Origin of the sequence: Myxococcus sp. AB036A (assembly GCF_006547355.1) — a bacterium.
Lineage (GTDB): Bacteria > Myxococcota > Myxococcia > Myxococcales > Myxococcaceae > Myxococcus > Myxococcus virescens.
This window is the reverse complement of sequence record NZ_VHLC01000070.1, coordinates 1-45,174: the sequence shown is the minus strand read 5'-3', so window position 1 is coordinate 45,174 and position 45,174 is coordinate 1. Positions and strand designations below refer to the sequence as shown.

28 protein-coding genes and 1 pseudogene are annotated in these 45,174 nt (G+C 69.4%); 12 read left to right on the top strand and 17 right to left on the bottom strand.

Translation table 11 applies throughout. The annotated features are described in order from the left end of the window. The first annotated feature begins 256 nt into the window (after positions 1 to 256). The gene (locus tag FL344_RS25605; RefSeq protein WP_020478295.1) at positions 257 to 541 is read left to right on the top strand and encodes a hypothetical protein; all 285 of its coding nucleotides are present in this window, start codon (positions 257 to 259) and stop codon (positions 539 to 541) included. A 251-nt stretch (positions 542 to 792) separates the two neighbouring features. On the opposite strand, the gene FL344_RS25600 is transcribed toward FL344_RS25605, so the two are convergent. The 4 genes from FL344_RS25600 to FL344_RS25585 all read right to left on the bottom strand — a co-directional run bounded on the left by FL344_RS25600 (position 793) and on the right by FL344_RS25585 (position 6,350). Further along, positions 793 to 2,292 (bottom strand): hypothetical protein, encoded by a 1,500-nt coding sequence (locus FL344_RS25600; RefSeq protein ID WP_194863251.1) that lies wholly within the window; start codon positions 2,290 to 2,292, stop codon positions 793 to 795. A 137-nt stretch (positions 2,293 to 2,429) separates the two neighbouring features. Continuing rightward, positions 2,430 to 3,605, bottom strand: a complete 1,176-nt coding sequence (locus FL344_RS25595; protein ID WP_141620367.1) for an NAD-dependent epimerase/dehydratase family protein — start codon at positions 3,603 to 3,605, stop codon at positions 2,430 to 2,432. A 46-nt stretch (positions 3,606 to 3,651) separates the two neighbouring features. Beyond that, the gene (locus FL344_RS25590; RefSeq protein ID WP_228558238.1) at positions 3,652 to 4,950 is read right to left on the bottom strand and encodes an NTP/NDP exchange transporter; all 1,299 of its coding nucleotides are present in this window, start codon (positions 4,948 to 4,950) and stop codon (positions 3,652 to 3,654) included. A gap of 95 nt (positions 4,951 to 5,045) precedes the next feature. Further along, positions 5,046 to 6,350, bottom strand: coding sequence for a pyridoxal phosphate-dependent aminotransferase (locus tag FL344_RS25585; protein ID WP_141620365.1), 1,305 nt, complete (start codon positions 6,348 to 6,350; stop codon positions 5,046 to 5,048). A gap of 273 nt (positions 6,351 to 6,623) precedes the next feature. Here FL344_RS25585 and FL344_RS25580 point away from each other — a divergent pair, with 273 nt between their 5' ends. Then, positions 6,624 to 7,364 (top strand): hypothetical protein, encoded by a 741-nt coding sequence (locus FL344_RS25580; RefSeq protein WP_141620364.1) that lies wholly within the window; start codon positions 6,624 to 6,626, stop codon positions 7,362 to 7,364. Positions 7,365 to 7,375: 11 nt separating this feature from the next. Here FL344_RS25580 and FL344_RS25575 read toward each other — a convergent pair whose 3' ends face one another. From FL344_RS25575 to FL344_RS25540, 8 genes are all read right to left on the bottom strand, one after another. After that, positions 7,376 to 9,340, bottom strand: a complete 1,965-nt coding sequence (locus FL344_RS25575) for a 4-alpha-glucanotransferase (RefSeq protein WP_141620363.1) — start codon at positions 9,338 to 9,340, stop codon at positions 7,376 to 7,378. A gap of 84 nt (positions 9,341 to 9,424) precedes the next feature. Then, on the bottom strand, positions 9,425 to 12,619 hold the full coding sequence (locus tag FL344_RS25570) for an efflux RND transporter permease subunit (protein WP_141620362.1): 3,195 nt from the start codon (positions 12,617 to 12,619) through the stop codon (positions 9,425 to 9,427). A 24-nt stretch (positions 12,620 to 12,643) separates the two neighbouring features. Next, the gene (locus FL344_RS25565; RefSeq protein WP_141620361.1) at positions 12,644 to 13,909 is read right to left on the bottom strand and encodes an efflux RND transporter periplasmic adaptor subunit; all 1,266 of its coding nucleotides are present in this window, start codon (positions 13,907 to 13,909) and stop codon (positions 12,644 to 12,646) included. A 154-nt stretch (positions 13,910 to 14,063) separates the two neighbouring features. After that, positions 14,064 to 15,134, bottom strand: a complete 1,071-nt coding sequence (locus FL344_RS25560) for an ADYC domain-containing protein (protein ID WP_141620360.1) — start codon at positions 15,132 to 15,134, stop codon at positions 14,064 to 14,066. A 78-nt stretch (positions 15,135 to 15,212) separates the two neighbouring features. Then, positions 15,213 to 19,037 (bottom strand): SUMF1/EgtB/PvdO family nonheme iron enzyme, encoded by a 3,825-nt coding sequence (locus tag FL344_RS25555; protein WP_141620359.1) that lies wholly within the window; start codon positions 19,035 to 19,037, stop codon positions 15,213 to 15,215. A 119-nt stretch (positions 19,038 to 19,156) separates the two neighbouring features. Continuing rightward, a complete protein-coding gene (locus FL344_RS25550; protein ID WP_090486438.1) occupies positions 19,157 to 19,618 on the bottom strand; it encodes a response regulator in 462 nt (153 codons plus the stop codon). Positions 19,619 to 19,777: 159 nt separating this feature from the next. Further along, positions 19,778 to 21,484, bottom strand: a complete 1,707-nt coding sequence (locus FL344_RS25545; RefSeq protein ID WP_228565368.1) for an Ig-like domain-containing protein — start codon at positions 21,482 to 21,484, stop codon at positions 19,778 to 19,780. A 373-nt stretch (positions 21,485 to 21,857) separates the two neighbouring features. Then, positions 21,858 to 23,525: a carboxypeptidase-like regulatory domain-containing protein gene (locus FL344_RS25540; RefSeq protein WP_141592336.1), complete on the bottom strand. Its 1,668-nt coding sequence runs from the start codon at positions 23,523 to 23,525 to the stop codon at positions 21,858 to 21,860. A gap of 255 nt (positions 23,526 to 23,780) precedes the next feature. Between FL344_RS25540 and FL344_RS25535 the strand changes: the two genes are divergently transcribed. Then, positions 23,781 to 24,233, top strand: coding sequence for an HIT family protein (locus FL344_RS25535; protein WP_011550653.1), 453 nt, complete (start codon positions 23,781 to 23,783; stop codon positions 24,231 to 24,233). Positions 24,234 to 24,301: 68 nt separating this feature from the next. Further along, positions 24,302 to 28,894, top strand: a complete 4,593-nt coding sequence (locus tag FL344_RS25530) for an AAA domain-containing protein (protein WP_141592335.1) — start codon at positions 24,302 to 24,304, stop codon at positions 28,892 to 28,894. 13 nt (positions 28,895 to 28,907) lie between these two features. Here the strand turns inward: FL344_RS25530 and FL344_RS25525 are convergent, their stop codons facing one another. Next, positions 28,908 to 29,534: a Uma2 family endonuclease gene (locus FL344_RS25525; protein WP_141592334.1), complete on the bottom strand. Its 627-nt coding sequence runs from the start codon at positions 29,532 to 29,534 to the stop codon at positions 28,908 to 28,910. 142 nt (positions 29,535 to 29,676) lie between these two features. Here FL344_RS25525 and FL344_RS25520 point away from each other — a divergent pair, with 142 nt between their 5' ends. The 3 genes from FL344_RS25520 to FL344_RS25510 are packed head-to-tail and all read left to right on the top strand — an operon-like array spanning position 29,677 to position 33,536. Beyond that, positions 29,677 to 32,511 carry a TonB-dependent receptor gene (locus FL344_RS25520; protein WP_228558234.1) on the top strand — a complete coding sequence of 945 codons (2,835 nt, stop codon included), beginning with the start codon at positions 29,677 to 29,679 and terminating at the stop codon, positions 32,509 to 32,511. A gap of 1 nt (position 32,512) precedes the next feature. Then, positions 32,513 to 32,959 carry a GNAT family N-acetyltransferase gene (locus tag FL344_RS25515; RefSeq protein ID WP_141592332.1) on the top strand — a complete coding sequence of 149 codons (447 nt, stop codon included), beginning with the start codon at positions 32,513 to 32,515 and terminating at the stop codon, positions 32,957 to 32,959. A 28-nt stretch (positions 32,960 to 32,987) separates the two neighbouring features. Further along, positions 32,988 to 33,536 carry a winged helix-turn-helix domain-containing protein gene (locus FL344_RS25510; RefSeq protein WP_368667074.1) on the top strand — a complete coding sequence of 183 codons (549 nt, stop codon included), beginning with the start codon at positions 32,988 to 32,990 and terminating at the stop codon, positions 33,534 to 33,536. Between the two features lie 309 nt (positions 33,537 to 33,845). Here FL344_RS25510 and FL344_RS25505 read toward each other — a convergent pair whose 3' ends face one another. Then, positions 33,846 to 36,047: a DPP IV N-terminal domain-containing protein gene (locus tag FL344_RS25505; protein WP_228565367.1), complete on the bottom strand. Its 2,202-nt coding sequence runs from the start codon at positions 36,045 to 36,047 to the stop codon at positions 33,846 to 33,848. Between the two features lie 303 nt (positions 36,048 to 36,350). Between FL344_RS25505 and FL344_RS25500 the strand changes: the two are divergent. The 3 genes and pseudogenes from FL344_RS25500 to FL344_RS25490 all read left to right on the top strand — a co-directional run. Beyond that, a pseudogene (locus FL344_RS25500) lies at positions 36,351 to 36,566 on the top strand (transposase); the annotation flags it as partial. Positions 36,567 to 36,734: 168 nt separating this feature from the next. Then, the gene (locus FL344_RS25495; RefSeq protein WP_194863250.1) at positions 36,735 to 38,057 is read left to right on the top strand and encodes a neutral/alkaline non-lysosomal ceramidase N-terminal domain-containing protein; all 1,323 of its coding nucleotides are present in this window, start codon (positions 36,735 to 36,737) and stop codon (positions 38,055 to 38,057) included. A gap of 117 nt (positions 38,058 to 38,174) precedes the next feature. Continuing rightward, positions 38,175 to 38,672, top strand: coding sequence for a hypothetical protein (locus FL344_RS25490; protein WP_141620355.1), 498 nt, complete (start codon positions 38,175 to 38,177; stop codon positions 38,670 to 38,672). An 87-nt stretch (positions 38,673 to 38,759) separates the two neighbouring features. Here the strand turns inward: FL344_RS25490 and FL344_RS25485 are convergent, their stop codons facing one another. Then, a complete protein-coding gene (locus tag FL344_RS25485; RefSeq protein WP_228565366.1) occupies positions 38,760 to 39,452 on the bottom strand; it encodes a class I SAM-dependent methyltransferase in 693 nt (230 codons plus the stop codon). A gap of 66 nt (positions 39,453 to 39,518) precedes the next feature. After that, on the bottom strand, positions 39,519 to 39,869 hold the full coding sequence (locus FL344_RS25480) for an ABC transporter substrate-binding protein (RefSeq protein WP_368667452.1): 351 nt from the start codon (positions 39,867 to 39,869) through the stop codon (positions 39,519 to 39,521). A gap of 540 nt (positions 39,870 to 40,409) precedes the next feature. On the opposite strand from FL344_RS25480, the gene FL344_RS25475 reads away from it, so the two are divergent. Next, the gene (locus tag FL344_RS25475) at positions 40,410 to 43,325 is read left to right on the top strand and encodes a cell wall anchor protein (RefSeq protein ID WP_141620353.1); all 2,916 of its coding nucleotides are present in this window, start codon (positions 40,410 to 40,412) and stop codon (positions 43,323 to 43,325) included. Here the strand turns inward: FL344_RS25475 and FL344_RS39350 are convergent. Then, complete coding sequence (locus FL344_RS39350) at positions 43,303 to 43,854, bottom strand: hypothetical protein (RefSeq protein ID WP_228565365.1); 552 nt, start codon at positions 43,852 to 43,854, stop codon at positions 43,303 to 43,305. The genes FL344_RS25475 and FL344_RS39350 overlap by 23 nt on opposite strands. A gap of 337 nt (positions 43,855 to 44,191) precedes the next feature. On the opposite strand from FL344_RS39350, the gene FL344_RS25465 reads away from it, so the two are divergent. Then, on the top strand, positions 44,192 to 44,785 hold the full coding sequence (locus tag FL344_RS25465) for a hypothetical protein (protein ID WP_194863249.1): 594 nt from the start codon (positions 44,192 to 44,194) through the stop codon (positions 44,783 to 44,785). Positions 44,786 to 45,174 lie beyond the last annotated feature (389 nt).

The following is a 45,174-nucleotide window of genomic DNA, read 5'->3' as shown; positions in this document are numbered from 1 at the left end:
CTCACGCAAGCAATTGGCGCGGAGGCGGAAAACTCCATCCTGGGTCTGAGCCAGTATGCCCTTGTCGCCAGTCACTTCGGCGGACCGAACGGGGGGAAGACGCATGTCGCACGTCGCGTATGGACCGGGCCGGGGGGCATCTGGGGGAAACACGAGGCTCGGTGCAGTGTCGCACGGCGACAAGGGAAGCAGGGCCACGGCTCAACGGCCGAGGCGCTTTTCCCGGGGGGAGTGGCTCGAGGCCACTGGGGGGGCATTGGAGGGCATCGTCATTCCGGAGCTGGCCACCTTCGCGGGGGCGAAGCGGGCACAGCTGGCGGTCCTGGCGAATTCAGCCGTGACGGCAGCCATCCAAATCCAGTCGAGGGACGTAACGCGGGTGGCGTCCATGCGCCCGCAGACGTTCGGACGCGCTCAGACACAGGCACGGCTGCGGGCGCTCTCACGGCCCGCGGTGCCCTGGGACGCAGCAGGACAGGTGAAGGGGGGGCCTCGGCTCCCCCGAGTGACGGTGCTGGGGGCACCGGGCACGCGCACCTGAAGGGGCCGTAAGCGGTGTAGGGGGAAGGTGTCACACGCAGTTTCGCTGGAGGGGTCCAAGGCCCTCCGGACACACACCAAGGGCGGGTAGGAAGACGGCGCCGCGGGGGCGGCAACGTCTGTGGATGGGGGACCCGGGGTCACGCTCGCCAGAGGGGGAGGGCGAACCCGATAGATGGGTCGAAATCCGAGGGATGCTCCGAGTCCATCGGGGCATCCCTCGTTGCTTTGCGGGGCACCCGGCCCGGGTGTTCACTCCACGAACAGCGTCGCCGAGCCCGTCACGGTCCGGTGAAGGGTGAGCCACAGCGCGTTGCCGGCGTCGTCCACGGAGGCGAAGTAGTCCACGTCCGCGGAGAGCACCTGGCCATCCAGGGTGACGCGGGTGGGCGGCGTGGACGCGGTGTAACCGCGCAGCACCAGCATGGGATTCGCCAGGACGCGGCCGTTCGTCTCGAAGCGCAGCGAGGCGCGGTTGTTGGCGCCGACCTCCGCCTCCCAGGTGGCGTACACCGGGTTGTAGCCGGGCACATCCCGCGCCACGGAGTCATCCCGCCCCACCCCACCGGGGCCCTGGTCCAGGACGCGGCCCTCGGTGGCCGTCAGCCGCACGCCCTGCCAGGCCTCCACTTCCGCCGCCAGCCGCAGCACCGGGTCCGAGGTGTGTGTGCCCAGCACCATGAAGACGGAGTAGCTCTGGTACGGGTAGCCGGACAGCATGGCGTCGTCGCTGTAGCGCGGGTACTCGCGGAAGCCCACCGCGCCGAAGTTGCTCCCCCACGCCATCCGGTGCGAGCGCGTGGGGCCCTGCTCGGGCAGCTCGTACTGGTTGAGCTGGTAGGTCCAGTTCCAGTCCTCGGGCATGGGGCCGTCCTCATCTACCTGCCCCCAGGACGGGTATTGCCAGTAGCCGCCTGCGGGCTTCTGCGCCCACGTCTGCGTCTGCACCACGCCCATCTCCGCGTCGGGCGACGCAATCCACATGCGGGTGTAGGGCACCACGTTGGGCTCGCGGTAGTCCCAGCCGCTCGCCCGCGTCAGCGGCCCGGCCCCGAGCGTCACGAAGCGGTAGCGGTCTCCCCAGCCCACGCCGGAGATGTCCGCGTTGCCGTCTCCATCGAAGAGGATGTCGCCGTAGGGCGAGCGCACGTCCGCGTCGATGACGTCGGGCGGCGCGCGGGACGCATCATGGGTGATGGCATAGAGCGGATGGCTCCGCCCGGTGGCGAAGAGGTAATGCACCGTCACGTCAACGACGTGACCGCCCAGGTCCATGGGCCAGCGGAACTCATGCAGCGCGTGGTGGCGGCCCTCGAAGAGCGTGCGCCACGTGCCCCGGATGCCCTCCGTCCAGTTGCCCCACGGCGGGCTGACGCGCAGGTGGCTCGTGACGATGCCCCAGCCCGGCACCATGCCGTCCGAGCCATCACAGACGCGCGTCGCGCCCGCGACCTCGTAGGTGTAGCGGCGCAGGTAGCCGCCCGTCCAACCCTTGGGGTCCGTGGCGTCATTGCGCACCAGCGACGCCGAGCGGGGCTTGCAGTCCGCGTCGCGCCACTCGAAGCGGTCGGTGCGGAAGCCTTCCAGATTCACATCCCGCTCCAGTCGGAGCGGCGCACAGTCACCCGCGGGCGGCGTCCCCGGCCGCACGTCCTTGCCACCGCACGCGACCAGCAACGCGGCCAGCAGCACGGACGCACCGCGCGCACGGAGGATGGGTGATACGGCGTCCTTCAGCAGGTCGGGCATCATGATGGTCGTTCCCCCAGGCAGCAGGCCGCGCTGCCCCACCCTTCCTGCCAAACCCGCATCCCTGGACGCAAGGACGGGCAGTGCGAGGTGGCGCATCACCTGCCCCCATCCGCCCGTCCCCGCGCTCGGAGGCCCGCTCAGCCCGCGTTGGCGGTGCCGCGCTCCTGGTGCCACGCGGCCAGCACTTCCTTCTCGCGCTCGGCGGACAGGCCGGAGCGCGGCTTCGCCTGACGCTCGGGAGGCAGCGTCTTGAACCAGGCCACCGTGTCGCGAATCGTCTCCGCGGCCGGACGGAACGTGATGCCCGCCGCCAGCGCCTTGGCGATGCTCACCTTGCCGATGCCGCCCTCTTTCCCGTTGCGCGGCATCCAGGCGGGCATGTCCGACCACGCCTCCACCTTGTGCTTCGTGAGGAAGTCGGTGTCCACCCACGTGAAGCGCGCGTCGCTGCCCAGGGCCGTCTTGTTCGCCGCCAGGAAGTCCCGCATCAGCAGGTCCTGGCTGGGGCCGGTGGCGTTGAAGATGCCGGTGGTGCGGGCCTCCACGGAGCGGATGATGAACGCCGCCAGGTCCCGCGCGTCGATGAACTGCAGCGGGTCCACGCCGTCGCCGGGCGCCAGCACCTCACCGCCACGCGCCACGCGCAGGGGCCAGTAGGTGAAGCGGTCGGACGGGTCATCCGGCCCGACGATGAGGCCCGGCCTCACGTTGAAGACGCGGCCCGGCATGGCGGTCTCGGCGGCCTGCTCGCACAGTGCCTTCAGCGCGCCGTAGTGCTTCTCCACGTCTTCGGTCGCCGTGTCCTCCACCGTGGCCACGGTGGCCGTCTCGTCGAGCCCCTGCCGTGACAAATCCTTGTAGACAGAGATGGAGGACACGAAGGTGTAGTGCTGGACGTGCGGCGCCAGCAGCTCCGCGGAGGCGCGCACGATGCGCGGCACATAGCCAGAGGTGTCCACCACCGCGTCCCACTTGCGGCCCTCCAGCGCCTTCAGGCCCTCGCCCTTGTTCGGGTCACGGTCGCCCGTCAGCTTCTCCACGTCCGGGAAGAGGCCCGGCTTCGTCTTCCCCCGGTTGAAGAGCGTGATGGTGTGGCCGCGCGAGCGCGCGAACTCCACCAGCGCCGGCCCCAGGAACGCGGTGCCGCCCAGGATGAGGATGCGCAACGGCGCGGCGGGCGCGGAGGACTGCTCCCCCTGCCCCTGGGTGGAAGACGCGGCGGTGCCGGACGTGCCCGTGGTGGCGCACCCCATGGCCCAGAGCGAGCCGGCCGCGGCCGCTCCCTGAATCACACTCCTGCGAGACAGCGTCATGCGGGATTCCTCCTGCGTGTGTGGACTGACTGCGTGTGGATGAGCGCTAGCGGGCCGCGACCTCTTCGGACACCGGCGCCTCGGGCGCGGCGGCCGGCACCGGCTCCGCCTGCCTCCTCTGGTGGCGCGCGAGATACAGCGACACGCCCAGCCACAGCCCGGCCAGGGGCACCGCCGCCAGCGACAGGCCCGTCATGCCCAGGCCCAGCTTCGTGAGGCCCCCCTGGAGCCAGGCACTCACCGTGTCGCTGCCGCGGTACACCACCGTGTCGATGAAGCTCTTCGACTTGTAGCGCGCCTCGCGGTCCACGGTGGTGAAGAGGACCTCGCGCGAGGGCCGCTCCAGCGCGTAGTGGCTGGCGCCGCGCACCGCCTTGAACAGGATGAGCACGGTCAGCACCGGCATGGCGGCCAGCCCCAGGAAGCCCAGGCCCGTCACCACCGGCGCCACGGCGAGCCCCGCCCCCAGCCCCAGCCAGGAGATGACGCGCCCCGTGACGAGCGTCTGCAACCCCAGCGTCGCCAGTTGCACGTAGAAGTCGATGTCCCCGAAGAGGGCGGTGCGGCTGGCGGCGTCGCTGCCAAGCGCGGCCACGAGCCGCACCTCCTGGAAGTAGAGGAACGTGGAGGTCGCCGCGTAGAGGAGCACCTGGAGCCCCAGCGCCAGCAGGAACGGCGACGTCACGATGAGCCGCAACCCCGCGAGCACGCCGCCGCCCACCGGGCCCTGCGCCGCCGGGGGCTGCTGCTGGACGTCCTGGGCCCAGCCGCTCAGCCGGCGCACACACTGTGCACTCACCTCCAGCAGCACCACCGAGATGAGGATGAGATTCACCGGGCCCACCGGCTCGGCGAGCCGCCCCACCAGGAAAGGCCCCACCAGCATGCCCGTGGTGCCGCCCGCGGCGATGAAGCCGAAGAGCCGCTTGCTCTGTCCGCTGGCGAAGACGTCCGCCATGAAGCTCCAGAAGATGGAGACGACGAACAGGTTGTAGACGCTCAACCAGACATAGAAGACGCGCGCCACCGTCTCCCGCGCCACCCCGAGCTTCAAGAGCACGAAGAAGCCCAGCAGGTTGAGCAGGAAGAAGCGGTAGATGCGAGGAATCACCACCCGCCGGGGCCAACGTGACACCAGGGCGGAAAAGGCAGGCACCGCCGCGAGCATCACCAGGAAGGTGGCGGTGAAGAGCCAATCCAAGCCCTTCACGCTGCCCGCCGTGCCCATCTCGTTGCGGATGGGCCGGAGGATGGCATAGCCACACATCAGCGTGAAGAAATACAGGAACGACCAGCGGACGGCGCCGACTTCCTCGTCCCGAACGTCCACGAATCGCCTGAGCATGGAGGAATTCACGTGAGCGGCCCAACGAGGCCCCGGGCAACGTATTCCCAGGACCTCCATGATGGAACGAGCGCGGCGGGAAGATGTCGCAAGGATTACGCGCCGGAAGCGAGGACCTCGCGGAGCGCCGCCTCCACCCGGGGCAGCGCCTCCTCGATTTCCTTCACCGACGTGGCCCCCACCGACAGGCGGAACCAGCCCGTGTCCGCGTCCAGTCCGAAGGCCTGGAAGGGCACCACGCCCAGGTTCGCCTTCTCCAGCAGGAGCTTGCGGATGTCATTGTTGGAGCGCAGGCCCCCCTTGCCCACCAGGTCGAAGCGCACCGACAGGTAGATGGCGCCCTGGGGCGCGATGTGCTGCACCGGCAGCCCCGCCTCGCGCATGCGCGTGAGCCCCTTGTGCAAGGCCTCCAGTCGCGCTTCCACGGACTTGCGCATCCCCGCCAGGAAGGTCTCCGTCGCCGCCGTGTCGTCGAGGTAGCGCGCCACCGCGACCTGCTCCGCCTTGGGGGCCCAGGCGCCCACGTGGCCGAGCACGTCCCGCATGCGAGCGATGAGGGTCGGCGGCCCCACGCCCCAGCCCACGCGCACGCCCGTGGCGGCGAAGGCCTTGGAGATGCCGTCCACGAACACCGTGTACGGCGCCACCTCCGGCACCAGCGACACCGGCGTGACGTGCTTGGCCGCGCCGAAGCTCAGCACCCAGTAAATCTGGTCGTACATGAGGATGAGCGGCTTGCGGCCCTGCCTCTCGCGCTCGCGGTTCTCCGCGACGACGCGCTCGCAGATGGCGCCCAGCGCATCCGGCTCAATCATGGTGCCGGTGGGGTTGAGCGGGCTGCACAGGCACAAGAGGCGCGCGCCGCCCAGGTGCGGCGCCAGTTGCTCCACGGTGGGCATGAAGCCCCGCGCGGCGTCCGTCACCACCACCGCGCTCTTCGCGTCCATCATGTGCGCGTAGTGGTTGTTGTTCCACGAGGGCACCGGGTAGACGACCGTCTCCCCCGCATCCAGCACGCTGCGGTACGTGCCGTAGATGATGGGCCGCGCGCCTCCCGCGATGACGATGCCCTCCAGCGGGTACTTCAGGCCCAGCGAGCGCTCATAGAAGCGCTGAACGGCCTGGCGGAGCTCCAGCACGCCATCCGACGGCGGGTAGTTCGTCTCGCCCGCCTGGAGCGCGGCGGTGATGTGCTCCCGCAGCGGGTCGGGGATGGGGAACTCACGCGGGTTGAAGTCGCCCACGGTGAGGTTGCACACCTTCTGTCCCTTGGCGACCCGCTCGCGAATCTCCGCCGCGATGCGGAGGATTTCGCTGCCGACGATGCCACGCGCCATCGTTCCCACGGTGGCGTCGTCCTTGGAGGGGCGGGGAAGAGAGGTCAGGTCGAGGGGGGCCATGGGAGGATGCTCTCCGGTTCGTGCGCGTTCGGGGGCCGCGCGGACGACTTGCGGCGCGGACGATAGTCGCGGCCCCACCGTCCTGTGTCATCCATTCGTGGTGACGGTGGCCCTCCGGGGCAACCGGTCCTCCGTGGAAATTTCCAGCGCTCCCGGGGCCATCCACGGGTGTTATTTTTGCCCGCTTTCCCCTCGTGACACTGGCCCCCGGGCCGCCGCCCGTGCGAGACGAGGGGCCGCAGTCCCGAACTCGCAGGCCCTGGCAGGAGGGGAATGATGACGCGGTCCGGACGCAGGATGACGTCGCTGTGGTTGGCCGGGTGTCTGGCGTTCGCCGGGTGCTCCAAGAAGGAGGAACCCGCCGCGGCGCCCACCGGCGCGCAGCCCCAGCCCGAGGTCCAAGCGCCGCCCACCTCGCCGCCCCTGGGCACCATTCCCCGCGAGGGCGAGGCCGCCGCCAAGCCACCCGTGCACACGGCCTCCATGGGTGATGAGGAAGTGGCCGGCGCGCCTCCAAGTGAGACAGAGTCGCCTTCGGACGCCCCCGCGGGAGACGCTCCCGCCGAGGACCCGAAGAACCGCGAGTGGACCACCACCCCGGTGTCGATGAAGCGGCGCCCGGCCCAGTCGGTGACGCTGCGCTCGGTGCGCGCTGGCACGCATGCCGACTTCGACCGCGTGGTGTTCGAGTTCGACGGGCCGCAGGTCCCCGGCTACCAGCTCCAGTACGTGGACAAGCCCATCATCCAGTGTGGCTCCGGGGACGAGACGCCGCTGGCCGGCAAGGGCTTCCTCCAAGTCACGCTGACCCCCGCGCGTGGCCATGACGACCAGGGCCGGGCCACCGTGGCCGCGCTGGAGATGAAGCCCAAGCTGCCCACCTTGCTGGAGCTGGTGCGCACGTGTGACTTCGAGGCCGAGGTGACGTGGGTGCTGGGAAACAAGGCCCCCACCGACTTCCGCGTCATGGAGCTGCGCGACCCCACTCGCCTCGTGGTGGACGTGAAGCACTGAGGGCCCAAGCGTCACCCGGCCCGCAGCTCGCGGGCCAGCGCGTCCAGTCCTTCCAGCAAGCGCTGGTGCCGCGCGCGCGCCGGAGCCCCCTGCGCCCGCAGCGCCATGGCGAGCGCCGCGGGCAGGTTCACCGCGGCGTCTCCCTTCAACCGCTCGCGGTACTCCCGCGCCCAGTCCTGGGGCACGCGCAGGGACCAGTTGCGCTCATCCACCGTGCCGGGCGCGTTGTACGTCTCCGGCATCCCGAGCAGGTCGGTGAAGAACATCATCACGTTGCGCGCGCGGCTGGCGAACAGGTCCGCCACCTTCGCCTGCGCCAACCGTCCCGGGCTCGTGGACAGCTCGCGCGCGAAGGCCTCGCGCTCCGCGGGCTCGGGGCACAAGCGCGCGGCCAGGTACTCCGCCTGCGCGCGCAGCGTGCCCTTCCATTGCCAGTCCGCCACCAGGCGCCACAGGGACTTCGTGTCGTGGTTGCCCACCATCACCCAGTCCTCCGGCCCCACGTTCTCACTGCGGTACACGTCCGACGGGTTGTGCAGGTCCGCCTTCTGCGTCACGCGGAAGCGGCCCAGGCCGTACTGCGCCAGCACGCGCTCCAGCGGGTACGGCAGCGTGCTGAGCACCTCCGCGAGCAAGTCGCCCACTTGCCGCCCGTTGCGCCGGGACGCCTCCACCACCGTGTCGAAGAGGACGCTGTAGCGGCGCACCTGTTCAGGCGTGAGCTCCTTCACCCAGCGGTCCGCGTAGCGCGGCACGGCGCGGTCCACCTGCTCCGGGCGCACGAGCGCGAAGTGCGCCAGCTCCGGGTGGTCCGGCAGGTCCGGTGACGAGAAGAGCCGCGCGCCATGTTGCACGGACCACAGCGCGTCCGGCAGGTCCGCGCGGTACACCCACGGGCACACCAGCCCGTGCGGATGGTCCAGCCGCAGCCCGTCGTATTCGCCGAGCATCTTGTCCATGCGCGCGTTCATGAAGCGCAGCACGGGCCCGTTGCGGCTCCCGGCGTTCGTTCCGGCGTCGTCCGGCTCGAAGTACTGCTCCGGGTCCATCACCGGATAGTTCCACGGCTGGCCGTCCGGGTTCGTCCTGCTGGGCGGCGCGCCCATGAGGTAGGTGCGCAGGAAGAGGCCCTGCCAGGCCCACGCGTCGCGCGGCGACAGGCCAATCTGGAGGTCGCCGTACAGCTTCAACCGCCATGCGCCCACGCGCTCGCGCAGGCCTTGGTGCTGCGCATGGACCAGGAACTGACAGAAGGCGTAGCGCTCCAGCGTGTCCGCGTAGCGCAGCTCCAACTGCGTCAGGCGCGCGACGGCCGCCGCCTCCTCCTCCGGACGGGGGTTCCACAACCGCCCGTCCAGCGAGTCCGCCCAGCGCCGCCAGTCCGGCTCGCGCTTCTCCTCGCACAGCACGTCGAAGAGGGCGTCCCGCACCAGCCAGGCCCGGTGCTGCTGACGGAAGGTGTCGAAGCGCGAGGCCAGTGCCCGGATGGACGGAGCGGCGTCCGGCGCCGCACGCTTCTGTTGGAAGGTGCGCCACGCTTCGTTCAGCAGGGTGGTCTGCGCGCGGAAGGCGTGACGGAAGCGCTCCCCGGGGGGCAGCGCCGAAGGGCGGCTGGCGGCGAGCTGCGCCACGCGGCCCGGTGGCAGCAGCGCGCCCCAGGGCTCGGGGGCCTCCAGCGGCGCGAGCGCCACGTTGAGGAGGTTTCGCGAGAAGAGCGTGCCGTCATACGGCGAGGCGTTGAACTCCGTCACCTGCCCCTGCGGCCCCAACTGGATGCCGTTGAAGCCCAGCTCCCGGGAGAACGCGAGGAAGCGCGCCGCCCCTTCTGAGTACGGCGAGCCCCAGCCCGTGTCCTCTTCTGGAAGGCTGGGGAAACTCGGGTCGTGGATGCTGAGCACCCAGTTGCGGACGTCGAGCGCGGCCAGGGCTTCGGTGACGAGTCGGTGGTGGTTTTCAGGCAGCAAGGCGCGAGACATGGCGGAAGGGGCTGACCCTACGGCCCCTGGTGCGATGCGCCAACCGTCCTGTCGTCCCGAACCCGCCCGTTCGTTGTCGAGCCCTCAATCGTGCCGCGCCTGAGGAGCGGGCCGGGGCTCTCCACGGCCGCCGCCTCCGCCCGGAACGTGAGGCCGCTGTTCGGGAGGCTTCATCCGGAAGAGCTTGCGCAGCATGCGGGTGGACCATGTCCGGCCGTCCACCAGGATTTCGTACACCGTGGGAATCACCAGCAGTGTCAGCAGCGTGGACGTCAGCGTGCCGCCAATCACCGCGCGTCCCAGCGGCGCGCGGAAGTCGCCGCCCTCGCCCGCGCCGATGGCCACCGGCACCATGCCCGCCACCAGCGCGAAGGTCGTCATGATGATGGGGCGCAGACGGATGCGGCCCGCTTCGATGAGCGCCTCGCGCAGGGGCATGCCCTTCTCGTGCGACCACTTGGCGAAGTCGATGAGGAGGATGGCGTTCTTCGCGACGATTCCCATCAGCAGCATGATGCCGATGAGGCTCATGAGGTTGAGCGTGTCACCGGTGATGAGCAGCGCCAGCACCACGCCGATGAGCGACAGCGGCAGCGAGATGAGGATGGCCAGCGGGTCCAGGAAGGAGCCGAACTGGATGACCAGGATGAGGTACATCAGCATCAGCGCCATGCCGAGCGCGATGAACACGCGCATGAACACCTCGGCCTGGTCCGCGGACTCGCCGCCCGTCGTCAGCGTGTAGCCCGGCGGCAGCTTCACGCCGTCCAGCCGCTTCTGGATGTCCGCGCCCACCTCCGACAACGAGCGCCCCTGCACGTTCGCCTGGACGTTGATGACGCGCTCACGGTTCAAGTGCGTGACCTGCGCCGGGCCCAACGTTTGACGGATGTCCGCCACCTGCCCCAGCGGCACCAGCCGGGGCGGCCCGCCCGCCGCCGCGCCCACGGAGATGGGCAACTGCGACAAGTCATTGGGATTGTCACGCGCCCCCGGAGCCAGCCGCACCATGACGTCTCGCGTCTCCCCGATGGGGTCCACCCAGTCGCCCACGTCCAGGCCCGCGAAGGCCGGCCGCAGCACCTGGGCCACCTGCCCCACCGTCACGCCCAACTGTCCGGCGAGCCCGCGATTCAGCTCCACCTCCAGCTCCGGCTTCTGCCCTCGCGTGGACAGGCCTACGTCCACCGCGCCGGGCACCTGCGCCACTTCCTTCTGGACCTGCTGCGCCAGCTGCGTGAGCACCCGCTGGTCCGGTCCGCGCAGCTCATACTGGAGCTGCTTGAAGGCCCCACCGAAGCCCGAGGTGAAGACGGAGACGGTGGCGCCGCCGATGCGCTTCATCTCCTCGCGGAACTGGACGCCCAATGCGTCCTGGCTCATGTCGCGCTCCGCCTTCGGCTTGAGCCGCACGTACACCAGGGCCTGGTCCACGCCGGGCGCGCTGAGCGCCAGGGGCACGCCGATGGTGGCGTAGGTGTAGTCCACCTCCGGGTGGGCGCGCAGGGTGCGCGTCACCTCGTCCACCTTGCGCCGCGTGTACTCCAAGCTGGAGCCCGGCGGCGTCTCCACCAGCAGCTCCACCTCCGCGCGGTCGCTCACCGGCACGAAGCCGGCGCCGCCCACGGTACCCTGGAGCACCAACGCGCCCACCAGCGAGCCCACCGCCACCAGCACCATCACCAGCCGGTGGTCCAGCGCCCAGGCGATGACGTGCTTGTAGCGCTCCGCCTGCCGGTCGAACCAGGCGTTGAAGCGGTTCAGCGTCCGGGTGATGAAGCCCGGGTTCTCCTTCCTGGGCGGCTCCGGCCAGTACGCGCTCAGCATCGGGTCCAACGAGAAGGACACGAACAGTGACACCAGCACCGCGCAGGCGATGGTGAGGGCGAAGGGCTTGAACCACTGGCCGGCCACGCCGTACATGAAGGCCACGGGCACGAAGACGGCGACGATGGAGAAGGTGGTCGCCGAAACCGCGAGACCGATTTCCGAGGTGCCCTCGCGCGACGCCGTGTAGTGGTCCTTCCCCATCTCCACGTGGCGGACGATGTTCTCTCGCACGACGATGGCGTCGTCGATGAGGATGCCGATGGCCAGCGTCAGGCCCAAGAGCGACATGGTGTTGAGCGTGAAGCCGAAGGCCCACACGCTGATGAAGGACGCCAGCACGCTCACCGGCAGCGCCAGGCCGGTGATGACGGTGGAGCGCCACGAGTTGAGGAAGACGAAGACGACCAGCACCGTGAGCAGCGCGCCTTCCACCAGCGCGGACTGCACGTTGTGCACGGCGTTCTCCACGCGGACGCCGGCGTCGCGCACGATTTCGAGCTTCACGCCCGCGGGGAGCCGCTGCTGGAGCGCTTGCACCCGCTCACGCACCGCGTCCGCGACCTCGGTGGTGCTGTAGCCCCGGGCCTTGAGCACGTCGATGCCCACCGCCTGGGCGCCGTTGAAGAGCGCCAGCGTGCGCGGCTCCTCGGCGCCGACGAAGACGTCCGCCACCTGCTCCAGGCGGATGGCCTGACCGTTGCGCGAGGCCACCACCATGGTCCGGAAGTCCTCCACCTTCTCCAGCCGGCCCTTGAGGCGGATGGACTCCTCCGTCAGCGGCGCGTTGATGCGGCCCACCGGCGCCGCCAGGTTCTGCGCCTGGAGCGCCGCCACCACCTCCGCCACCGACAAGCCCGCCGCCTGGAGCGCTTCCGGCTTGAGCTGCACCGTCATCTCCCGCGCCACGTCACCGACGACTTCCGCCTGGGCGACGCCGGGCACCGAGCGAAGCTCGCCCACCACCGTCGGGTCCGCCACCAGGGACAGCGCCGCGACGTCCAGCCCTTCCGAGGTGAGCGTCAGCGACACGATGGGCTGGTCCGCCGGGTCGAAGCGCGTGAGGATGGGCTCCTCCATCTCCTGTGGCAGGTCCGCGCGCTTGCTGGAGATGGCGTCCCGGATGTCTTGCGTCGCTTCCTGGATGTCCTTCTCGAAGTCGAAGAACACCGTGAAGGACGCCAGGCCGTCGGTGGCGATGGACGTCGTCTCCTTCGGGTCCACGCCGCTGATGGCGAAGATGGCGTCCTCGATGGGCTCGAGGATTTCCCGCTCCACCGTCTCGGGTGAAGCGCCTGGATAGACGATGGTGACGCTCACCACCGGGGGCTGGACGTCGGGGAACTCGTCGGTCTCCAGGAGTCCCAGCGACACGAGACCGAAGACCACCAGCGCCAGCATCGAAGTGATGGTGATGATGGGGCGCTTGATGGCGAAGTCTGAGATGAACACGGACGTGACTCCAGGCTTGGAGCATTAGTGGGACGGCGCAGCGTCCTCCGCCGGTGGTTGCGTGGACGCGGGCCGCGGCGAGGGCTGCATTGCTCCCGACGACGGAGGCGGCGGTGCCTCCGAGCCGCCAACGCCGGGCCCCGCCTCCTCCACGGGCTTCGAGTCCGGCCGCGGGGGCGACACCTTCACGCGCCCGCCCTCCGCCACCTCGCTCCGCGCGGCGCCCAGCAACACCACGTCGCCCTCCTCCAGGCCGGAGCGGACCTCGACCTGCCGCGCCACCTCGTCGCGCAGGCCCAATGTGACGTTCACCCGCCGCACGCGCCCTTCCTGGATGCGCAGCACTGCGGGCTCGGTCCCCGTGTCGTCGATGGCGTCGATGGGAATCGCGACCGCCTGCGTACCCTTCGAGGCCACGCGCCCCTCCGCGAAGAGGCCGGCCAGCAACTGGAGGTCCGTGTTGGGAATGGCCACGTAGATGCGGACCTGGCCGGTGGCCGGGTCCACCACCGGGTTGATGCGCTCCACCGTGCCGCGGAAGGCGCGGTCCCCGTAGCCCGTCACGTGGAACTCCACCGGCGTGTCCACCTGCACCTGTTCGAGCTGCGCGGCGGGCACGGAGGCCTCCAGGCGCAACGTGCGCGGGTCCACCACCGTGAAGAGCGGCGCGCTGGGCTGGACGACGTCACCCGCGCTGGCCTGCCGCTCGCTCACCACGCCCGCGAAGGGCGCCACGACGCGCGCGCGGTTGAGCTGCTCCTGCGCCAGGGCATGCCGGGAGCGCGCCTCCGCGAGCTGCCCCTTCGCCTGCTCAACGGAGAGTTCCGCCCGTTCGAAGTCGCGCTGGGTGATGACGCCCGCCTTGGAAAGCCTCGTGGCGCGCTCCTGCTCGGCCTCGGCCACCTGGAGCGCGCTGCGGGCCGTGCGGACCGCCGCCGACGCCGCGATGAGCTGGTCCTTCAGCGTGACGTCCTCGATGCGCGCCAGCTCCTCGCCCTTCTTCACCACCTGGCCCTGCTGGGCCTTGATGTCGAGGATGGTGCCGCCCACTTCCGCGCGCACCGCCGCCGCCGTGCGCGCCTGCAGGTTGCCGGAGATGCCAGGGCCGAAGCGCAACTGCCGCACCTCGGCGCGGGCCACGTTCTCCTGGCCCAGCGTCACCTCCAGCTCCTCTTGTCGAGGCGCGGGCGCTGCGTCCTCACCCTTGCGGCAGCCGGACAGGGCGCAGAGCCCCATCAGAATCCCCGCCGAGGTTCCGCCGAAGACCTGTCGTATTCGAGCCCGTCTCACAGCGCGTCTCCCATCCCCGCCCCCCACGGCGAGCCGGCTAACCATGGTGTCGCCCCCCTGCCCCCGGTAGCCGAGGACAACAAGGTCCACCGCCAGCAAGCAGGCCGGGCTGACGGGCTGGCGAGCCTTCTCAGGCACGCCAGGCGGACGGCGCCTACTGCGCGGGAGGGACCTCGCTCATGATGAGCGTGCCGGCCTGGAAGTGGGCCGACTGGCCGCATTGGGTGAGCTGCGTCTGCCCCGGGCAGCTCACGGCCTGTGCCGCGCGCGTCGTCTGCGTAAAGCAGCGCGCACCGTCGGCATCCCACTCGGCCTCGTGCAGCCACGCCTCCGTATCCGTCTGCACGTTCACGCCGTCATGAAGGTTCACCCACTGGCCATCCGTGGTGTGCGACGTGCCGTCGCCGCAGAAGTCCGCGCGCACCATGCGCGTGCACGCCTGGTGGTGGTCCGCCAGACTCAAGCCGTCCGCCGAGGTGCCCCAGGGCCGGTAGCCGAAGCGCACGCACTTGGCGATGGCCGCACCCTCACAGGCGAAGGTGAAGCGCGCGGCGTCATCCACCTTCGCGCCGCCGCCCGCCACGCCCTGGCGGTAGTCCCACCGGCCCGCGACGGGAATGGCGCTCAGCCCGGAGCCGTCCGCCGCCGCGCACGCGGGCTTCCAGAGGGCATCCGCCGCGTCGTAGTAGGAGACGAGGTACGCCCAGACGTCCGCGTCCGCGCCCGCTCCAGGCTCGATGCCGTCAACGCGCAGCTCCACGGTGTCACCGCTGCTCAGGTTGCCGATGAAGCGCGCGCCCAGGAAGGACTGGCCGGACACCGGGCCGCTGGAGGCGACGCCGTGGAAGACGCTGCCCTCCAGCCGCACCTCGCCGAGAACCTCCTCCGCGATGCGGGCGCCCGCCAGGTCCACGGACACGAGCAACTGTCCCAGCTCGGGGGTATTCAGGTTGCGGCCATTCAGGTTGCGGCCATTCAGGTTCCGTCCGTTCGGCGCCACCAGCTCCGCCACGCCCGAGCGCAGCGCCACCGGCTCCGCCTCCATCACGTTCCCCGCACAGCCCACCATGCTCACCGCGCTGACCAGCGCCGCCACCGTCTGCTTCCAAGCACCCATCACCCACCACCTTCCCGGCCCGACCACGGAATCAATGTCCGCAGCGGCCGTCCGCCCAGCAACTCGCCTGAGCACCCGCAGGCACTTGCTTCGTCCACTGTGCATCACCCGCCCCAGACGCCAGGGCGGACACAGGGTTCCTCCGTCCGGTAGCGCGCGGAGCGGATGTAGGGCAAACAGGCGGGCTTAGGGGCGCGCGGTGGATGCCACGTCCGCGCACACCCGCATGCCCACCGTCACGTCGCGCAGGAACGGCTCCGGCAACTCGCGGTTGGAGGCGCGCGCCGAGGTCGCCGCGAAGGCGAAACTGCCCCCACGCGCCACGGCCTTGCCCGGCTCCAGCCAGGAGCGGGTCCACTCCCACACGTTGCCGGACATGTCGTCCACGCCGAAGGGACTGCGCGATGCGGGGTGGCTGCCCACCTCGTCGGGGCCGAAGCCTCCGGGCTGCTTGCCGTAGGTGGTGTCGATGTTGGCGTCGTCCGGGGCCAGGGTGTCGCCATGCGGGTACTCACGCCCGTCCACGCCGCGCGCAGCGCGCTCCCACTCCAGCTCCGAGCAGAGCCGAGCGCCGGGGACGCGGCCGCTCTCCGACAGCCACGCGGCATAGGCCTCCGCGTCCGCGAAGGTGATGCCGCTGACGGGGAAGCGCAGCCAGTCCTGCTCCGCGCGCGACGTGCGGTGGGCGTAGCGCAGCGGCTCTCCGGCTCGCGCCATGTAGGGCTCGTTCCCGGGCTGGAAGCGCAACCGCCAGACGCCTTCCACCTGCCCCAGCGTGAGCAGGCCCGCGTAGCCGCCCGTTCCCACGCGAGGCAGCCGCTGTGCACGTTGCGCGGGCGGCAGCGCCTCCACGTAGGCCAGCCACTCGGCATACGTCACCTCGTGCCGGGCCATCAGGAAGGCGGGGACGTCCACGGGGTGCAGGGGCACGGCGTTGAAGAACTCGCGCACGCTGGCCTCGGCCGCGCTGCCGAACTTCACCTCGCCCGGCGGCACGAAGACGAAGCCCTCCGGCACGCTGCCCATGCGCGGCAGCGGCACGCCGAGCCGCCGCGACTCGCCTCGCCGCAGCAGCACCCACTGCACCACCGGCTCGTAGCCGAGCGAGCGCGCGGAAATCTGGTACGTGCCCGGCGCCACCGCTGCGTCCAGCCAGCGCCCCGGGTCCGCTTGCAGGGGCTCTCCCAGCTGAAACCTGCCCTGCGCATCGCGCGTCAGTGGACGCAGCTCCACCTCCGCCCCTGGGACAGGTGTCTCCAGTGTGAGGCTGGCCGCGGCGTTCCAGCGCCGCCAGCGCGTGCCCGCCGTGTCATAGAGCCGCAGACGCTGGAGCAACGCGGGCAGCGCCGCGGCGTCTTCGTCCTGCTCGGCCCACAGGGCGCGCTCGTAGAGGAAGTCCGCCAGGGCCTCGCGCACGTCTGCGCGGCCGGGCGCCAACGCCAGCGCGCGCTCCAGCCGTCCGGCCACTTCGTCGAAGCGGCCGCGCAGTTGTCCCGCTTGCGCACCCGCCCGGTTCCAGTGCCGGTCCGCGTCGGCGCGGCGGCCGGTGCCGTAGAGGCGGAAGGCCTCGTCACGCTCGGCGCGCAGCGCGCCCCAGTCCTGACGCACGGCGCTCAAGGCCTGGGCCGCCTGGCCCAGCTCCTCGCGCACCTGCCGGTCCAGGCTCCAACGCTCCCTCAGCTTGAGCCCGCCGTAGACGAGCCCCAGGGACACGACGAAGCCCACCACCAGCGCATGCCGCGTCCGCCGGCTGCGCACCATGGTGCGGCGCGAGTCCTTCAGGAAGTCGCGCTCGCGACGGGTGAGCTCTCCCGTGTCGAGCACCCGCGTCTCCTCGAGCTGACGCGGGCCCCAGAGGGATTCGCTCGGGAAGCCCAGCTTCTCCCAGTGCGCGGCGGCGGCCTCCAGCCGGGATTGGACCTCGCGGCGCTCGGAGGCCTCGGCCAGCCAGCGCGCCAGCGTGCCCCAGCCGGAGAGCAGCGCCTCGTGGGCGAGCTCGTAGGACGTGCCCTCCTGGGCCTCGCGCGCCACGAGCAGCCGCGCGTGAACCAGCGCCTCCAGGGCGGCGCGGTAGCGGGCGTCGTCCCCCACCAGCTCGCGGTCCGTCTTCCGCGCGCGGGTTCCGTCCGCGGTGACGAGCCGCAGGAGCACGCCCCGGGCCGCCACCCGCTGGTCCGGTAGCAGCCGGGCCACCGCCGCATCCGCGTGCCGCGCGAGCGCGCCCTCCACGCCGCCCAGCGAGTCGAGCACCGCCTGCGTCATGACACCCGCCGCCGCGTCGCGCGCCTCCCACATCTCGGCCAGCGCGAACTGGAGCACCGGGAGGCCGCCCTCCGCCGCGGACAGGGTGGAGGTGACGAGCGCATCCACCAGCGCGTCGGATTCGAAGCGCACGCCCTTCACGCGAGCGGGGCCCGTCACGGCTTCCCGCGTCTCCTCGGGCGACAAGGCGCGCAGCAGGTACAGCGCGCGCGGCACCTCCGCGCCCAGCCCGGGCACGGCGGACAGCCGGGTGAGGAAGTCACTTCGCCCTGTGGCGAGCAGGCGCACGCCACTGGCGCCCTCCGCGAGCGCCCCCAGGGCCTGTCCCGCCAGCTCCGCCTCGGCTGGCGGCGCTAGCGTCACCAGCTCCTCGAGCTGATCCACGTAGACGAGCAGCCCCTCCTGGGCCCCCAACTTCACGCGGAGCCGGCGCACCAGGGACGTGGGCTCGGCGCGCAGGGCTTCGGCCAGAGTCTCCTCTGCCGTCTCCAGCACGGGCGCGAGCGCCGCGACCAGGGCCGCCAGGGGCCTGCGGCCCGGCACCAGCCGCACGCTGCGCCAGCGACGGCCGTCCTCCAGGCCCCCTTCGGTGACAGCGGGGAGCAGCCCGGCGAGGCACAGGGAGGACTTCCCCACGCCCGAGTCACCGGTGATGAGCAGGAAGGGCTCCGAGCGCATCCGCTCCAGCACCGCGCGCTGCTCGCGGCGGCGGCCGAAGAAGACGGCGCGGTGCTCCTCCTCGAAGGCCTGGAGGCCGCGGTAGGGATTGCCCTCCGGCACCACCTGGATGGTGTCGTCACGCGTCAGTGCGTCCAAGGCATCGAGCAGCTGTGAGGCGGTGGCGTAACGCTCGGACGGCTCGCGACGCAGACACTTGTCGATGACGGCGGCGAGCCCGGCATCCACGCCGGACGCCACCTGGGCCAGGGGGCTGGCATCCCGGTGGCGCACCTGAGCCGGAAGTTCGCGCCAGGGCACATCCCGGAAGGGGCCTTTGCCCGCACACAACTCGTACAGGACGACGCCCAGTGAGTACACGTCACTGCGCGCCGTCAGCGCCTCGCCCGCCCAGGCCTCCGGGGACATGTAATACGGCGTCCCCACCAGCGAGCCGCGCGGCAGCGATGGAAGGAAGATTCCGTCCAGCGAGCGCGCGCCCAGGTTCGGGCTGGCCTCCGGGTCCAGGTCCGGAGGCAGCTCCGGCGGCGGAGTCCCGGAAGCGGCCGGCGCGCCATCCCCCGCCCCCGCGGCCCGGTCCAGGAGCTTCGCGAGGCCGAAGTCGAGCAGCTTCACCTCGCCAGCCTCCGTGAGCACGGCGTTGCCGGGCTTGATGTCCCGGTGCAACACCCCGCGCCGGTGAGCGGCGCTCAGGCCCCGTGCCAAATCCCGCCCCATGGACAGCACGCGCTCCCAGGGCTGGGGTTTGGGCAGCCGGTCCAGACTCATCCCCCGGATGAACTCGGAGACGAGGTAGGGCTGCTCCTCCAATTGTCCCACCCGGTAGAGGGTGACGACATTGGGGTGCTGGATGCGCGCGGCCGCCCGGGCCTCCACGAGGAACCGCGCCAGGGCGTTGGGCCCCAGGGCGGGGATGAACTTCACGGCGACGGGGCGCTCGAGCAACGTGTCATGGGCCAGGAACACCCGCCCCGTGCGCCCACGCCCGATGGCCCGCACAAGGCGGTACTCGTCGAACTCCTGGGGAGGAGTCCACGCATCAGGAGGCGGCGAGGCGGCCGGAGAGCCCACACCCGGTGCCTATGCATCCGTCCGGCAGGGGTCAACTGAACGGGCCGAACGGGAGGAGACTCCAGGACGCCGGGGCCGCTGGAGTGTCCGTTGCCGAGCAGTGGTGTTGTCCTTGGGCCTCAGCCGCCCCGGACCTTCCCCTTGCTCGGCTTGAGCATGTTTCGGATCTTGTTCTCCAAATCCTGCGGCAGGCAGGGCTTGGCGACGAACTCGTCCGCGCCGGCGTCCCTGGCATGCTCCGCGTTCCCCGCGAGCACATGGCCGGTGAGCGCCATGACGGGGATGTCCCGGGTGCGGGAGTCCTGCTTGATGCGCCGCGTCGCCTCCCAGCCGTCCATGACCGGGAGGGACAGGTCCATCAGGATGATGTCGGGCTCGCCCTCGCTGGCCTTCTCCACCGCTTCCACGCCGTTGCGGGCGGTGTCCACCTCGAAGCCGACGAACTCCAGGTACTCCGCGTACATCTCCCGGGCATCGTCGAAGTCGTCCACCACGAGCACGCGCTTCTTGTTCCCGCCCGCCGCGGGCTCCTTGGCGGTTGGCATGTCTTCTGCCGGGACTGTCATCGCCGTGCTCTTCATGGGACAGACGCCTCTCGGGTTGGAACGGGCGTTGAACAATCTATACACGCCCCTCCCGACGTGCCCACCCCACCCGGCTCTTCAACGAATGCGGACCGGAGTGCCAGTGCGTGTTCATTGGAGAACAGGTAGGGCGGACGGAGAAACGTTGACTGTGTATCAGTTGTTGGGACGGTAGACGTAGAGGTGGCGTCGGCTGGGAGTGCCTTCGGACTCCTCGATGCGGGCCAGCACCCATTGCTCGGGGCCCGTCATGAAGAACTTGGCGGGTCCCACGGGCGTAGCGCCTGGGCGGGGAAGCAGCGGCGCGCCCATAGGCAACCAGGAACTCTCGTCCCACCGGCGGACATAGTGGTTCACGGGACCACCCGCGATTTCAGGTTCGGAGAGCAGCGCGACCAACCAGCCCTCGGGGTCGAAGTCGAGGACCTCCACCGTCGCGTCTGTTTCACCGGGATACAGGCCCTCTTGGTAAAAACCGAGGAGCTCGGTCCCCAAGAACGGGTCATAACGGACGACAGAAGGCCGTCTCCCCTCACCGACGCTCTGAGCTGAACTGGCGAGGAGAAGGCGATCCGCTCCATCCAACACAGGTACAACAGGCGGTTCCCCTACCCCAATATCATTCAAAGGGTACATTCCCTCCCAATGTGTCCCCGTCCATCTTTTGACATGAGCGTATGTGGCCCCCCGCTCACCTGACCGAGTGACCCAGAAAACAACCAAACGCCCCAGCGAGTCGAACATCGCCCCAAAGTCAGAATAAACCAGACTCCCATTCAAAGAAAACGAATGCCCCAACTCCTCCCACCGCTCCGCCCCCCAACGAAAACCGTACACAACCATCGACGCCCCAGCAACCTGCGCCAGGACAGTCAGATATCGCTCTCCCTGAGAATTCACGGCAAAGCCGAACGAGACAAACCTAGCGTCCGGATTGACTGTCGTGACGGGGGACCCCAGGAGAGACCAACTGCTTCCATTCCAACGCTGGATATGAATACTGGAAGCCCCATCCACCGTCTCCCTACTCCAAGCCACAAAAATCTCATTCCCTGGCGCGATCAACAAGGAGCACTCTTTGAAGACCGATTCCTCAGCAATGGCCCCAAGTACGCCCCCCAACGGCTCCCACGCCGACCCTGACCACCGCATGACGTAGACACCATGGTCCGAAGGCGTGCGCCCATCGACAAAGGCGACGACAGGCCTTCCTCTGTCATCCTGCACAAGCGAAAACGTCGAGACAGCCGCTCCGTCGGCAGCATCGGAAGAGATTGCCCTGCCGTAGGGCAAGTACCTGGGGATGCTCCACTCCCAGCCAAGTGCCGTTATATCCAGTTCATTCCCCGCAATGTCTGTCACCGAAGGCGCGATGATCACGGATACTTCTGAATCCACGGGGAGTTGCGCAGCAGGCGCCAGCGTCACCGTCGTGCCCTCGGCTGACAGGCGTACCTCCGCGGCGACATCCATTTGATTGACCAAGAGCCTGACGGACTCAGCAGTCACCGTAGTCGGCTCAACGGCCTCGGAGAATACGGCCTGAATGGGGGCATGCACGGAGACTTCCTGGTCTCCGGACCGCGGATTCTGCGTCACCAACCGCGGTGCCGTCCTGTCGACAATGAGTGCGTTCGCCTCACTCACGAATACGCGGTCCCCCTGTAATACCCTTGCTGTGAAGACGTGCTGGCCCTCATCCAGTTCACGGGTGCTCCAACGCAGTTCGTAGGAAGGCCGGGGCAACGTCGCTGCCGGGACGCCATCGACCAACAGCTCGACCGACTCTGGCACCAACTCAGCGACCGAAACGCGTACATCGACATCACCATTCGTGATCGCACGCGACAGCGACAGCGTCACGACGGGATTCGAAGGTCCCGCGTCCGGCGTTTCAGGCACAACTTCGATTCCGGGCACGTTGATGCAAGCCCAGAACAATGAACTGAAACACACTGCAAAAACTCTGATCGAGTCCATAGGCTCGGCTCACGACTGCAGCGATCGTGCCAGGCAATGCCGGTTCTTTCCGAGAGCAATGCCTGGGAATCCAGCCATTTACCTCGCGAAACCAACCGGAACGTATTCCAAGGCATACAGCGTCGCGGACCGTGGGTCCAAGCTGATGGACGCCACATGGACTGCGTGACCTTATCGCCTGAAATGCAGAGCCCTCCATGGACAACCATGGAGGGCCCTTGAAACAACTTATTGCCGTGTCAGCGACGCAGGCGCGTCACGGAGACGCAGCAAGTGCGGGCAGCTGAACCAGCCCGGTCTTCGCCAAGTCCAAGACAAGAGGCTGCCCCATGTAGTTCTCGTAGGTCCCATTGATGGAGCGCGACGGCAGGGCGGAGAACTTCACGACAATTTCGAAGTTAGCAAAGCTGGTGCTCGGAATCAGGTTCGTCCCGAAATACGTGAACACCCATCGCGTGGTGTAACCCGACTTGATGATCGAGAAAGCGGGGAGTTCCTGCCGGGTGCCCGTCCGAGGAGGAATAATTGGCTCCTCCTCGATAAGCGGGAATCCCGTCGGATGACCCACCTCTCCCGCGTAGTCTCCAATAACCCCAGGCGTAGTCCCCCCAATATCCCAGTTCACATGAGCATAAACGTGACCACTCACGTTCGACGGGCGTGTAATGGGGTGATTGAAGGACAGGAAGACTCGCTCGCCGGAGTTCAACTGGTCCGCACCAGGGGTGCCCACCGCCGACACCTCTTCATACTTGGACTCCACGATGGACATCTGGCGCACGGCCGACGCGTCACCCGTGAAGAAGTACCCGATCCGCGAGTACATGCTGCCGCCCTCTGCGGACACGGCACGCACGTCGATGTTGTACTCCTTGCCATCCGCAATGGCGCCACCCGGGTTGATGGTCGCGCTGTAGCCACCATTCGCCACGTTGGTCGTCACGGGCAGAAGTTCCGCTGCATTCTCGCCCGTCATCAGAACGGACAGCGACCCCTGCTGGATGGGCTGGTTGAAGAACAGATGGATGGGCTCACCCACACGGACCAGGTTGCGCAGAGGATGGAAGTCAGCGCCGCCGCCCCGGAGGCTGGCCACGTTGCTGCTCTCGATGCTCAGCGGAACGTTCTGCGGCCGCGAGTACGGCAGGCTGATGAGCCGCGTGGTGCTGTTGGCCACCACCTCGGCCCCAGAGTACGTGCTGACGTAGCCGCCGGTCTCCGGGACGCCGTCAGCGTTGGCGTCGATGGGCGACACCCACAGCCTGTACTCGCCATTGCCGTTGCGCAGGCGCGCCAGCTCAGACGCGCTCGGGATGCCCGTGAAGGTGAGCAGGCCCTGCTCGTTCGCGGTCGCCTCCACCACCACGGAGCTCACCATCGACGAGGACTCATCGCCGTTGGAGATGGCACCCGCCGGCGTGGCCTCCAGCGTCGCCCGAGCACCCGCCGCGGGACGGCCCTGCGGCGTCACCACCAGGAAGTTCAGCGTGCCGTCCAGCCGCGCCAGGGTGATGGGGCCGAAGCTCGCGTTGCCGTTGTTGATGGGGACGTTGCCCGCGGACGACGGAACCTGCGCCGTCGCGCGCAGGGTGGCATAGCCCGCCTTGGAGAACGTCAGCAGCACGTGCGAGCCGGCCGGGACGTTCTTGTAGGTGAAGTTGCCCTTCGCATCCGAGATGGCCGATACCGGCTCCGCCGAGCTGCCGATGGTCATCTCCACCGTGACCTCGGTCAGCGGCCGCAGGTCCGTGCTCAGCACCTGGCCGGACACCGTGCCCTTGGGATTGGCTGGCGTCACCACCGTCACAGTGTCCGGTTCGCGCACGCCGTCCGCGATTCCGTCTCCGTCCGCGTCAACCAGGTCGTCTCCACAACCGAACGCCAGGAACGGAACCACGGCCATTACCAGATGCTTCTTCATCATCCCCGCCTTGAAAGAAAAGTCCCCAAGTATCGCCGCCTCAACACTTCATGAGGCGTCAGCCGGACACTCTCCGACACTTGCCCGTTCCGTCAAGAAGCCCCCCTGATTCAGAGCGGGTTCTCATCGGCCGAGACGCCCGTAACCGGGTGTGTCACGGATCACTCGGAGAACCCCGTATGCCCTCATGGACATGAGTCACCGTTGACCCGATGGCGTGACCCACCCGGGCTTTCCCCGGACTGCTAGCGTGAGCCCATACCGGATGTCTTGGATGTGAATGACCCATGTCTCGGCTGCGCCATCGTGCGCGGTGAAACACGACCCGTGGGAGGCGTCATCGCGCGCGCGCCGGGACTGGTGCTGCATGGCGTGGCGGGCCCCAGCCCCGTGCCCGGCTGGGTCGTCATCTCCAGCGCCCGGCACGTGCGCGCCTGGTATGACCTGGAGCCGGACGCGGCGAGCGAGCTCGGCCCCTTCGCCGCCCGGGTCATGCGCGCCCAGCGCGAGGTGCTGGGCGCCGAACACGCCTACGCCTTCGCCATTGGCGATGTGCTGCGCCACTTCCACCTGCACCTCGTCCCCCGCTATTCGCAGACGCCGCAGCGGCTCTGGGGCCGGGCCGCCTTCGACGCCCCCGCCTCCGACCACCTCCCCGCGCAGGAACTGGAGGCCGCGGCGCAGGCGCTCGCCGCCGCGCTGGCGGGCTGAAGCCCGGGCCCAGGACCACCCTCGCGTGATAGAGACAGCGGCCTCCCCTCCCGTCGAGAGGTGCCGCCTTGTCGCCCGAGCCCCGCAACCGCGTCCTTGAGAAGATGCTTGAGCGGCTCTACGCCGCGCTCGCATCCGGCCCCAGCCTCAACAGCCGGCCGCACAACAGCCGCCAGCGCGTGGACCTCGCCACGCTGAGCCGATTGGATGGCACCGCGCCCCACACCTTGCTGGCCGCCCTGCTCGGGGAGAAGGCCCAGGCCCGGCTCGTGGTGAAGCCGCCGCCTCCGCCCCCCGAGGCTCGCCCACGCAAGGGCTCCGCCCAGGCCCGCGCCGCTCGCACCCAGGACGACGCTGCCACGGGGACGGATGCCGACGACCTGCCGGACGCGGCGCCCAAGGCCGCGCACGCACTGGACGAAAACCACGCCCCTTCCCACGACGTGGATTCCGACGCCGCGCTTCCACTGGACACCCCCCAAGGGCCTTCCCGCCACGCGCGTCCCGACAACGCGCCTCCACCGGATGAGGCCCCCGCGCCTTCCCGCGCGGAAGAGGAACAGCAGGACCTGCTCCGCAAGCTGGCCACCATCGTCGAGGACGCCCGTACCTTCGAGCAGGACACCGGCGCGCACGTCCTTCACGTGGGCTTTCCCCTGCTCCACCTGCCACCGGGCGCCAAGGACAAGCGCGGCTTCGGCACCCGGCGAATCCTCGCCCCCATCGCCTTCATCCCCGTGCGACTCACGCTCAAGAAGGGCCGCGTGCCGTCGGTGGAGCTGGAAGGCGCCGAGGCCGGCGTGGACCGCGTGGCCCCCAACACCGCGCTGCTCGCCTGGCTGGAGCAGCAGACGGGCCAGCGGCTGGGCGACCTCTTCGCGGATGAAGCGGGCGAGGACCCGTGGCGCGAGCTGAACGAACTGGTGGCCGCCGTGTGCAAGGCCATGGAGCTGCCCGCGCCCGCCCCCTTCACGCCGGAAACCCTCCTGGCCCCCATTCCGCGAGGCGACGACGCCCAGCCCCAGGCCGCCATCCTCCCCAGCGCCGTGCTGGGGCTGTACCCCCTGTCCAACCAGAGCCTCGTGGACGACATGCGCGCGCTCCTGGACGGAGAGCCCATCTCCGGCCCGCTGGAGAGCTTCCTCCGCGTGGATGTCTCTCTCGGCCTGCCCCCAGGACACGGCGGTGGCGAGCCCAACCTGGAGGGGCTCAAGCGCACGGGCGAGGAGCGGCTCGTCACACTCGCGGACCCGTGCCAGGCGCGCGCGGTGCGGCTGGCACGCAGCAGCCGGGGGCTCGTCATCCATGGGCCTCCGGGCACGGGCAAGTCGCAGACCATCGCCAATGCCATTGGCGACCACCTGGCGCGCGGGGAGCGCGTGTTGCTCGTCTGCGACAAGCGCACCGCGCTGGACGTGGTGAAGCACCGCCTGGACCATCTCGGCCTGGGACACCTGTGCGCCGTCGTCCACGACGCCCAGCGTGACCAGCGCGACCTCTACATGGGCATCCGCGAGCAGCTCGACACGCTGCCGGAGACACGGACCGACGCGGCCGTGGCCAAGGAACTGGCGCGCATCGACACGGAGCTCCAGTCACTCCATGACGAACTGACGGCCGCCGACCGGGCCCTCTCCGAGCGCCCCGACGGAGGCACCGCGCCCTCCTTCCACGAGCTGGTGGGCCAGTGGTTCTCCGTGGAGGCCCCCGCCGCGCTCACGCCCGCCGTGTCGAGCCTCGCCCACGCACGGCTGGGCGACGTGACGCCGCACGAGCGCGAGGTGCGCGAGGTGCTGGAGCGCGGCGGCAAGGAAGGCTATCCGGAGAACCCGTGGCGCGAAGCCCTGGGCGGGGAGCTCGCCACGTACCTGGCGACGCCGCTGGCCACCTACCGCGAGCGCCTGAGTGCTATCGACAGCGCGGCGCGGGACGCGGATGCCCTCGTGTCACCAGACGTGCCTGTCTTCGGCGCGGACCCTCGGGCGGAGGGCGCGGCGCGCGCCGCCTTCGCGGAGAAGCTGGCACCACTGCTGGAGTCGGCCCGTCCGGACGTCCTCGCGCGGTGGGGCTCGGCGACGCCGGACGCGGTCCAGGCCGCGCGGACACAGCTCGACGGGCTGGCGGCACAGCGGCAGGTGCTCGCGGAAGGGCCGCTGGACGCGGAGCTGGCGCTGGTCCACCGCGAGCAACCCCAGGCCTTGAGTGTGCTGGCCACCGCGATGGCCGCGCTGGGCTCGTACCTGGACATCGCGCGCAAGTGGTACGCGTTCTTCTACTTCGCGCGGAAGGCCGGGGCGCGCCGGGTGCTCCAGCAGTTCGGTCTGACGCTGAGCATCCTCGCCGCGGAGCGCGTCACGCGGTTCTTCACGGGCGTGAAGGCCCGCGCGCTGCTCACCGAGTACCACCGCACCACGCTCGTCCCGGGCGACACCGCGACGCTCACCGACGACTCCTTGTCCCAGACGCTTCGCACCCACGCGGCGCTCTTCGAGCTGCTGCAGGAGTTGGAGCGCACGCCCTTGCTCGCGTCGTGCCGGGACGCGGTGCGGGCGGCCCTGACGGCGGACGCGGAGGCTCGCGCGGCGCTGCTGGCGGGCCTGCGGCTGTCCGCGGCCCGGGGCGACGCCGTCGCGCGGCTGGAGGCCCGGCTCACCGAAGCGGGGCTCTTCTCCGCGTCGTGGCTCGACTCGCGCTCGCGTGGGCTGCGCTCGGGCGAGCGTTTGGCATCCGTCACCACCGCCCTGGTGTCACGGCTCCCCACCGTGGAAGGTCTGCTGCGCATGCGCGCGGTGCTGACGGGCATGCCTCCGGCGCTGGAGTCCGCCGTGGAGCGGCTGGCGCGTCAGGGCGCGGAGGCCGAGGCCGGCTGGCGCGCGGTGCTGAAGGCGACGCTGGCGGCGGAAGCCTCCGCGCGCCTGAAGGAGGCTCCGGCGCTCCAGCACATCGACGCCGAGCGCGTGCGCACCACCCATTCGCACTACCGCATGCTGGAGGAGAAGAAGCGGGTCCTCGTGCGCGACGCCCTGGTCCATCGCTGGACGCAGCGCCAGCGCGAGCGGCTGCTCGCGGGCACGGGCGGCCGGCTCAACGGGCAGGGCGCGGAGCTCCGCCGACGACTGATGCTGCGAGGAGAGCGCGCCCTGCGCGTGCGTCAGGTCATCGCCACCGGTCAAGGCATCGAAGGGGGCGACCCGCTCTTCGACGTCCGCCCCGTGTGGATGGCCAGCCCGCAGACCGTGGCGCAAATCTTCCCCCGCCGCCCCATCTTCGACGTCGTCATCTTCGACGAGTCCTCGCAGTGCCGGCTGGAAGAGGCCCTGCCCGTCCTCACCCGCGCCCACCGTGTGGTCATCGCCGGTGACCCGAAGCAGTTGCCACCCACGCGCTTCTTCGAATCCGCCGTGGTGCAGAACGCGGAGCAGGAGGCCGAAAGCGAGCAGGGCCTCTTCGAGGAGCAGCAATCCGAGGTGGAGGACCTGCTGTCGGCGGCGCTCAACCTCGACATCGACCAGTGTTACCTGGACGTGCACTACCGCTCCCAGAACGCGGACCTCATCGCCTTCAGCAACGACCATTTCTACGACAAGCGGCTCCAGGCCATTCCCGCGCACCCGTCCCACAGCGTGCCCCACGCGCCATTGCGGCTGCTCCCCGTGGGCGGCACCTATGAGAAGCGCACCAACCTGGTGGAGGCTCGCGCCGTGGGCTCGCTGGTGAAGGAGCTGCTCTCACGGCCGCAGCCGCCGTCCATTGGCATCGCGTGCTTCAACCTCACCCAGCGCGACGCCATCAACGACGTCCTCGATGAGATGGCCGCCAGCGACGCGTCCTTCGCGTCGAGGCTCGCCGAAGCGCGCGTGCGCAGGGGCTCGGGCTCGTTCGAGGGGCTCTTCGTGAAGAATCTGGAGAACGTCCAGGGCGACGAGCGGGACCACCTCATCATCAGCACCACCTACGGCCCGGACCGGCACGGCCGCTTCTACCGGCGCTTCGGTCCGCTGGGCAGCGCGGGCGGAGGCCGGCGGCTCAACGTGCTGGTGACGCGAGCGCGGGAGCAGATTCACCTCGTCACCTCGATTCCGCGCGAGTCCTACCAGTCCGCGCCCCCCATCGAAGCGGGCCGGCAGCCCAACGGCGGCTGGCTCCTCTTCGCGTACCTGCGCTTCGCGGAGGCCTTGGAATCGGCCTACGCCCAGGACGCCCAGCGCGAGCCCGAGGACACCGTGTCCGAGGCGTCGCGGCCCGCCGAGACAGCGGAGGTGTTCGTGAGACCCACGGACGCGGGATCAGCCTTCGCGCAGGCCCTGGCAGGACATCTGGCCACGCAGCACCGCGTGTCCTCGGAGGTCCACTGGGGCAATGACGGCTTCTGCGTGGACGTCGCGCTCCGGCACCCCACCCGCCCGGGCGATGTCACCGTCGGCGTGCTGTGTGACGGCACGCGCTACCCCAAGGCCGCGGACCGCGTGGAGTGGGACCTCTTCCGCACGGGCGTGCTGGAGGGCCAGGGCTGGCAGCTCGTGCGGATGTGGACGCCCTCCTTCTTCCGCGACCCCGAGGGTGCCACCACCCAGGTCCTCCAGGCCGCGGGCGACAAGCTGATGCGCGAGCCTTCCGCCTCGCCTCAGGCGGCCATGTCCGCGCGGGGCGTGGTGCACTGAGGCGGAGGCGGCGTCACTTCGCCTTCGCCTCCGGCAGCCACAACACGCCGAGCTCCAGCTCCACCGCTTCAAAGGGCTCGGCGCGGACGCGCTCGTCATCCGACCACGTGCCCAGTTCGAGCCACCGCCCTCCGCTCAGCCGGAACACCTCCAGTGTCCGCGCCTGAGGGTCCACGAGCCAGACGTGCCCGACGCCCTCCCGCGCGTAGATGCGCTTCTTGCTCGAGCGGTCCACGGCCGCCGTGGAAGGTGACAGCACCTCGCAGACCCAGTCCGGTGACAGCGTGAAGTAGGGTGTATCCGGGACTTCCGGCATCCGGTCGCGGCGCCAGCCCGCCAGGTCCGGTACCAGCACGTCCGCGCCGAAACGCAGCTCCGGCTCATGCAGGAGCCACCAGCCTCCGGGACCGCCCTGTCCCAAATCGAAGGGATTGAACAGCCCACTGAGCAGCGCCGAGCTGGCCCGCGCATGTCGGCTCGCCGGTCTGGGCTGAGCGATGAGCTCCCCGTCGATAATCTGTCCCACCTGGTGTTCCGGCAGCGCCACCAGGTCCTCGTAGGTCGCCGGGCGCTTCGTCTCGTGGCCCATTCCCGTGTCCCGTTCCTCTCTCACCGTGATGGCCGACAGCTCCTGAATCATGGCCCCCGCCTCCCCGGAGTGGAACCCCACTCCTCGTTGCATGTCCAGGCTCGACACTACCCGTCAGGTCCGACACCCAGTTACCAACCCATAAGCCCCCATGGACCTCTCACCCCAGAGAGGGAAGAATGCTTGGCGTCCCATGCGTTCCTCCCGTTCTTTCGCGTTCGTCCTTTCGATGTTCCTCCTGTCCGCGCCCGTGCTCGCGGACAACAACGCGGATGAAGCGGACATCGCGTTCGAGCTCGGCAACGATGCCTATTCCAAGGGGCAGTACGCCGAGGCGTTGCGCTCCTACTTCACCAGCTACCGCCTGGTGCCAAACCGGAACGTCCTCTTCAACATCGCCCGCTGCTTCGAGGCGCTGGGCAAGTTCAACGAGGCGTACCGCTACTACAACGACCTGCTCGCCGAGGACCTGCCCAAGGAGGACGCCGCCGAGGTCTCCCGCTCCGTGGACCGGCTCCGTCCCAAGGTCGCGCTGGTGCGCGTCACCTCCAACCCCAAGGGCGCCGACGTCTACGTGGACCGCATGGACCTGGGCAGCCGGGGCCGCTCTCCGCAGACGCTCGCGCTGACGCCCGGCCGTCACAAGATCATGGTGAAGAAGGAAGGCTACCGCGCCGCGGAGGCCACGCTCACCCTGGTGCGCGGCCGTGAGACGGACCAGACCTTCGACCTCACGCTCATCACCGGCGGCGTGGAGGTGACGGGCACGCCGGAGGGCGCCGAGATTCGCGACGCCCCCAACGGCAACATCCTGGCCCGCGTGCCCGGCCGCGTGCGGCTGCCTCCCGGCCAGCGCGTGCTGCACGTGCGCGCCCCCGGCTACGCGCCCAGCCAGTACGTGGTGGATGTCCCCGCCGACGGCAACGTGCCTGTCGCCGTGGCGCTGCGTCCCCAGGACCGGCCCACCGGGCGGCTCGTCGTCACCGCCAACCGCGACGGCGCCACGGTGCGCGTGGATGGCAAGCCCGCCGGCTTCACCCCCACCGTCGTCACCCTCCCCGAAGGCGAGCACACGCTGGAGGTGGAGAGCCGCGAGGTGCGCCCGCTCCGCCAGACGGTGAAGGTGGTGGCCGAGGAAGAAGTGAAGGTCCACGCCGAGCTGCGCTACGCGCCGCCTCCGGTGCGCGCCGCATCGAAGAGCCTGGTCGCCGTCGACGAAGCGCCCGCCTCCACCACCGTGCTCACACAGGAGGAGCTGCGCGCCTTCGGCTGGCGCACCGTCGCCGAGGCCGTGGCCGGTGTGCGCGGCTTCTATCTCACCGACGACCGGACCTATACGTACATGGGCGTGCGCGGCTTCTCCCCGCCGGGCGACCTCAACACGCGCATCCTCATCCTCTGGGATGGCCACTCCATGAACGACGTCTGGGCCGGCCAGGGCTTCGCCGCCCGCGACCTCAGCGTGGACATCCAGGAAGTGGAGCGCATCGAGGTGGTGCGCGGCCCTGGCAGCGCCCTGTACGGCACGGGCGCCTTCTTCGCCGTCATCAACGTGGTCCCCCGTGAGTCGCTGGGTTCGGACAAGCACCTGGAAGTCACGGGCGCGGTGGGCGCGCTCGGCACCACCCGGGGACACGCCACCGCGTCGTGGGAGGACGGCAACCGCTCAGTGCTGGTGAGCGCCGCCGCCTTGACGTCCACGGGCGCGGACACCACCCGGCTGGGCTCCAGCGGTCCCATCATCACCGGGCTGGACGCGGAGCGCGCCGCCGGTGGCTCCCTCCGGGCCCGCGTGGGCGACCTGTCCTTCCAGGCCCAGTTCAACGTGCGCACCAAGGAGTTGCCCACCGCGCCCTACGGCACCGTGCCCGGCACGGAGGGCAACATCGTGGAGGACCTGCGCGCCTTCGCGGAGGCCCGCTACGAGCGCCAGTTCACCGAGCGCTTCAGCCTGTCCGTGCGCGGCGCGTTCGACATCAGCCGCTACGAGGGCACCTACGTCTACCCGGAGGAGGACGGCGGCGCCCGGACCGAGGGCGGCGCGGCGGACTGGCTCACCGGCGAGGCCCGCGCGCGCATCGGCCTGTTCGAGGGCAACGTCTTCACGCTCGGCGTGGAAGGTCAGGCGCAGCTTCGCGTCCGGCAGGACGCCGGTGATTTGCCCTTGGAGACCCAGGCGCGCACGCTGGTGTCCGCGTACCTGCTCGACGAGTGGAAGATCCACCCGCGGCTGAGCGTGTCGGCCGGTCTGCGCCTGGACAAGTACGTGGACCTGGACAGCACGCCCATCACCCCGCGCCTGGCCGTCATCGCCCGGCCCTACGAGCGGGGCCTCACCAAGCTGGTGGCGGGTAACGCCTTCCGCGCGCCCAACGTCTACGAGCTCTACTACGCGGACGGCATCTCCCAGGGCGCGGCGCTGAACCTGCGGCCGGAGACCATCACCACCTTCGAGCTGGAGCACTCGCACGACCTGACGGACGAGCTGCGCCTCACCGTCGCTGGCTACCACAACCGCATCTCCAGCCTGGTGCAGCTCACCGCGGAGGACTCGGCTTCAGGCGACTGCGGCACCGCCGCGTGTCTGCGCTTCATGAACACCGACGGCACCACACTCGCCTGGGGCGCCGAGGCCGGCGTGCACTGGCAGCCGGGCCGCTGGCTGCTGGTGGACGTGAGCTACTCCTACGTGACGCTGCGCAACGCCTCGGAGGAAGTGGCCTCCGCGGCGCCCGCGCACCTGGTGGCGGGCCGGATGATGCTGCCCATTGGCGCCGGCGACATGCGCGTGGCCACCCAGGCCATCTACCAGAGCGCCCGGCCCACCGGCCCGGGCGGCGCGGACAGCGGCGAGGCACTGCTGGTGGGCTTCGGCCTGTCGGGTGACTACGGCCCCCTGCGCTACTTCGCCGGCGTGCACAACCTGCTGGACGCCCGCTACTCGCTGCCGGTGTCGGACGAGAACTCCATCGCCCCCGTGCCCCAGTACGGCCGCACCTTCACGCTCCAGCTCACGGGGACTTTCTGACGTGACGGCCGGCGCCACCTTCACCTTCATCCAGCCCGGGCATCCGCTCTACGCGGGCGAGCTGGAGCTGCGCTTCCGCGTGCTGCGCGAGCCGCTCGGCTACACGCGTGACGACGTCGCCTTTCCCTTCGAGGCGGACAGCCTGCACCTGGTGGCGCACCAGGAGGAGGGGGTGCTCGGCTGCGTCCTCTTCAACCCCGAGGATGCCCACGGCGGACGGCTGTTCCAGATGGCCGTGGCCTCCCACCTCCAAGGGCAAGGGCTGGGTGCCCGGCTGGTGCGTACGCTGGAAGCGGAGCTGGTGCGGCGCGGCTTCACCCATGTCCACCTGCACGCGCGCGAACCGGCGGTCCCGTTCTATGAGCGGCTGGGTTACGCCGTCTTCGGCGCCCCCTACACCGAGGTGGGCGTCCCCCACCGCAACATGCGCAAGACACTCGGGGCCTAGCGGACCTACGAGCGCCTAAACCGCCTCGATGAATCCCCTAAACACCGGAGCGTTTGTTCCGATGAAAGGGGTGGTGATGGGGCAGCAGCCATTCAGCGGCGTCACCCGAGGAGCGGTGCCGCTGTGGTGCAAAGCCCTCGCGCAAGGAGGCGTCAGGAGGCTGCGGCGCAAGCCGCATCAGGGCCGGCCCTCACGGCTGAGCTCCTCGGAGTGGAAGCAAGTGGCCCGAGCATTCAAGGCCGGCGCCGTTCGGGCCGTCTTTCCCACGGAGCGATGGACCCTTCCACGCATCGCACGTCTCATCGAGCAACGCTGGGGCGTGCGGTACCAGCCGCGCTCCTTGTCGAGGCCACTGCATCGGCTGGGGTTCTCCGCGCACCGCCCTCGTCCCCAGGCTCGCGAGCGGGATGATGCGCTCATCGAAGCCTGGGGAAGAAGAGACTGGCCTCGCATCAAAAGGGGGCTCGAAGAAGCAGGAGGACGATTGCCTTCTTGGATGAGACGGGTCCCACGTTTCGGGCCCGCCTGGGCACCACCTGGGCGCCGGTGGGGCAAGTCCGAGTCCTCAAGCGTCTGAGCAGGCGCCGTGAGGTGTCCAGCGTCGTGCTGCTGACGCTGCCCCGCGGGGGCGTGAACGCCCCAAGGTGTTCGCTCGTCACTTCGTCGGCGCTGTCCACGACAAGGAAGTCATCGCCGCAATGCGGTACTTCCGTCGGCGCCTCGGACGCCCCCTCGTCATTATCTGGGACCGCCTTCAGGCGCACCGTTCCAAGGCGGTCAGCGCTTGGCACGAAGGGAATTCCGTGCCCTACAGCATCGTCCCGATGTCCTCCGCGTCCTCTTCGAGCATGCCGGGCTCCATGTTGAGCGGACTTGCCGAGGTGGTTTAGAGGTGCCGCTTGAAGTAGCGCGCGGTCTCCTCCCACATGCGCTCGGCCAGCACCGGGTCGAACACCATGTGTGGCATGCCGCTGAGGGGCAGGAACTCGTGGGGCTGGCCCGCCCGAAACAGCGCGTCCGAAAGCTTGAGGGCGTGGAAGAAGAGGACGTTGTCGTCCGCAGTGCCATGGATGAACAGGAGCTTTCCCATGGGCTGGTCGGCCTTCACGTGAGTGAGGAGCGAGGCCTGCTCGTAGGCCTGGGGGTGCTCGTCGGGTAGGCCGAAGAAGCGCTCCGTCAGGTGTGAGTCGTAGTCGCGCCAGTCCGTCACTGAGGACACGGCCACCGCGGCCTTGAAGACGTCCGGGCGGGTGAGCACGGCCAGCGCGGACATGTAGCCGCCGTTGCTCGCGCCAGTGATGCCCACGCGGCTCAGGTCCATTTCCGGCACCTCGGCCGCGAGCGCGCGCAGCGCGGCCACCTGCTCGTCCAGCAGCAGCCGGGGCCAGTCGTACTTCGGCTTGCGCAGCTTCGCGTCGGCGGTGGGCGAAACTCCTCGCCCGTCCAGTTTCACCACGATGAAGCCCTCGTCCGCGAGCCACTGGTTGGTGAGGTGCTGCTGCATGCTCTGGTACACCATGGGGATGCCGGGCCCCGCGTAGATGTCCACGATGACGGGCAGCTTCACGCCGGGCTTCGCGTCGCGAGGACGCACCAGCGACGTGGGGTAGCGCTCCTTGCCCACGTACCGCACCTCCACTCGCGGCTGGAACGGCGGCTCCTTCGCCACCGAGGGCAGCTCGCCCACGCGAGTGCCGTCCGCCTTCATCACAGTGGTGTGACGCATGCGCCGGGGGCCCTCGGACGTGATGGCCAGCAAGCCGCCCCGCTTGGACATCCGGGCCAGCTCCAGCGCCGGGCTCTCCGAGGTGACGCGGGTGGGCTTCCCGCCCGGGCTCAGGCGCCACACGTAGCGCTCGTCGGAGGTTGGGCCGCCGGTGAAGTAGACGGTGCCGTCCTTCTCCACGTAGCCCGCCATGTCATAGAAGCCCGCGCCGGGCGGCACGAGCGAGCGCACGAACTTGCCCGAGGCGTCGCGCAGCTCCACTTCGCCAGCGCCGTTGCGCTCTGTGTACCAGAGGAAGCCGCTTCCATCCTCCAGCCAGTGGGGGAACGTCTGGTGCAGCGTGAGCCATGCGTCGTCCCTCTCCACGAGCAGCGTGCGCGTGCTCCCCGTCCTCGGGTCCACCGCGAGCAGGAGCTCCTCCGTCTGGAGCCGGTTCTGCACCAGCACCGTCAGAGGGCCCTTCGCCGGCCAGCGCACCGTGGCGAGGTAGGGATACTTCTCCACGTCCCAGCGCACCCACGTCGTCTTGCCGCCTGTGATGGGGATGATACCCAGGCGCACCCGGGCGTTGGCCTTGCCGGCGCGCGGGAAGGCGAGCCGCCGCGCATCGTTCTCCGGGTGGAGCGCGTCCGCGATGGCGAGCTTCTCCACGCCGCTCGTGTCGGACTCCGTGTAGGCCAGGGCCTTTCCGTCCGGGCTCCACCAGTAGCCGGAGAAGCGCATCATCTCGCTCGTGGCGATGAACTCCGCCAGCCCGTGGCTCTTCTCCTCCGTGCCGCCCTTCGTCACTGGGTGCTCGGTGTTCGTGGCCAGGTCCAGGCGATACACGTCATGCCCCCGCACATAGGCCACCTGGGTGGCATCGGGAGAGAAGCGCACGTCCATGGCGCCGGGGCCCGTCTTCAGCTCCGTCACCTTCCCGGACGCGCGCGTGACGATGTACTGCTTGCCGGACAAGCCCACGAGCAACTTCTCGCCGTCCTCGGACAAGGCATAGGAACTCAGGCCCCGCGAGGACACACGCGCGGGCTCCTGGCGCGCCTTCGGCTCGACGGTGAGGTTCTCCCGGGCACGCTGCAGAAGGCTCTCCGCGGTGAGGTGCTCGCGCGTCTGTCCCGTGGCCACGTCGAACGCGTGGAGCGCGAGGGCGCGTGAGCCCTCCGGATTGCGCAGGAAGAAGAGCGTCTGCTCGTCCGGGGTGAAGCTCGTGCCCATGGGACGGCCGATGTTGAAGTAGCGCGTCTCCACGAGCTGGCGGATGAAGCCGTCCGACTTCGGCGCCGCCTTCGGAGTGGGCACGGACTTGGGCTGGGCGAGGACTGGAGCGCTCAGCAGGACCAGAGCGGTGAGGAGGATTCGCATGGGGGTGTGGGAGGAGTCACCGGAATGATGGCTCATAACGCGGCGAGAGGATGGCATGGCCATGTTCCGGGAGAGTGAAGAGCCCATCGGCTTGGAGGGCAACGTGGCGCGTCAGATGATTGGCGTTGACCATGACAGTTCCATGGCACAGCCGCGAACGGGGAGAGCAATCGTCCGCAAGTGGCCAGTCCTGCTCGATCAGACGATACGATCCGCTCAGCCGCCCCAAGCGCGCTCCGTTTACCCGGTCTCTGACACCCGTGGGGCTACTTCAACGACTTTAGTGACATCCGCCAAGGGATACGCGTGCGCCACATCACCCCGCGCATCGCCCGCCGCGGTATCGAGTCGAGCGAGCGGCTGGGCCGCTACCGTTGAGTGGTGGAGCGCACCCTGGCCTGGCTCCACAGCTTCAAGCGGCTGCGCGTCCGCGAGGAGCGGCGCGCCGACCTCCACCTCGCGCTGCTTCAGCTCGGCTGCTGCATCGTGCTCCTGCGCCGAGTTGGACGGAGGTTGTGAAACGAGCTCTAAGCCGCCCGAGCCCCACGCCGGGTGAGCGAGGCCACTGGCTCCTGCCTCTCAAGGCGAGCATGCCACGGCATGCTCCTCCGAGAGGCGACCCGATGGATTGACGCACCCATTCGAGGTTGCTATCGCCGGGCGCTCCCCACCCTCTCAATCCGGCGCATGTCCCCGAGCCCACAGCACCGCCTCCGGCCATGGCTCAAGAGACTGGGTGCGCCGCTCCTCTTCATCCTCGGCCTCTATGCCATCGCAGCCGTGGACTGGTGGTGCCCGGCGCCCCTTTCCGAGAGCCCCCGCGTTGCCGCCGCCGACATGGTCAAGGGGCCGCTCCAGGCTGGCGCGGGAGTGGAGGACATCATCGCGCCCTTGCCGGTCGCTTCCGCCGGTTACGGCCCCTTGCGCCCCTCGGCCACGGAAGCAACCACTCCACTGGCCGTCAGGGCCCTGGTGCTCCAGTCTGGCGACCTCCGCGTGGCCATCGTCTCGACGGAGCTGTTGCTCCCCCCTTCCTCGATGCGACTCTCCCTGGCGGCCCTCCTCCAGGAATTGAAGGTCACCGAACTGTTCGTGACGGCCACGCACACCCATTCCTCCATGGGGAGCTACGAACCGTCCTCCCTCTTCCAACTCGGCGGAGTCGGGCGGTTCCGCCCAGCCGCGAGAGAAGCCATCATCGCGGCGACAAGCAGCGCCTTGCGGCGGGCGGTGGACACACTCACCCCGGTCTCCGTCGAGCTGGGTGAGGGCATCGTCCCCGACCTCATCGTCTCTCGCGGTCGCGCCGAACCCCATGTCGATGCCCGGTTGACACGTCTGGTCTTCCGACACGAGCAGCGGAAGGTCGCGGAGCTCTCCATCTTCTCGGCGCATCCGACGCTCGCCCCCCACAAGTCCCGGACCCTCTCGGGAGACTATCCGGGGCGGTACAGCCGCACGCTGGAGGAGGAAGGTGGAGTGGTTCTCTTCCTCCAGGGCATGGTCGGGAATGCTCGGGCAACCCTCCCCTCACAGGAGAGCGACTCCCCCTCCCGGGATGCGCTCTTCGCAACGCTCCTGACGCACGCGGCTCGCGGCATCCATCCCGCTCCCGTCCCGGCGGAGGGACTGGCCTACACGCGGGTCCAGGTGAAACTCCCGCGCCCCGATGCAAGCCGACTCGTGCCCGTCGGCCTGCACGGCGTCACCGAGAACGCCCTGTGCCACCTGGGCCCTCGCCAGGCCGAGGCCTCTCGACTGAGCCTGGGGTCCGTGAGCTTGCTGTTCGTGCCAGCCGAAGTGACGCTTCCAGCGGGCCGCCTGCTCGAGGCAGCGGGCGGCGCAACCCGCGTCATCTCGCTCACGGGTGACTACATCGGCTATCTGGATTCGTCCGAGCACGTCCGGAATCGGAGCGGTGAGAGTCAGCTCCAGTACTTTGGCCCCGAGCTCCTCGAGACCTTCGTCCGGGCCGCCGCGTTGACGGCCTCCAGCCTCGAGAGCCCCTGACCCTGCGACGTCGGCTGTCCGCGGGACGCCACGCACGGGCCGCGACGCCCTCAGCCAGCATCTTCGAAGCCACCCGGGACGCCCCTGCAAGCCAGGACCCGATGCTATGACAGACGCATGACGACGCTGAAGGAGTGGCTCCTGGCGGTCCTGCCGTTCACGGCGCTGGTCCTGCTCTGGCGCTTCTCGGTCTCGCGCGAGAAGCGGCACACCCAGACGCTCTACCGCGCCATCGACGAAGGGGCCGTGAGCGAGGTCCAGGCCATCCTCTCGAAGCAGGCCTTCCCGAACCTGCGCTCGGTGGTCGTCGCGAGCGCCATCGTGAGGGCCGTCGAATCCAGACAGGTTGCCGTGCTCGACTTCCTGCTCAGCCCCGAGCTGAAGCCCGTGACGCTCACCCAGAAGCTCGATTCCTTCCTTCACGACCAGGCGATGAAGGGTGGCTGGAGGGGCGTGGTGCTCTGGCGCTCGCGGAACTCGCACCTGTTCTTGCCCTGGAGGGACCTGAGCAAGCGGGACAAGCTCCGGCTGAGGGCCATGGCCACCCGCGTCGCCGAGGCGGAGCCCTCGAAGGTCTTTCTTCGCCACGACGTCCGAGGATGGACCGTCGCCTGAAACGACGAAGGGCCCGTGCGTGTGCACGAGCCGTCGTGGAACGTCACCCGCGCGAGGCGAGGCCCTCGCGCCGCCGCTCCCCCGGGGTCATCGACTGGACGCGGGCTGCAGGAACAGCAGGTAGTGGTCCGGAAGGCCGTCGTACTCGGACACGATGGAGTAGCCCGCCTGCTGGGCGGCGGCGACGAGCGGCGGGCGCATCGCCCGAAGGTGCGTCACCGCGATACGGCCATTCGGGGTGAGGGCGAGACGCAGCCTGGTCAGGTAGGCCACACGGTCCGAGAGGAAGTGGTCCACCTCGGAGAGAAGGATGAGGTCGTACGCGCCGGGTTCGAGGCCTGGCTCGTTCGGTTCCACCTTGCGCACCACGACGTTCTTCCGCTCGGACATCCGTGCGCGAAGCCGCTTGATGGCCTCGTCGTTGATGTCGGTCGCGACCACCTGTCCCGCCGGACCGACGGCCTCCGAGAGTCGCTGCGTGAAGTAGCCCAGGCCCGCTCCGACATCGGCAATCCGCTGTCCCGGCGTAATTCCCAGCGCGGCGATGAACCTGGCAGGCTGACGGGACTGGTCATACGAGGCCTGCACGCCTTCGACCCCTCCGAGGCCATGGAGGTCGGCGGGCTGCTCCGCCGCGGGGGCCTCCGTCGGCGTCCGGGATGGCTCGGGGCGCTTTTCCTCTCCGCCCTCGGAGCGACATCCGCCTGTCGCGGCCGTCACCAGACAGAGCAGCAGCCGCGCGAGACGACGGGGCGTTGCATGGGCACGAAAGAGCGTCATTCCGGGCGACCTCTTCGGAGGTGAGGAGCAACGGGTGCTCCTTCGAGGATTGCCCCCCATGCTGGCTCATGGCGTCAGGGGAATCCACTCCGACACCGCGACGAGCCCGCCCGTGGCCACGTCCAGCGCCGCGAACTGCGCGCCCTGCACGCCCACGCGCCGGTTGATGCCGAAGGTGACGGGCGGAGACACGCCCGTGTCGAAGTCGCGCAGCGCCTCCAGGTGCTGCACCAGGCTGGCCCGCGTCACGTCCGCGCCGGTGCGCGTGAGGGACTCCACCAGCACCCGTGCCGCCGCGTAGGCCCCGAACTGGAAGGCCGTGTGTCCCGGCTCCAGGCCATGCCGCTCCATGAACGCGGCGAACGCCTTCAAGTCGGGCGCGCAGGCTCCCAGCCCCGCCGGGTACACGAAGCGCACGCTCCCGGCCGGTGGACAGGCCGCTTGAGCCCCCTTGGGGCACACGCCTGCCCAGCCCCCGCTCCCATCAGGTGCGTGGCAGGAGCCTTCGCCTGTTGGCTGTCTTGAGCCTCAACACTCCACGGCCTGGGGTGGCCCTCCATCGATGCGCCGTACTCGCCGCGTGCGCCGTGCTCGGACGCTGACAAGAAGCCCTCGGGCACGCTCCAGCTCACAGGATGTCAGCACCGTTGTGCTGACGTCACGAGCCGGTCACAGCTACAGTCACGAGGCTTGCCTGGATGCCCACCCCTCGGGGTGCCGACCGCCCTTCGGCCCTTGCACCGTGCGCAGATGTCTTTGGACTTCGCGTTCTCCAAGGACTCCGCGTGACCGCATGGACAGGACTGCCACCTTCTTTCGATCCCACCCGACGATCCCAGCTGTTTCACGGCAGCTTTCCCGTGTCATGACAGTCGATTGCGCTTCTCGCTTCGGGGTCCTTCTCATGACCGATTCCCGGACCTCCAGTCCGGTGAGTCGACACCCGATAAAAACCCCATGCCCCCATTCCGAAGTCTGTGGATCGCGGCCGCCCTACTGATGGCCGCCTGTGGAACGACTGAGCTCGCGCAGCCCGACGACGTACAGGATGCGACGACGGCCCAGGGCCTCTCCACGCTCTCCGTGCGAGGAACCACCAGCGCGAGCGGCCTGGCCATCACCGCCCTCTCCATCCCCACCCCCGTCGGTACGGCCGCCGGAGATGTGCTGGTGATGCAGCTGAGCAATCGCGAGGCCGTCGCCGCCGTCGCCACCCCACCCGCTGGCTGGACGCTGCTGCGCTCCGAGCAGAGCGCCTCCGCCATCAAGTCCTGGCTCTTCCTCCGCGTGGCCAGCGCGGCCGAGCCGAGCAGTCACACCTTCACCCTCGACCTCGCCAGCTCCATGGCGGCCACCCTGGTCGCGGTGTCGGGCGCGGATCCGCTCCAGCCGATCGACGTGCACGTGGGCCAGAAGAATGGCAACAGCGCGAGCCTCGCGCTGCCCGTCGCCACCACGTCGTCCGCGAACGGCCTCGCAGTGTGGTTCTCGGCCCAGGTCTGGGGAGGCGCCGCGTGCCCCGCGGTCCACACCCCTCCGACGGGCTTCACCGAGCAGCTCGACACCTGCCTCGTCTCGTCGTCGCGCGGCGTGCTGCACAGCGCCGCCACCGCGGAGCTCGGGGCCGCAGGTGCCCAGCCCGCCTTCACCGGCAGCTCCACGCTCCCCAACACCAACATCACGCACGCGGTGGTGCTGCGTCCCGTCCAGCCGCCGGCCACCGGGGAAATCACCCTCGTCGGCACCACGCACGCGAGCGGCAAGACGGTCACCAGCCTGACCCTCTCGACCCCTACGGGCGTCGCCGCCGGTAACGTGCTGCTGGCGCACTTTGCGAACCGGAACCAGATCGGCGCCGAGCTCACCCCGCCTGCAGGTTGGACGCTGGTGCGCACCGACATGAGCACCTGGAGCATCCGCGGCTGGGTCTTCGTCCGCGTTGCCACCGCCAGCGAGCCCGCGAGCCACACTTTCCGGAGCTCCATCGCGAGCTACCTCGTCGGCAACCTCGTGGCGTATGCCGGCGTCGATCCGGCCAACCCGATCGACACGCACGCCGGCAAGAGCAACAGCGGCTCGACGGCCTTCACGACGCCGCAGCTGAGCACCTCGACCGCGGGCGGCGCTGCCGTCTGGTTCGGCGCGCAGGCGTGGACCGGCGCCGCGTGTCCGACCCCGGCGATCGAGCCCCCCGTGGGCTTCGCCGAGACCTACGACACCTGCCTGGTGTCCTCGTCCCAGGGCCTCGTCTTCAACGCCGCCTTCATGCCCCTCGCCGGTGCCGGCCTCCAGGGACCGTTCAACGGGAGCTCGACGTTCGCCGAGACCAACGTCGCGCAGGTCGTCGCCCTTCGCCGCGCCGAGGTCGCGCCGTCCTCGGGGGTCGCGTTGCGTGGGAGCTCGCACCACAGCGGCCTGTCGATCGCTTCGCTGTCGATCCCCAAGCCGTCGGGGACCGAGGCCAACGACGCGCTCATCGCGCGGGTGACCGTGCGCAACAACATCTCCGCGACCGTCACGCCGCCCGCCGGCTGGACGTTCCTGCGCTCGGAGCAGAGCGCCTGGGCCATCCGCACCTGGCTCTTCTACCGCGTCGCGGGCGCCTCCGAGCCTGCGAGCTACGCGTTCGAACTGGACGCGACCACCCACATGGCGGGGAGCGTGGAGGCCTTCAGCGGCGTCGATCCGGTCCAGCCAATCGACGTGCACGCAGGCCAGAAGAACGGCGACTCCGCGTCGTTCACCGTGCCCGACGTGGTGACCGGCAGCGCGGGTGGCCTCGCCGTCTGGTACGGCTCACAGGTCTGGCCGGACGCCACCTGCCCTGCCACCGGCATCGAGCCGCCGCTCGGCTTCACCGAGGCCTTCGACGCGTGCCTGGGTCACACCAACGGGCTGCTCTTCAATGCGGCCTACCGGTCGCTCACCGCGCCGGGCCTCCAGACGGGCCTCTCCGGCAGCTCCGCGTTCGTGCAGACCAACACCGCGCACGTGATCGTCCTGCGCGCCGCCAACGCCCCCACCTGCATGGTCGGCGACACGTACGCGAGCACCTTCACGCTCCAGGGCACCGTGACCGCGCCGGAAATCGTGGAGCCCTCGGGCCTGGCCGCGAGCCGCGTGGTCGGCAACGCGCTCTACGTGCACAACGAGGACACCACCGCGATCGTCGCGATCGACACGCTCAACGCGAGCACGATCGGCACGTTCAACGTGACCAACGTGACGCCGGCCGACTGGGAGGACCTCGCAACCGGGCCCTGCCCGAGCGGCTCGTGCATCTTCATCGGTGACATCGGGAAGTGGAGCGCCAACTTCCCTCCGGGTGGCAGCCCCACGTCGTTCACGATCTACCGCGTGCCCGAGCCGGATCTCGCCAACGGCCAGACCTCGGGGGGGCTCGTCGCCGAGGCCTTCCCGTTCGTCTATCCGGACGGCGCGAAGGACGCGGAGTCGCTGATGGTGCACCCCACCACCGGGGACATCTACGTCGTCACCAAGAACGGGGGCACGGGGCAGAGCGGCGTGTACAAGTTCCCCCAGCCGCTGACGCCGGGCGTGCAGGCCACGCTGATTCACGTCCACACGATCCAGCTACCGCTGAACGGAGACGCCAACTTCTCGGCCGCGACCGCGGCGGCGATCCACCCATGCGCGGATCGCTTCCTCCTTCGCACCTACCGCACTGTCTACGAGTTCCGTGCGACGCCGGGACTTGGCTTCGAGTCGGCCGTCTTCGCGACGCCCGTCACGCTGACCGACACCACCGAGGGCCAGGGTGAGGCGATCGAGTACGAGGCCAACGGCGCGAGCTACTTCACGATGAGCGAGAGCCCCTCGCCCTTCAAGCTCAAGCGCGTGCCCCTGCAGTAGGACCGCGTCGACACGCCGAGGTGCAAGGCCGGTCGTGGGGCACGTCCCCATGGCCGGCCTTGCTGTTCCGAGTTGGGAGCTCGCGCTCGGTGCCGCCGTTCACGCGGTCGTACACACGGCGTCCCGCCTGAAGCCCAGGCACACCCCCGGGCCGGAGCATGAGCACCGGTCCCCGCGCGCATCGCCGGGCCTGATGCCTCTCCTTCACCCGCTCCTTCCCGGCCGCTGCCTCAAGCCCCGCGCAGTTGAGGTTCATGTTGTTGTGTGAACCGTTGGCGGGGACGGTGCCACTGATGCTGTTGCCGCCGCAGTAGGCGGTGTACGGCGTTGCAATGGGCGAGGGGTTCTCGATGGTGAACGGCGTGGTGCCAAACAACCACGCAGAGAAGTCCCGCGTCTGGCCCGCGTCGACATACGCGGACTCAGCGGCCTGCTCCACATCCCCCAACTCCGGCTGCTGCATCGTCGGCTCTTCCTTCGGCGTGTACTCGCCACCGCAACCCACAGCGGCCAGAGACAGCAGACCCACAACTCCCAACGTATTGAACCTCTTGATGACTTCCCCCTCATTGCGAATTGTCCCCGAATCAAGGACGCGCGCTGTGTATGGGGATTTCCACGTACTGCAATGGCGTATTTCTGACACCGGATGGGGTGAAAGTGATTGCGGGGGCGGTGCATTGAGACGTCCAGTCGCATGGCGCGTTGTCGACGGAGACATCCCCACCGACTGGCGCAACCCGTTGCCATCGACCTTGGGCACACGCTGTTCCAGTGCCCGCCCAGCGTCGCCTTGGGGTATGCTCACCCCGCACTCGGGCCGGTGTGCGTGTTCAAGGGGGATTGAATCGATGCCTGCGCGCTGGATGCCGTTAGCCCTGTTTCTCAGCCTGTTGCTTCCTGTCGCTGCGAGCGCGGAGCCATGGCCGTCGCCAGGGTGGGGGCTTCTGCTCTCCGGCGGAGGAGGCCTTTTCGCCGGCAAGAACGCCAATACGCGAGGCCATCTCCTGAGCGCCCATCTGCTCGTGGCGACACCGGTGGGTTTGGAATTCGGGCTCGCGTTGCAGTGGGGTCGCAATTTCATAACCACCTGGGCCTTGGATTCGGCCCTGTCCGAGCAGACCGAACTCCGGAAGCACCCGTGGGGCGCGTTCCGGGGGATTGCCGGAGAGGCACGCTACCGTTTCTTCCGGGACCGGCGTGTCTCGCCCTGGGTGGCGCTGCGCGTGGGACGCAGCACCTCCTCCAAAATCAGAACGGACGCGTTTGCTCCCTATCGATACACCAATTCGCACCAGGCACTGGCCGCGGGCGGCGGTCTGGAAGTCCGAATCCATGGCCCGCTAGGCCTCACCTTGGCAGGGTATTTCCAGAGCTGCGACATCAACACCCGGCCCCATGACAACATCTGTACGGGGGCGGGGCCGACGGTGGTGCTCAGCCCTCACCTGCGCTTCTGACAGGGCCTTGGTGAAGAAAGCCCTGCCGTTGCTTCGCAATGCCGCGCTCGCGCAAGTGTAGAGGGGCGGGGGGCGCGGCGGATGGGCCGGCCTCCGGCACGAGACGCGCTCATGCCGGAGGCTCTTCCGGAGTTACATGTTCGAGGTGGGGCGTGCACACGGGAAGTCGTAGCAGCTCCAGCAGGACTGGGCTGAAACGTCCACACGAACACCGTGCTGAGCCGTCTTCACGCCGGGAGTGACGTCCTGCTCCCCCCTCGTGATGCAGTGTCATTGCGCCATCATCACCACGCTCGATGCGAAAGTCGGTGTTCACGGCGTCTCCACAGCCCAGCAAGGTTGCGATGCACGGCGCATAAGAGGAATGGGGGCCCTGTTGAGGGGGAGGG

What these genes read in the sequence shown, in the direction of transcription:
- FL344_RS25525 (WP_141592334.1), bottom strand. Translation starts at nt 29,534, where the DNA reads ATGATTCAGGAGCTGTCGGCCATCACGGTGAGAGAGGAACGGGACACG.
- FL344_RS25505 (WP_228565367.1), bottom strand. Translation starts at nt 36,047, where the DNA reads ATGCGAATCCTCCTCACCGCTCTGGTCCTGCTGAGCGCTCCAGTCCTC.
- FL344_RS25585 (WP_141620365.1), bottom strand. Translation starts at nt 6,350, where the DNA reads ATGGCCCCCCTCGACCTGACCTCTCTTCCCCGCCCCTCCAAGGACGAC.
- FL344_RS25520 (WP_228558234.1), top strand. Translation starts at nt 29,677, where the DNA reads ATGCGTTCCTCCCGTTCTTTCGCGTTCGTCCTTTCGATGTTCCTCCTG.
- FL344_RS25465 (WP_194863249.1), top strand. Translation starts at nt 44,192, where the DNA reads ATGCCGTTAGCCCTGTTTCTCAGCCTGTTGCTTCCTGTCGCTGCGAGC.
- FL344_RS25550 (WP_090486438.1), bottom strand. Translation starts at nt 19,618, where the DNA reads ATGAAGAGCACGGCGATGACAGTCCCGGCAGAAGACATGCCAACCGCC.
- FL344_RS25595 (WP_141620367.1), bottom strand. Translation starts at nt 3,605, where the DNA reads ATGACGCTGTCTCGCAGGAGTGTGATTCAGGGAGCGGCCGCGGCCGGC.
- FL344_RS25475 (WP_141620353.1), top strand. Translation starts at nt 40,410, where the DNA reads ATGCCCCCATTCCGAAGTCTGTGGATCGCGGCCGCCCTACTGATGGCC.
- FL344_RS25490 (WP_141620355.1), top strand. Translation starts at nt 38,175, where the DNA reads ATGACGACGCTGAAGGAGTGGCTCCTGGCGGTCCTGCCGTTCACGGCG.
- FL344_RS25495 (WP_194863250.1), top strand. Translation starts at nt 36,735, where the DNA reads ATGTCCCCGAGCCCACAGCACCGCCTCCGGCCATGGCTCAAGAGACTG.
- FL344_RS25590 (WP_228558238.1), bottom strand. Translation starts at nt 4,950, where the DNA reads ATGCTCAGGCGATTCGTGGACGTTCGGGACGAGGAAGTCGGCGCCGTC.
- FL344_RS25510 (WP_368667074.1), top strand. Translation starts at nt 32,988, where the DNA reads ATGAATCCCCTAAACACCGGAGCGTTTGTTCCGATGAAAGGGGTGGTG.
- FL344_RS25485 (WP_228565366.1), bottom strand. Translation starts at nt 39,452, where the DNA reads ATGACGCTCTTTCGTGCCCATGCAACGCCCCGTCGTCTCGCGCGGCTG.
- FL344_RS25540 (WP_141592336.1), bottom strand. Translation starts at nt 23,525, where the DNA reads ATGATGAAGAAGCATCTGGTAATGGCCGTGGTTCCGTTCCTGGCGTTC.
- FL344_RS25580 (WP_141620364.1), top strand. Translation starts at nt 6,624, where the DNA reads ATGATGACGCGGTCCGGACGCAGGATGACGTCGCTGTGGTTGGCCGGG.
- FL344_RS25575 (WP_141620363.1), bottom strand. Translation starts at nt 9,340, where the DNA reads ATGTCTCGCGCCTTGCTGCCTGAAAACCACCACCGACTCGTCACCGAA.
- FL344_RS25600 (WP_194863251.1), bottom strand. Translation starts at nt 2,292, where the DNA reads ATGATGCCCGACCTGCTGAAGGACGCCGTATCACCCATCCTCCGTGCG.